Raw genomic sequence first — 57671 nt, 5'->3', positions numbered from 1 at the left:
CGTGGCAGGACCGTGAAACCGGCGATGTCGTCGCAGCGTTTAACGATTGTGACAGTCAGGCGGGCAACGGTTTTCGCCCACCGGACCAGGCGACCGGCGTACCCGGCATCGGCCCACACCATCGTGATGGTGGCGAACCCCGCCCGCAGCGCGGCCAGCAGCCGGATGGCGGCGTCGCGGTCCTGGATCGAGGCTACGGTGACCACGACGGCCAATAGCAGGCCGTTGGTGTCGACGGCGATGTGGCGTTTGCGCCCGTTGGTTTTCTTGCCCGCGTCATAGCCGCGGCTGCGGGCGGGGACGGTGTCGGCGCCCTGCACCGATGGGGAGTCGATGATCGCCGCCGTGGGCTGCGGCGCCCGGCCCGCGCGCACGCGGGTCCGATCACGCAGGGCGTGGTGGATCCGCTGCCAGGACCCGGCCCGTACCCAGCGGCGGTAGACGGCGTACACCGTCGAGTACGGCGGGAACTCCGCGGGCAGCTGCCGCCACGCGATCCCGCCCCGCACCACATAGAAGATCGCATCCAAAACCATTCGGCGGCACCACTTTTCTGGTCTGCCTCCCTTGCCGCCAGTGTTGCCCGGCGGCGGGAGCAGGCCCTCCAACTGTTCCCACTGCGCGTCGGTCATCGACGACGACGGATACACCGCGACCCGGTGACCGCTGGACTGACCGCTTACCGGGCATGACGAACACGACGCGATCGGGGAAGATGACACACGAACTCCTGGTGGCACAGCGACTTCAGCAATCACTGCACTACCAGGAGTTCACTCAAATCTCGAGCGTCACGCGCCCACCGAGGCCGTTCTCAAACACGTTCTTAGTCCGGAAAACAGCCTGATCGCGGGCAGGTTGTGCGGCCAGACCTTCAGGGTCGCTTTGTGGGCGTGGTGGTGCTTGCACTAGTCGAGGAGATGTCGAGCAAGGTGCTGCCGACGCCGACTCCTCGGTGGTCGGCGGCGATCATCATGGTGATCTCGGCGACGCCCGGTGTCGTGAAGTCGGCGGTTGCGATCGCTATGACACCGGCGGTGCGGTGGTCGCCGATGAGGACGCCAGCGGTGTCCGCGGCGATCTGCTCGGACAGTCGGGCTGCGGCTTTGTCTTCGTCTATGGCGGTTCCGCGCCGATCCATTTCTGTTCGGCCGCCACCGCGACGGCAACCGGACCAAGGACGGCACGTCCTCGACGTGGGCGGGCCGGATCAACACATCCGCACTGGGTTTCTTGGTCTTGGTGCGTGTCGGCAACAGGCCGGTGATGACGTTCTTGCCGATCAGTGTGGCTTCGAGACTGCGCAGGATCAGTTCATCGCCGATCTCGGAGAGATGGATTCCGTCCGCGAGCCACGGGCCGTGGTCACCGTCGCGTTCGCGCAGTAGCGCGGCGGTGGTCACGAACGCGCCCCAGTAGTCCACGAACATCGCGCCGGCGCTCCTCTGCATACGCGTGCAGCAGGCGCGTGGAGTCGGGTTCATCGAAATTACGCGCAGAGATCATGACATCGACCGCGCTGCGAACTCCCGCGATATGCGATATGCGATATGCGATATGCGACCGACGTCAACCCATTCCATCGATCATCCGGTTCACAAGCCTAGACGCATCCAGCGAGGGGGTGCTCGAGCTCGGGAAGGGAATCAGCGACAACCATCGCCCGGCGCCCGCGCGCTGTGGGACTCTCGGTCGAGCTCCGTGTCAAGCTGCCTCGGTGGCTGGGCCCGTGTCGCTGTGAGGCTTAGTCAATTCGAGCACATGATAGATGTCCTCGCCCCACGTGGCCCATCGTCGAAGTTTGTACTCGCCGAGGAGGTAGATGTCATGCTGGCGGGCGAACGCTGATGCCTGTGCCGAGAAAGTGCTGTTGGTGACAATCACTGGGATATCAGCGTTGTGGTGTGGCCTCGCAGTACCGTTGACCTGATAGACGACCTCAGGGCTGACCGGCTTCGACTGACGCAGTTTGCACTGGATGACGACCCGGCGGCCATCAGGGGTTACGGCGATCAGATCTGCCCCATGATCTCGCGGGCCACCACCGCTCCGCAGAATGGTCAGTCCATCACGCCGTAGTAGGTCACCGATCAACAACTCGAATTCGACTCCGTCGCAACGCTGGATGTCGCGATCGGAAACACTGTTTCCAGACGCAACATACTCGGCGCGCCGGGTCTCGACATCGCTGAGCTCAGCAATGAATGCCTGGTGTTGGTCGATAACCGCGTTGAAGCGGTCGACTACCCCGAAAGCGGACGCCCACGCAGCGTAGATCGCCTCAACTGGCGAGGGGGCATCGTTGCCGATCGCGAAGTTTTGCATGAGGTTGGTGTCGTGCGCTTTTCGTAGATCGACGAGTCGGTCGGTCACTTGTGTCTCGACGGTTTGAAGCATCGGGATCTCGCGCATACCGCTGGCGAAGAACGAGCGCAGCAGGCTGGTGACCTCATGTTGGGTGTACTTGCATGCCCATCCAAACGGCGCGGCGGACTTGCTCCGCTCCGTAGCGTCGTCTATGCACCCCTGAATCCAGAGCAGATCGTCGGTGAGTTCGCTGTGCGGTGGGGATTTCGTCCGCGCCAGGCGTGGCGCCATGGGCACGGGATGACACAGGATGAGGTCGCTGCTGAATACAACGCGTTGATTGGCGATCCCCAAGCGCCGATGAGCGGCAAGCGGATATCGGACTTCGAGGCGTGGCCGGTGGGTGGGGTTAAGCCGACCCTGCACACGTTGTCGGTGCTGGCGCAGTTGTACGGCACGCAGCCACACTCGTTGGTGGATTTCGCAGACTACGAAGCGATCCGAATCGCTTGACGGCGTCTACCGCTACCACGGCATCGACACCGACACCTCGTGCGCGCGGCCCTCGACCTCACCGACTGACGGTAGTCGCTCTCGCGCCGGGGGGTCGCGCATCAGTCGTAGCGGCTCGGCGCGCATGAGTTCGCCGTCCAGGAGCATCCGGTCGACCATGCCGTCGGACGGGATTCCGGCTTGGAAGCAGGCGCGTGCGCCCGAGAGCTCGCCGTGGGCGAGGGCCACCTGGAGCAGGTCTCTGGAGTGATGGGCGAAGTGCCGCGCCTTGCTGCCGCCGACCTTGGCGACTTCTTCGGCTCGGGCCAGCCAGCTCTCGAAACTCGGATACGGGTAGTGCAGGATCATCGGCGCGGTCACGGTGCCGTGCACGCCGTCGAATCCGGTGAAACCGTACTCGTCCACCGGTGCGACAGCGGGGCCGAGACGGACCGCGCTGCGGTTGGCCGGTGTGTCGAGAAAGGGTGATCGACCGCTGATCCGGAACACGGTGCACTCGTGGATCGGATCGGTCACCGGCACGGGGGAGGGGACGGCTTCGTGTCCGATGAATGTCACCTGCCCGGCGCCGGGAATCTGCCAGCGGCGTCGACCGTCGTCATAGAAGACCTCGTCGGGGCCGAGTGGTAGCAGCCATTGCATACCCGCCGCCTCGGCCGTTGCGGCGGCGTCGGCGATGTTGGCTACCTCGCGAGGAACCGTGTGGTCGTTGGGTGTCGCGTGGTCGCGAAGGATGACAGGCCGCTCACCGCGCGCTGCGCCCAGCGCGGCCCGGACATCGGGATCATCCGTGTAGATGATGGTCAATTCCGCTTGCGCGGAGTGGAAATCGAACCAGTCGGCCAGCTCGGGGCGCCACCGGTCGATGGTCGCGCAGATCGCGGTGGGTTCGACGGTGCCCGCCGGCCGGTTGGGTGCTCCGACGCCGCGGTGCACGCGCGGCGTCAAGTCGCTGATTTCGTGCGTGACCAGGTATTCGCAATACTCCGCCCACGTGTCGATCCCACTCGCCCGAGCCGCGGCGTAATTCGGCCCGCCGACCGGTCGGGTGTGCCGGACCGTTACGGCGTCGATGATGGCGATCGATGTGGAGTCGGTGATGAATCGCGGCCAGTGGAAGTCGAGCCCCCAGCCGGTCTGGGTGGCGTCGAAGGTCGGCAGGCAACGGCGCAGGAATTCCCGGCTGAAACAGGGCGCCATGATTTCGACGAAGTTCGTGTGCCGGAGGACGAATCGGCGATCGACGAGCGTGATCTCGTGGGAGTAGTAGCTGTCCTCGGTGAGCGCGGGTTGGGTCAGTGCGAGCCGGTGCTGCGCCGCGTATTCGAACAGCTCGTTGATGCTGGAGGTGTCGGTGGCCAGGTCGTCGTCGGGGAGCCAGACGTAATCGTATCGGTCGAGCACCTCAGCCAGGTCGATCGTCAGGACATGGTGCAGGGCAGGCCATTTCGGGCCTTTGCGGTCGATTCTGGTCGCGTCCGCGACACGGTAGTGGTCCGGGTCGTCACCGAAATAGCTCACTATCAGGTCCCAGGTGCGTGGATGCGGCCCGGCCAGCCACTGCTCGTGCAGTGATTCGTCGCCCGCCCGCAGCACGACCAGGTTCCGGCGCCCCGACTCCGTCAGGACGGTAGGCCTCGTGTGCGCCCGCGCCAGTGTTCCCGTCACAGTGACCTCCTATGTCGCGTACCAGCCTTCGCCCCACAGCGTGAGTAAGCGTTCGAAATACGCCTCGTACTGTGGGGCGACAGCGTCGGTGGAAAATTTCGAGATCGCGTAGTCGCGGATTCCGCGATAGTCGAGTTTGTGGACGGCGTGCTCCGGCTTCTAAGACGGATGTGCGCGGCGAGGATTTTCCCTTCAGCTTGGGTGAGGTTTCCAGCTGATTCTTGACGCAGATATGGATCCTCGCATCGGTAGTCGGTAGGTACTGTCCGAAACGTTTACGGCCCTCGAACGCAGGCACTAATACGCAGATTCGAATCGGGTGTAGCTCTGGTAGGGACTTCCTGACCAGTGAACAATCCTCAATGATCGTTTGAAAGCGGGATCCTCGGTGAGGATGCTCGCCGCCACCAGCGCGCTCGGGCTCGTGGGGTTCCAGCCACATGCATATTCGCGCCCTACCGATAGATCACCGATGCGCAGGGACATGCTTATTCCCCAAACTGCTCATTATCCTCGCCGAGTCGCTGGTCAAGATGACCCGCCAGTGACTCGACGAGGACAGCAACGGCACCGCAGTATCGAAGGGATCTCAATGTGTCGAGCAAGGGGGTGGCCGCGATGTGCTCCGACTGGTTTCGCTTGGGCTCGGAAATAGCCGAGTCTGTCGGATTTCTACGCTGGTACGAAGATTTACGTTGAGTATTTTTGATTTTGGTGGCGGACAGCGCGCCACTGATAACGCCCGCGGCAATCGTAAGTTGCTGCGTCGGCGCCGGTGCACAGTCACCGATGCGTCTGAAATCTGGCGGGACGGCACGAGCCTGGCGGGGATGCCGGTTGGGCGGATTCTTCTGCGTCGATGTCGGGTCCGGCTCAGTAGGTCACTGTGGTTGCGCAGGACGGCTTGGTTTTTGCTGATCACCTTCGCTCTGTTCGTGTTTCCCGGTGTTCTGGGTGCGTTCGCGACCGCGCAGACCAGCACCGCGACTCCGGGAGCGTCGGCCAATAGCGCACTGAGTTGGATGGATGTCAAGGACTCGTCTGGGGTAAAGGTGTCGGACTATTTGTTCGCCACCGACAGCGGCGGGCCGCTCGCCCCAAAACATACGATTCTCTGGGCCGTGATCGGTCTCGAGTTCATCGGTTACAAGATCATCGTGACGACGGCGATCTGGTGGATCGGGTACGCGTTGAGCTTTGAGTGGCTGAACATATTCGCGTCGGCGTTGCGGGGTGTCGCCGATGCGCTGACCGGTCAGATCGCGACACCGCTCGTTTTGGTGACCGCGGCGTCGATCGGCGCGTTCTTCGTCGCCTGGTTCGTCGTCCGCGGCTATCACGCCAAGGCCACGATGCAGGTTGTGACAATGCTCGCGGTGGCGATGCTTGGTCCGGTGTTCCTGGCCGACCCACTGGCAGATGTGCTGTCCTCGGATGGACTGCTGGCGCAGGGACGCAATCTCGGAATCTCAGTGTCGGCCGGCTTGAACGGCAACAATAACCCGAACCCAACCCGGTTGGTAGCAACCATGCAATCGGACCTGGCTGATAATTTCGCCCGACGTCCGGTGCAGGTGTGGAACTTCGGGCACGTAGTCGACGAGAGGCCCTCCTGCCGGGCGGCGTGGTCGGCCGGGGTGCAGTCCGGCGACGACGACACGGTGCAGAAGGGCATGAAGACCTGTGGCGACGCGGCGGCGTACGCGACAGCGCAGAGTCCCAGCATGGATCAGGTCGGTACCGGGCTGATGCTATTGATCTGCGGCGGCATCCTGTTGGTGTTCGGGGGGATTCTCGGGGGCATGGTCTTCAAAGCCGCCCTCGACACGATGTATCACGGGGTCAGGTCGATGTTCGGGTTCGCCGCAGGCGGACTCATCTACGGACCCACTCAGACGAGCTTGGTCCGCGACTTGGTCGACAGCTTCATCTCCGCTGCGAGGATGACCACTTACACGGTCTTCCTCGGTGTATACATGCTGTTTCTGGGCAATCTGTTCGCCCAGGCCCACGGACAGAGCATGACGGTCATCGTCATCGCGGGCGCGGTCGAGATCGCCGCCATCTCCCAGCTGAGGAAGCTGAGGCGCAGTCTCAGTAACGGCGGCGACTTTATTGCCAACCGGTTCGCTCTCGCGGTACAGGGTTCCGGCGGCCCAGGTGCTGGCAATGGTTCAGGCGGTGCACGCGCCCTGGGGATGGGCAACGTGGGCGTCAGCCGCAGCGCTTCTGGCGGGATGATCACCACGCTTGCAGCATTAAACACGATGAACACTTCGCCGGCTATGGCTTGGGCTGCATTGGGCACAAAAAATCCGCTGGATCCGTTGGCACGCGGAAGGAAGCTCGTAGACAAGGTAAACCGCGATATCGCACAGAAACGTCGGGATTATTACAACAACCAACATAGCGCCCGAACGAACCACAGGTTGAAGGCGGTGATGCGCGCAAACGCCGTGGGTGGCATAAATACGGAACTGGGCCTCGCCGCCGCGATCGACGGCCTCGGCGACAATAGAATTCCCAACTCGATACTGATCGGCACCCTCGTTGATGCAGGCGCGAGGGACCATCTGTCCATTCAGAATGGCCTCAGGGCCACAGCCCGTATGAATTCGAGCATGGACAAGAGCCCGTACGGTTTTACGCCCTTGCAGAAGGCCCTCGCGGCCGCGAGGGCAGTGGAAAACACCGTGGGCGACGAGGCAGAGCGTGCGTTCGCGGCGCAGGCCGTGATAGCGGCGAACAATTTCGCCGGGGCTGTGGGTCAACCGGAGCTCGGTGCCCCCATCAACCACCCGTTCGTGAAAACCGTTCGCGACAACTGGGATTCGGAAGCCCGCCTGAGGGCAGCGATCACTCCCGACCAGTGGAACAACGTTGGTAGGGATACTCGCTGGTTCATCGGCGACGAACTGGCCCAAGAACTTCAGGCGGCGGCACGGGCGTACTACGACACACCCACCGATGAGAATCGGATACTCCTGCGTACGTGGAGCAATCGAGTCGCGAATCTGGACCACATGGCGCCGGACGATGGTCTCGATCCCTTCAATCCCTAGTAGGCTTTGCTGGTGAACCGAAACTTCTTGGTTGCCTTCCTCGTTGACGGTGCGTGAGCGAGCTGGACGTACGGCGGTTGTCGCCTGCCACAAACTCGGGAAGCTTCGGTGGGTGCCGGAATCGTTCGGGGCTGGTGAGGCAGGCTGGTTCGTGCCGGACGCGCTGCCCTCACTGCGGTTCCAGCGCGGGCGGGTGCTCGACTTCCACACCCACCTGACCAACGCCGCGGGTGACCATTACCCCTGGGGAGTCCAAGTCGTGGACCTGGCCGATGGGCTTCGGTCGATGCTGTCCACTTCCACGACCACGCTGGCGGCTGCGGATGATCTGAATACTCCGTTCACGGGGTTATCGTGCACGACGTTCGATTTCCCTGCCCTCGAATCGTTGTCGGCCGGGTCGTCGTTGCGGCCCGTCGTAGCCAACACAATCGCCAGCGCCACTAGCCCTCCGCGGATTACTCGCGTCTCGCGTTCCTCCCGGTTCGTCACCCACGAACACGCTTCCAAGTTCGAGAGTTAGCCGCCGCTGACGAAAAGTACCTCGCTGCTCCGAGGCGAAATACGCACTCGCAGAACACCACACCGGGTTCACCCGTTCAGTTCAACGACCTTTCCGCAACTGTCGGTTCACGGCGACCATGTCCGTGGTCAGCCGATCGTCACGTTCACCGGCATCGGCCTCCTTCCTGCTCTATCGGACCGCATATCAGAGCCTCTGGATTACGGGAAGCCCAGCTAGAGCATCGGCCCTAACCTTGCAGGTCAGAACGACTACACGTCTATGACGCTGGTGCGTTACGTACGACCTACCGATGCGAATATCCATCTCTTCGCGCATGCTGGCTGCCGCCGGTCGCACGGCGACAAACAGGCAGCCATATTTGGCTGGCGCTGGATTTCGATGGACTGGAAGGTGTAGATGAAAGCATTGCGTTTGAGAACAGGTATCACCATGGTCGCGGCGGCCCTTGCAATGATTGCATCGTCGGCTGGGCTGTTAACTGCCACGCCGGCCGTCGTGCGCGCGGACCCTGCTACGCCGATTGCGGATGATTTGGCTCCGCTTCAAGAATTTCGTACATCCGGTGATGCGGGCTGGTTCTATACTCTCAAAGCCGCTGAAGCAGAGAATGCTGTGAACCAGAACAAATTTACCAAATCAGCCGATATCGGCTATCTGCATACCACCGAGGGGACGGGTAGAACAGCTGTCCACCGGTTGAGGGTGAAGGACAACGGGCCGTCGTACATGCTGTCCGTTTCGGCCAATGAGATCGGTGACCCGCGCTTCGTGGATGAGGGCATAATCGGCTACGTAGATGGATCTAAGCAAACTGGTGAAACAAACCTGCTCCGATTCAGCAATCACGGTAAATGGCGGGTGCTCGCCGATGGTCCGGATAATGTCAAGAACATGCAGGCTGCTGGCTACGATGTCGACGGCCCGATCGGCTGGTTCAAACCATAACGCCTGGGTGTGATGGTGTCACCCGAGTCACCTGATTGAGCCAGTTGAGCGGAAAAGTGTGCACCACCGATATATATGGGTAGCTCCGGCGCAGTAACTGCTGGAGCTACCCATATGAATACATCGGCAATGCTTCGAGGGAAGCTCGATCATAACAAAATTGCGATGACTGGAAGCAGTACTTGGGTTACGTCAACCTATTGGCAGGATCTGGCTGGTCGCAAGGTTGACGCCACCGACGACAGGCAGTGCTCAGAGACCGTGGCTTATGGCTCGACTATGGGATATTCAACGTCGCATCACGTATATAGCGCGAACGACCACGACTGTGTAGGCCTGCCGGTAGCAGCGCGGCCGGCCGGCATGATGATCACTTTGCCTCACTCTCACAACGATGACCTCTTCCGCAGGGGCCAGATCAGCTGTGGCACGCCACCCAACCAGAGTCTCAACTCTCGTAAGAGCGGCACACTCTCCGGGGGCCGGATCAAGCGGTCTCATTTATTGGGAACAGGCCACGCCGACCCGAAACGTTCGTCTGGCGTAAGACCGCGGAGATCCTCGACTCTCTCGCTAAATATATGGCGAAGGTTCAGGACCAACACACTAGTTCGCTTAGTTCACGGTTTCCTGGTGCGCTGGCGAAGTCGCTGAGCGGTGTCGCTGGTGTTCGCCAGTAGTCGGATTCGATCCAGTGCGCGAGTGGCGTTGTCCTCCGGGAGACCCCACCTAACGGTTACCTAAACACCGCCGATGCGCAAGCGGCACCAAATCATTCATGCTGATCGCGAACCATCCCATGGGACAGGCGAACAGACCGCATTAAGACATCGAACGAAACAAGCATTCGTAGCATCCCGATGCCAACTGACAAACATCGGAAATTTGTGCCCGAATTGAAATCGGATCGAAGGAATTTGGAACATGACAACGCCACAAATACCTGCACCCGAATCGCATAGCGGCTGGCTTGGCCTCGATTGGGGTCAGATCGGGAGGGGTGCCGCCACGATGTTAGCTGCCGCGGGTGGCAGTGTGGTGGGTACGTTTATTTTTCCGGGTGTGGGGACCGCAGCGGGTGCTGCATTGTTTTCCGGGTTGGTCGGGGGGGCAATAACAGGGCTACAAGACGACTGGAATTGGGATGAAGTAGGTGAGGCAGCTCTCACAGATGGTGTCATCGGCGCGCTTGGGGGTGGTGCGGTCGCGGGTGGCGTAAGAGGTCTCGTATCGAGAGCGGGAGAAAAAGCGCTCGAGCGTGCGGTCAAGGGCGCGACACTGGAGAGTGCCAGGGGGGCGGGTAGCAGAACTGCGGCGCTCGGTATGACCAAGTCTTGGACCGCTGGCGCAGCTCTCGGTTCTGGTATCGCTAGCACCCAAAATGGACCCCACCCCCCGGATTCGCTTCCGGTAACAATTATTACCTAATGTTCTGAGTCGTTGATTAGTTGTTAGATTTGATGAGTGGAGTGATGGTCGTGGTCCGAAGTTGGCGCTGCTGGAGTTGACGCAGGTCGAGCGAGACATGTTGCGGGCGTGGACTCGTCGGGCAAGGCCGCGCAGGCTTTGGCGCTGCGATTGCGGATTGTGCTGGCGTGCGCGGATAGCTTGTCCAACAGCGAGGTGTCGCGGAGGTGGGGTGTGTCGCTGCCGACGGAGGGGAAATGGCGCAGCCGGTTCGTGGCTCGACGGTTGGATGGCCTGGGCGATGAGCCTCGCCCAGGCGGAGCCTGTCACGAAACCGTGTTAGTCAGAGATGACATCATCTACCTAATGTATTCCAGCACAACGGAATTCGTCCTAGGAAGAGCGTCGCGAGTGTGTTCAACGCCACGGTCCAGTCCCGGGTGCCGGTGCCGGTGAAGCCTCCTCTCTCGCTGGAAATATTGTGCAGCCCGAGGTAGATGAGTTTCATCGCGGCGTCGTCGATGTGGAAGTGTCCGCGGTTCTTGGTGATTTTGCGCAGCTAGAAGTTGATGGATTCGATCTGGTTGGTCGTGTAGACGATCTTGCGCAGCTCGACGGGATAGGCGAGGAATGGCGTGAATTCGGGCCACGCGTGTTTGCCATCCGTCGACCGCGTCCGGATATTTCTCGCCGTACTTGCCGTCGAAGTCCTTCAACGCGGGCTCCACGCCGTCCAGGGTTGCCGCGGTGTAGATTTCACGCATCGACTTCGCGACGTTCTTGCGTTCGCTGTCGGCGACGAACCGCATGGTGTTGCGGATTACGTGGACAACACACGTCTGTACCACTGTGTCGGGAAATACGCCGCGAATGGCGCCGGGTAGGCCAGTGAGCCCGTCGCAGCAGCAGATCAGAATGTCGCGCACCCCACAATTGCGCAGGTCAGTCAGGACCTTCGCCAGGAACTTGGCGTCCTGGATCCTGCAGACCAGGGCATGTTTACGATCCTCCAGATCCACGCCGAGCCCTGGATCACGCGGGCCAAGTCACCGTCGAGCGGGACCGCGCGTTCCTTGGCGCCCTTGCCTGTGAGGAACGCAGCACTAGTGACGGCGCGGCTGGTGATCGTACCTCCTCTCGCCGCTACAGCGGTAACCACCGCTACGACGATCGGCACTGACGGCCCACACCACCGCAGCGCAGAGGCCAGCGCACATGAGGACTCCAGCCAGTAAAATTCCCCCACCGATGATGACGGAAGGCAGCGCAGGACCGGAGCTGAAGTACACGGCAAACGGACCCGATAGCATTGCGCCGATGATGGTCCCGATAAGGGTCGCAATAAGGACAGGCCGGGCTTTCATGAATTCAACCGTAGCTCGCGACCAGTCAATCACTCCGTCCGAGATACCATCATCACAGGAAGTGAGGGCGATCCGGAGTGCCCTGCCGGTGTTGCCGCCGGTGGGTTTCCCGGGCCCGCCTCATCGACAGCGTTTTCGCGCCCGGCTTGATTGCCGGAATGGAGACAGCCGGGAAACTGATCCGTAAGCATCAGTTCAGCGCTTCCACTGTCCAAGGGCATCTGTTGCTGCGCACGCCAACAGGGTCCGGCAAGACCGAAACACCCTCTGCTATGGGCCGTAATCAGGTCGAACAGATCCGCCAGGATACCGGCGGCCAGCCGCGCGTGTTCGATCTGCTGCCCTACCCAGGCCTCGATCAACGCGATGGTCGACCGATTCGCACGTCTACTCGGCGACAGCAACGCAGTAGGGGTCGTGCATTCCAAAGCCGCCTTCTACCATCTGAACCGGTCTCGCACGGTGCGCCCTGGGCGCACTCGCCGTTACGCCGGCGGTCATCGTCGCACGGTCCCCGTTGGCCCGTAGCTTGTCGATGGCGCAGCGTCAGAACGCGGCGGCGGCGTTATGGTCGTGAAGGGGAAAATGCGCTGTGGAACAATGATCTACGCGTGTGTATGGGTATGCCAAGCAGGGCGCGTCGTACGGGTTCACCAATGGTGTAGCCGGTCTCGTTACCAGAGGCGTTCGGCTCTCACGGTTTTTCCGCGTAGCGCGAACTGGGCGCTTTGATCTTGACTACCGACGCGGGACATGAAGCTGTACCGTCCCGTTGACCGAGTGGCGGTTCCGCCGATCGGCCGCTGTGGTTTTGCCCCCGCCGCCTCTCGAGCAGCGTCGAAACCTCGGCCGACGAATACAGAAAAAGGCGCGATCCGGCACTAGTGTTGCGGCAGGGCATCTTCAGATGGGATCTCGGTCGCGGGGTCGAGCGTTTTCAGGTGCCGGGCGAAGATCCGCACCACCATCAACCGGCGGGCCAGATGCGCGGCATGGCCGCTGCCGGGCGGTGTCCTGGTCGGCCCCCTCAACGCCAGATCGGTGGTGGCGCTCTCTGCGTGACGGGCCTCGCAATAGTCGATGAACGACATCAGCTGGCTGCTTGGGTAGTTAGCTCGAATCCAAGGCCGGCCGCATCACCACGTACTGTTCGGCGGCCCGACGACGCGTGGTCGTCACCGGCGCGCTGGGGGCCCGGCGACCCTCGGCCACAGTCGGATCGTGTTCGGCCCAGGGGACTCAGCGGGTGTCAGGAGCGGGAACCAGACGACGGGTATGGGCGTGGACGACGGCGTGCACGCGATCGCGAACACCGAGTTTGGCAAGCATGTTGGAGACGTGTGTCTTGACCGTCTGCTCTCCCACGCCGAGGGCGCGGGCGATCTCGGGATTCGTGTGTGCCTTTGCGATCAGGAGCAGGACCTCGTATTGACGGGCGGTGAGTGTCTCGACTTCTGGTGCGGCGGGGAATAGTTCGATTCCGTCGGTCAGCCGCACGATCAGGCGGCGCGTCAGGCGTGGATCGATTAGGATATCGCCGCGTGCCGTAATCCGGATGGCGGAGATCAGATCCTCGGACGGCAGCGCCTTGGTGAGAAACCCGCTTGTGCCGAGATGTAATGCGCGGTAGGGATTTTCATCGGTGTCAGAGGTGGCAAGGGTGAGGATCCGGGTCCTGCTACGGAGTTGCGCGACCGTCTCGATGGTGGCCATGTCGTTGAGACCGGGCATGTCGAGGTCGACGCGATATTCCTGATGCTCGTGGGAGTGATCTTCGTCGAGCAGGGCCAGCGACGAATTCCGGTGCAGTATGCCAAGCGCGTGGTCGGTCGCAAGATGTACGGCAATTCGTCGGCGTATCTGCCGCTGAAGGTCAACCAGGCCGGCGTCATTCCGGTCATCTTCGGGTCCTCGCTGCTGTACATGCCGACCCTGCTCGCGCGATTGGTCCCGCAGAGTTCGGGCAAGTGGCAGGATTTGATCGAGAAGTATCTGGTCACCCCGGGCAATCCGGTTTATGTCACGGTCTACTTTGTGCTGATCCTGTTCTTCGCGTACTTCTATGTCGCGATCACCTTCGACCCGGCGGAGCGCGCGGACGAGATGAAGAAGTTCGGCGGCTCTATCACGGCCCGGCTCGATGGCTTGGCCGACGAGCAGCGTCCGGGGCCGGCCGCCGTCGATCCTGCTCGACCAGGTCGAGGACGTGGTCGTCGCGACACTGGAAACGTTGCGGGGCAAGGGCACTCATTGGTCGCGGGCGTCGATGGCCGCGCGTAGCGGGCTGTCGAAGTCGACCATCGGCCGGATCTGGCGCAAGTTCGATCTAAACAGTACCTGCAGGATTCGTTCCAAACTGTCCACTGACCAGTTGTTCGTGGAGAAGGTGGTGGATGTCGTTGGCCTGTGCCACAACCGCCCGAGAATGCGATCGTGCTCTGCATCGACGAAGAGTCAGATCCAGGCCCTGGACCGCTCGCAACCGGTGCTGCCGATGGTGCCAAGCACTCCCGAACGCCGCGGCCACGACTACCGGCGTCACGGTATCACCAGCGTGTTCGCCGCGTTCGACATCGCAGACCGCACCGTCATCGATGAACTGCACCGCCGCCACCGCGCCCTCGAATTCCGGTTCCTGATCACCATCGACAGAGCCGTGCAGCGCGAGTTCGACGTGCATCTGGTGTGCGACAACTGACATGTAGGACTGTTCTGTCAAGTGGCAGGTGAAAGCGGTCCCGGTAACGTCGGTTGCCGGGACCGGTTTCGTGTGCGGTCGGGCGGGGTTTGTCTCGGGTCGTGTCGTGGTTGGCGATGGCGTGGTCAGACTGATATGCGCGGGTTGGTTACCGCAGGACGGCTGTTCGAGGGGGACGGTGCCGCTGGTCTAGCGTCGGGCATCGTGACGCGAAAAGCGTTGCTGCCCATAGTTGTGTCGCGGATCGTCCCGCACGCCGACTCGAGGGTTGACTCGTCTGGCCGCGGTCTCGGGGACGGCGTCAGCCGTCATCGAGGATGGCCAGTGACCAGCACCAGCGAGCGAGTTCACGGACGACGGCAACGCCTGCGATCACGGGGCGTTTGTGGTGGGCGGTGAACTGCTCCCACCAGTGGTGCAGTCGGTGGTTGCCGGCATGGCCGCGCACGCGGGCCGCAGCCGGGGCCAACGCCCATCGTGCGCCCATGGTGGCAGTCGGGTTGCGGTAGGAGCGGCGGTGGTGCCAGGCGGCCTCGACCAGTAGACGCCGGGGGTGGGTGTTGCCGGTCTTGTGTTGCCGGTGAACCGATCCCAGTTCCCGATCTCCACCGCGAGGGCGAACCCGGTCAGGGTCGAGATCCCGCGCAGACACCTCAACCGGCGCACCAGCGGGGTGTAGTCGCTGTCGGCGGCCATCGCGGTGATAGCGGCATCGAGACCGTCGCGGCGGGCCTTGGTCAGCGTCATCGCCTCGTAGTCGGTGTCGGACGCGGTCTGCACCGCGGCTTGGTCGAAGCGCTGCCCGCGCAGCCACAGATCATGCATCCCGGTCCACGCGGACCCACCGGAACGCACAATCCCTTGCCGCAGAAGCCGTTTCGACAGTCGGTGCCGGGCCCGCATCAGATCACCGCGCGCGTCCTCGCGGGCGCGGACCAGATCACGAGCCGCTTCCTGGGCCACGGTCGGCACCGTCACCGCCACGATCTCGCCCAGCCGCAGTAGCCGCGCCAGATGCAGGGCGTCACGAGCATCGGTTTTGATCCGATCCCCGGCGGGGCGTTCGGAGTTTCGACGGTGCGGCCACGATGGTGGCGATCCCGGCCTCGGTCGAAGCCCGGTACAGACCGAAGCCCGTCGGCTCGGCCTTGTAAACCACTCGGACCAGCCCCGCCAGCCCGGCCAACCACACCAGGATCTGTCCCGGATCCGGGGACATCCGCTGTCGCGTCAGCTGTCCGGTTTCGTTGTCGATGGCACACGCCACCACCGATAACGCGTGCCCATCCAGCCCGACACTCGTGAGGCTCGATACTCACCAGAGGCCCTCCTGACCTGCAAATGTGGCTCTACCGAAGTGAGTTTCACCCCGGCAACCCACGCGGTTTTGCAGAATCGAGGCCTCCGGCTCCGAATCTCAGTGGGCTTTGATACCGTCTAGGCCACCCCCAACACCACCGGGTCAAGGCGTCGCTGGGTAGGCATCCCCGGTTCCACATCCACTTCACCCCGACCCGGTCGAGCTGGATGAATCAGGTCGAACGCTGGTTCGGCCTCCTCACCGTCTAGCGCGTCAAAACTTTCTGGCAGGGTTGCTCGGTTTACGCTCCGCGCACATCGAGTCAGGAAGAAGCCGGTCTGTGGCCAGGTCACGGCGGTTGAAGGTTCCTGTCGAGGACAAGGTGCGGGTGGTGCTGTCGGTGCTCGAGATGAGCGCCGCCGAGGCTGCTCGGCGGCGTGGGGTGAGCGCGGTGTCGGTGGCCCAAGTGGAAGCAAACGTTCCTCGAGGCGGGGACGAAGGCGTTGGTAGAGGTGCCCAGCGGCCTTGGCGGAGCGCAGGGAACACCGGAGGTCTGCACGTCGACGGTGGAGCGGGCACTGTGGCGACGTGGGCTGCTGTTGCTGCGCGGGTATTGAGCGGACCGCAAGTCGTGGGTGATGTTGTGGCGCAAGGTGTTCCGCGATCCGCCGACGCATCGCAATCAGGTATGGCAGACGGACTACAGTGAGTCGAAACGACCGGTGGTGGGATCTGGCGGATCTGCGCGATGATCGACTACGCGACGAAATACCCCCTGGCGGTTACCGCGACGCCGACCGCTCGCGTCGCCGACGCTCTGGCGTGCCTCAGGCTCGCGGTCACCGAAGCCGAGCGATTCCTGTGCCTGGACGATCTGCGAACCGATCGGGGCTGGCCGAGGTTCTTGGGCCAGCCGAAGAGGTATTCGGCAAGGCGCGCGCGCCGATCACGGTGGTGTCGGACAACGGTTCGTGCTTCTGGGGCGAGGTGCTCAAGACCGCGTTCGACGGGCCGGACCCGCTGCTGCGACATGTCCGCATACGGGTGCGATCACCCCAGGCGAACGGTGTGATCGAAAGGTTTTTCGGGACCGTGAAGTACGAGCACCTGTTCCGCGGCGTGATCACCGACGGCGACGACCTGGATATGGAGGTCCATCGGTTTCGCATCATCTACAACACGATCAGGCCGTACGAGGTCCTCGGCGATCGAACACCCAGCACGGCTTACACCCAGCAGTGATCGGCGGAGAACCGCTCCATAAGCGGCATAGCGTGCATTTTGTGCGATCAGCTCAGGCGCGGGTGGCCCGGTTGGCGAGGGCGGCGGCCAGGTTACCGAGGCCACCGAAAACGCGCGTGCTCTCGACGTGATGGCCGTAGTCACGGGACTCGATGATTTCACCGCCACGTGCACGGACCACGTAGATACACGGCAGTTCGAACCTCTGGCCCGATGCCGATCCGCGGTAGCTGAATTCGACGATCACCACTTCGGGGTCGGCGGTCTGGTGGACGGTCATATCGGAAGGCGCGAATTCGATCTCACCGGCAGAGCGGCTCTGTATTACCGCGTCGGCGAAATGGTTCCGCAGTTCCTGCCTTGTCCGTAGCGGAGTGTCGCCCAACGGAGCGAATGGGTGGCGCACATCGGTGTATTCGGCGTAGTAGCCAGCGAGTTCATCCAGCAGTGCTGCTTGTTGCGGCTCGTTCATTCCTCCCGTGACGAGTCGGCCCACGCCGAGGGTGACGGCGCGAATGAGGTCGGCGGGTGACGCATGGGGGTCGGGCACGACATCTCCTAAACGAAGTCTTGACTCCTCCTAGAGTACCGGAGTGTAGACTCCGGAAACAAGGGTGCGAGATCTTCGAGAGGCGTTTCTGGTGCGGAACGACGCGCAGCGCAACCGGCAGCGAATCCTCGCTGCCGCGGAGTCGGTCTTCGGCGAACGTGGCGAGGCCGGATCGACCGAGGAGATCGCCCGACGCGCGGGGGTGGGGATCGCGACGGTGTTCCGGCATTTCCCGACGAAGTCGGCTCTGCTCGAAGCGACCGTACTGGCACACTTCGCCCATTTGCGCCGCCGTGCAAACGAATTGGCCGAGGTCGGCGACCCGGTCGTGGCGCTGCGGGCTCTGGTCACCGAGATGATTGAGACGGGTGCGACCAAACTGACCCTGGCGTCGCTGTTGGCCTCCGACGGTGAAATCCCGGAATCGGTGCTTGTGGCCTCACGTGAACTACGCGCAGTGGTCGGCGTCGTGCTCAGCCGGGCCCGCGACGCCGGTGCTGTCCAGACGGCGGTCACTGTCGATGAGATCTATCTCCTCATCCGAGCCTTGGCGCACGCCTCCGCTACTCAACCGACCGACGCCGTGACGCTGAGCCGTGCCATCGACATCGTGCTCGCCGGAATGCAGTCCACCTAACCGCTCGCCGGGATCAACTCGTCTTCACGCCAGCTCAATTCGGCATTACCGACTGGTCGTGGGTGGTCTCACCGTCCATGGCGTTAACCTTGTGATCGTCCAGATCCCGCCAAAAGGTTGACGCAAGCCAACCGACAAGCTCATCCGTCGCGGCGTCCATACCTCGGTCAAACCCTGCGAAGACGACATCAAAACCTGGATAACACGGGGAACGAGATCCGAGGCCGGTGGCGATGTGGAAACCACGGCCGCGACCGGATGGAATCGTGGTGGCGCATACCGGGGCCGCTGCCGAAGTGAGCGGCGTGGGATCCCGCAGGAGCGGTTGTCGGCGCGTGGACCCTTGCCCGCCTGGGCGAGCGCGGGTTGAGGAACAGTTCAGCCAATCCAGCACTGAGTCTGTTGAATCGGTGAGTGGAGTGGGTGTGTGGGTGATTTCATGTCGCGCGGTGGGCTGGTCGCGTAGCGATCATCGTCTCGGCTCTCAAGCGTGTAACTGAGCCATTCCGGGTAGTGGATCCGTTGGCGTCCTGACCCGGTGACATGCCGAAAGCTGTTGGGATGCAACGAGAAAGCGAAACTTCCGGGTAGGAAGGTGATCCTACCGAAGATCAACTGCATAGAGGTTCTGCGCATCCTGGGTGTGATACGCACGGCCGTGTTGCCGATTTCCGAGGCCGCCTGTGGCCGTGACTGCTCGGCACCGAACACCATGGGCGGGGTACCCGCTGGCGGAAGCTGACCTGCCTCGATCAGGCGGTGTTGGCGCTGCGATGGTTCGTTGACGGCACCCGCATCGCGCAGCTGGCCTGCGACAACGGTATCGGCAAGACCGCCCACAGTTTCCTTCACGAAGCCATCGACGTGCTTGCCGCGCAGGCACCGAGCCTGCACACCGCGCTGTCGGCCGCGAAAATCGCTGGGCACGAGCATGTTTCGGTGAACGGCACCTGATCCACACCGACCGTGTCCGGGAGCCCGGCCCCACCACGCGCAAGAACGGCAAGCCGGTGGATGCGTGGTGGCCGGGAAAACATCAACGTCTCGCTGCGGAAGACCACATTCAAGGCTCTGCGGCGCATCAGCCTGTGCCCCTACCGGATCGGCGCCATTCGTCGCCGCGGCACTTGTGCTGCTCCATATCGAACACGGCCGCACCACCTAATCACTACCACTCGGGACTCCATGGTTCGGTGGCTGAAGGCGAAATATCCGTGTCACCAACCGCTTTCCTCCGCAGCCCTGCCCGACCCGGCTCGGAAGGGCTGGCCTGTGTCTCAATAGTGGGTTGAGGCGGGCGTGGCTTGCTCGTTCTTATCCGTGGCGGAGCCATTGGTTGATGGCGGCGATGTGGACGGTGGCTAGGTAGCGGACGACGAGTTTGTCGAATCTGGTTGCGGCGGCGCGGTGTTCCTTGAGCTGGCCGATCCCACACTCCACGCTGTGGCGCATTTTGTCGTCCTCGGTGTCGAAGGCCGGTGACCGTCCGCCGTTGGCGCCTTTCTTCTTCCGGTTGATGGCCTAGTCGGCCTTGATCGGGATCATGGCCTTGATCCCCCACCTGCGCAGGACAGCGCGATTGGCGCGGGAGCTGTATGTCTTGTCGGCCAGGACCGTGTCCGGACGGGTACAGGCCTGCCCTTGCCGAGGCGGGGCACCGCGATACCATCGAGCACTGCAGTGAACTGTGGGCTGTCGCCGCGCTGACCGGCGCTGAGCGCGATCGACAAGGTCTTGCGTCCCTGTTCGCAGGCCAGATGAATCTTGGTGGTCCAGCCGCCCCGAGAGCGGCCCAGCGCGTGATCGATAGGTTCGTCGTCCACTCCGCCGGGTGGCTCGAGTTGACGGTGACCGTCGTGGCGGGCCCCGGCAGCGTGGCGGTGGACTCGCGCGATGGCGGAGTCCGCGCTCACCTCCCACACGATGGCACCGGCGAATGTTTGCAGCATCTTCAGGATAACTGCCCACACGCCCGCACGTTGCCATCGCCGGAACAGCCCGTACACCGTTTTCCAATGTCCATAGCAGTCGGGCACGTCCCGCCATGGCGACCCGACCCTCGTACGCCACCGGACCCCGTCAATAAGCTGCCGGTTGCTCTACTTCGGCGGGCGTCCTGTCTTCTTGCCACGAGGCAGCAGTGGCTCGAGCCGTGCCCACTGGGCGTCGGTCAGGTCGGCTCGCCTTGTCACTGACACGGCGGGCACGCGATCTCTGGTGTTGGGTGTTGCTTCGTCGCTAACCCGGATACATGACAGCCTCGTTTCGTTGCCTTACCCGACACACCCATACCGGCAGGAGGTAGAGGTACGAGTGTCGGGTGAGTGTTCAGGAATCCCACGCGGCCAGGACCTGCTGCTCTTTCTCTTTGGCGAGGCCGAATGGCGGGGTGCCGGGCGCGGTCCGGACCTCGCCGCCTGACTGCAACCAGTCCCAGGTGTCGCGGACGGAGTCGCCGAATGGGCGGGTGCGCAGGCCCGCCGCCCTTGCAGCAGCGCCGGACACGGCCCAGAAACCGGCGGTGTCGGGCAGGGCCGGGATCCACAGTGGGAGCTCGGCCCATGGCTGTACGCCGTGGGAGAACAGGAAACCTTCGTCTGTCCAGATGGGCGTGGCGTCCGAACCGGTTGCCTGCACGCAGTTGTCGATGAGCTGGCCCATCGTGGTGTTTGGTTCGTCCGGGACGACGTTGTAAATGCCGCTGGCTTGCGCCTCGACCTGGTCTAGCACGAATGTGGAGACGTCACGCACGTCAATCAATTGCAGGCTGCGGGTTGGATCGCCGGGCGCGAGCACGGGGCCGCCCGCGGCGATCCTGGTGAGCCACCACGGCAACTGGCCCAGGTTATCGTGCGGCCCCACGATCGACCCTGCGCGCGCGATCAGCGAAGCGTCGAGTCCATAGGCTTGCTCGACCGCCAGTTCGCAGCCGCGTTTGTGGACGCGCAATTTCTCGAAGTCGGCCGGGTCACCGTCCTGGTCCGCCACGCCCGGCCAGGTCGCGGTCGACTCGTCCACCGGAACGGTGTTCCAGGTCTGGTAGACGCCTGTCGTCGAGACGAACGCATAGAAGGGGGCCGACGCGGCCACGGCCCGCGCGGTGCGCAGCACGTGCGCCGGTATCAGGCCGCCCGGGTCGATGACCGCGTCGAAGCCACGCCCGGCAAGCGGCGCGACGCCCTCGTCGGTGGACCGGTCGCCGCGAAGGGCCTCGACACCGTCGATGTCCTTGCCGGTCAGCCCCCGGTTGAAGGTCGTGACGTGGTGTCCCCGGCCGAGGGCAGCGCCCACGATCGTGCGGCCGACAAACGACGTGCCGCCAATGACCAATATTCTCATGTTCCCGCCTTAGCCAATTACCGTTGACAACAGATGTTGTCGCATGCACTATCATGTTGTCGTAAACAAATGTTGTCAAGGAGTCGCTGTGCGAAACCTGTCCGACGCGCAACGCGCCGCTGTAACCACCGCCATCGAGCAGCTGGCGTGGACGGTGGTGCGAGAAACGCTGGAACTCGAACCGGATGACGGGCCTTGCTCGAACCTGCCGGACGCGGACATGCGTCAGATGTGGCTGGCCGCGCTAACCTCGTTGCTGGCGATTCGGGAAAGCACGGAACAGCTGGCTGCCTCCGCCGCGCTGTCCGCGGCACAACGCGGCGCCGACTATCCCGCGATCGGTGACGCGGCCGGGATGACCAGGCAAGGCGCCCGGCGCAAGTGGCCAGGTCTGGCCGGGCTCAGTGACGAACGACAGCGCAAGCTCACCTGGTGGAACCGGCGCGGGGACCAGTTCGCAGACTGTGTCCGTGCCGTGCTCACCACAGCCGACCTGGAATCGCCGCGACTGACCGTCCTGCGTGAACGGCTCGACGAAATCGAGCAGACATCACCAGCCCAGCGAATCGACGTATTCGACATGGCGCTGGTCGACGCGCATGCGGTAGCGGTGGGCACTCCCAGACCCACCGAGCCCACCGCCGCGTACGCGAACGGGCTGCTCGCCGCGTTGACTGCCGACGCCTATGCGGCTATGAACAGCCATTCGTTCCTGGTGAACCGTGAAGGCCTCGCCTGCGAGACCGACAACTGCTCCTCGGAACCAATCGTGGAATTATGGCGCTCCGACTACGGCCACCGGACCATCGCGGCCTGCCGCGAACACGCCATCCAGGCCCTCGCGCAACCGGCCACTCGGATCGTGGCCGCCTACCAGCCAGACGCCGCGCTGTCGGTGTTCGCCGAGGCGCACGGCGAAGATTAGGAGCGTCCCGGGTTGGCCGGACCGCTGAATGACTCAACTCAACGAGACCTCACCATTCAGCCGCAACAACACAGCGGCCTACAACACCCTCAAGCCACTATTGAGACACAGACTATATAGGCCGCGTGTCAGCGTGAGGTTGGAGCCGACTGCCGACACCGACGAATTCCCCTACCTGAAGACGGAGGCCGTAACGGCGGATCCACTGTTGGGGCGCTGTGGTGAACTCAAACGGCAGCTGGTCGAATTCGCGACCTCAGATCGGTTCGATGTGGCATTCAGCAGCGCATCTTCCACGAGTTCCCGACGGTGTCGTCGATGACGAGCTGACGTTCGGCATGGGTCTCGACGGCTTCGTGCACGGTCATCGGCGCGCCAGTGGTATCTCGCTGATCGAGAGCTTCGCCGACAGCCTGCCCGACCTTTCCGACGGTCAACCCTCCCGAGTTTGATATCCAACTCACGGTGTCCGGCCGTGGCGCGCACGGGACTGTAAATACAACGTTTACCTGGACAGACCCGCGCGCACTTGCCATATCTGTAGCGAGGTGCGCTAGTTCCCGCTCGTAGCGACGTGGTCGTTGTACACGGGGGAGTCAATGCCCCGTTGGTGAGTGCCACCGTGCCCGCCAGGGCCGACAGGGCGATGCCCGGTCGCGCGGTGAAACCGTAGCGGTTACACCGACCGTTCGCGCGGCTACCTATCGCCTACTGATGTGCGGAGCCACGCATTCGACAATCGTGATCGGGACCAACCGGCGCCCACTGGTAAGGCGGCCGATGTGCGCCCCCCGATCGAGTGGACGTCGAGATCGGAGGCCATCGCTGTGGTCCGACAGCCGAACCGGGCAGGGCGCCAGCGGGCTTCTGGCTGTCTGGTCGCGAAGCTGTGCCGGGTGGTGAAGAAATCGGAAAGTGGAGGCGTAGTGCATCAGCGTCCTGGGGCGTGTTGGGTATTGGGGTTCGATGTACCGTGCGGTCTCTGTCGCGAGCTCTTGTGCGTGGCGAAGGCCAGCGTGCACCAGGCTCCCGGCGCAAGGAGGGAGTGGGCGCCGGCACAGCTGTGTGTCGATGAGGGCGGCGCTGACGGCAGCACAGGTCCCGCGCTAACTGCCTCGTTGCAGTGTTGGTCGGTCCAGCAACCACCTGGCGAGGTGCGTTCGCGCTCACTCCGTTGCGTCGCCGCGCACAGAAAAACGCCAGCGACTCCACAGGCCAGCCGTGTGCCCGTAGGGGCCGGGCCCCTCGTCATACACCTGCGGCGGTGTCGCAATGCGCATACTTCGAGCCCCCAGAAGGGAAGTCGTGTTCGTCATCAACGCGGGGAGCGCGGTCGCGACGTGAAAGCAGCTTCGAGCAGATTCCCTTTCAATTATGCAAAGTACTTAATCCTGGATGGCTCGACCAGTTCCGCGTCGCCCGCTCACTGCAGACAATTTGCCCAAGTGCGGCTGCCTCAACGGCAGCCCGATGGAGCAGGAAATAGGCACGTTAGGCGCCATACCTGAAGGAACGAGACCGATGAGTTATCCGCATCCGCACGGTGGACAGTATCCGCAGGTGCCGCCGAGGACGTATCCGGCCCAGGTACCCCACGGCTACCAGCCTCCCCGATACCCGATGCCAAGGTCGCCGAAGAAGCCGAAGTGGCCATGGATCAGCCTCGGGCTGGTTGTATTAATGGTATTCGGCGTCGCAGGTGTGCTGCTCGTAACGCATGCGAACAAAAACGGGACTACCTCTGCCGATCAGGGGCAGGCTTCGGTCGAGACCGGACCGCCGGACCGGGATACGCAGGCCGTGATGGCTGCGCTTCGTCAGCTCGACGCTTGTGCCCTACTCGACCTGAACATCGCGAAGTCGCGGGGGCTGCCCGACGCAACGCTGATTCCTTCGGGACCGCACTCTTGCATGATGGCCACGGATGGGCAGTGGCAGCCTTCATCTCCGGCAAGGTTGCGCTTGTCGGTGGGAACCTACGACGACTTCGGCCTGCGCTACAACGAGAAACCCATCATCGTCGGCGACATGAAAGCCTACGAGATGCGCCAGGACAGCGGCACCTCGAACCGAAACTGCACTGTGCGCCTGCCGATCAGCTTTACATTCGCCATCGCGCTGAATGTGGATTCGGACTTGATCAAGGATCCGAACTACGACGCGTGCGTCCCCGCCGAGGCTTACGCGGCCGGGGTGGTCACAAAGTTGTCCGATCCGGATGCACACGCCGTCGACGCAGCGCGACAGCCTTTCTCAGCCTGGGACGGATGTGCGTTCATGACCAAATTGGTCGGACAGGGCGCAGACAGTTACCGGTTCGTACCGAACGGTGCTGCGGATCCGCTGAGCGGCTGCCGGGCACTGAGCAAGGATCCGAAGGCCGCCATTGAGACCGGCCTCAGCCTCGAGACCAAGTACGACAAGTCGGCGCCAGGACGCAGTGAAAAGGCCACCCAGATCGGCGGCAAGGACGCCACGATCAATCAGGGCAGGTCGACTTGCGACGTCAGCTGGAACCAAGGTGAGACGGGCGTCACGAACGTCTGGTTCAGTTCACTGGTCTTTACCGTGAGGGCCAAGGACTGCAATTCGGCCCAGCAGTTCGCCACTCAGGCCATCCACTTGGCCGGACAGCATCCGAACGACAACATCTCAAAACCACAACGACCGCTGCTGTATCGTCCCGATGAGAACGATACCGGCTCGGTTGGGGCCTGTGTGGATTTCACCAATGCCGGGTCGAACGCGGGTTGCGCACCCTATCGAGGTGGTGTGACCGTGCCGAAGTCGTTCGAGGCGGCGGCGAACGCATCACGGAACAACCAGGGAACCCAATGCGAGGCCTTTCATGACGCCGTCAAGGCCGCCTATGGCGATGCCCTCGCGCCGGTCACTTGGGCCGCGCACTGTCTGTTTGTCGAACCCACGCACACCTTTGTAGTGATGGCGGACATCGACGGGGCGAACCGGCCCGATAACTACGGCAAGGGTGGTGGCACCTATAGCGATCGACAGGTCACCCAGATCGGCGGCAAGCCGGCGGTGACGTTCTGGGACGCCAAGAAGTCCTCCTACGATGTCTACTACTCGCCCTACGACGACATCGGACGTGCGGGGAACCTGCATATCAAGATCGAGGCCTATCCCGCACGCGGTGACCTGAGCACGAACAAGCCGATCACCGCGATACTTGATCCGGCAAAGGCGAAACTTGCAGAGCAAGTAATAGCTCAAATGGTTCAGAAATACTTCCCCTGATCAGAAATGTATAGGGGCAGTCGGCTCCCTGTGGGGCAGTCCAGTTATCCGACGGATTAGGTAAAAGATAACCAACGGAGTCGCCGATCTGCGGACTGGGTTGACCGAAAGTCCCCGGACGGTGGGGGAACCATCACGGCACGGGACGTAATTGTGGTACAACTGCGCCGATATGAAGGTGGGAATAATCATGGACCGGAAGCCAGCGAAGCTGCCGGTGGTGGCAGCCGTGGTCGCGAGCATCTGCGCCCTGGTGTGGTGGCCGATTGTGGGGTTATGGACCGAGAACTTCGGCAGCGATTGCGTGCGTTACTTCGGCGAGTTCGGGTCTAGGACTGGACACTGTGAGGCCGTTAACCACGCGATAAAGGCGGCGCTGCCGTGGCTTGTCGGTGGATCGTTGCTCTGCGCTTTCATCAGTGTGCTTGCGTCACTCGAGTTTCGAGCCCTCACATACATCACGGCAGCACTGTCAGCTGTTCTCGTCGTCAGTACGTTCGTTCTCGGCGGATATGCGATCTCGGTCCAGTCACCATAACTGGGGGGGCATCGCGTTCTCCTCTGGCGACTATTGTCAATAGCATGGCATGACTGTATCCAACACGAATTTCGAACTGCTGGCTCATCTGAGCTGTGAATTCCCGGCATGTTCGGAGACTTTCAGATCATCCGGGAAGGTACTCCTTCCCGGTCATCCACAGGTTTTGATCATTGCTCGGAGGTGGTCGCGGTGACCGCGGTGCTCGATACAGGAACTACCTATCGCATACGGATGCGCAACAATCAGCTCTTGTACACAATCAATTGTTGCTGCGATTCCTGTGCCGTCCTAGCCAGTTCGACCAGCAGGCGGTCGAGAGAGGCTTGAAGATACACCGTATTACAAGGAGGTTTAATGAACTGGGCAGTGTGTATGCCTTTCAGGCAAGTAGCTGCGCCGGAGCGGATCACGTCGCGACCGTGCTGCGGGCACAGCCTTGACGAACGGTCTCAATGCCTCGACATCGTTAGTGTTCGCGGCCGAAATACCCACGGCCATAGGGATTCCTCCACGATCGGAGAGCACATGGATCTTCGAGCCCGACCTTCTGCGGTCGACCGGGCTCGGCCCGGTCATAAATCCCCCGTTTTCGCTCGCCCTGACGCCGCGTCGATCACCATACGCGACCAGTTGATCAAGCCTTGGCTCCCCAGCTCATCGAGTACGGCGCGGTGTAAACCCCGCCAGGGGTCGGCTTCGGTCCACACGCTGAACCGGGCGATGCGCAGTTGGGGCGGTGACCCTGAACGACGGCAGCAGTATCCGCCACGCGCAGCCGCTGGTCAGCACGAAAACCACCGCGGTGAAGATCGCCGGTTCATCGACCATTGCGGTACTGGTCCCCCCTGCGGTCGCGGGGAAGAACCTCAGCAGAAACGGCTCAGCCAGAGCCCACAACTCGTCCGGCGCAACGCGTTTCGACAGTTCATCGGCCACGGTCGAACATCATGCAGCACAGCTGATTCCGACACGCGGGAAACAGACGAGACACGGTTCAAGCAGAATGAAATGTAGTCGATCTTTTCGATAACCTGGGTCGTTCACCCTCGACCACCCGAGGCGTCACCTTGGTTCCGGCGGAGGCGGGCGGCGTGGATGTGCAGCGGCCGATGCGGTCGAGATTGCAAGCAGACATGTGATCATCACGTATCCACCAGCAATACGGCAATCCGATGCTTGGTTGCCGCGCTAACTACCTAAGCGCTACCGATGATTTAGAGCTACCCATCTGTCCTTATTTATTTATTTATCTGTCCGTGCACAATTTGGAAGTGTGATGTGAGTCGATCGATGTGGGTCGATCTGCAATTGCTGCGGTCCCGGGGGGCTGCGTTCGAGGAGATCGGCAATGATGTCCAGCAGGTAATGCAACGCTTGGACGATGCCTTGTCCGCGGAGGGGCGGTGGTGGGGTGACGATGAGGCCGGTGCGGCGTTCGAAAAGTCCTATCAGCCGGACGCGCAGCAGGCGATTGCTTCCCTACGCGATATGGCACAGGCGTTGGGTGGTTTCGGCAGGCAGGTGCGGGAGGCGGCTGGCGCTCTCGACGCCGCAGATCAGGTCGCGGCCGAGTCCGTTGCGGACACTACCGTGGCCACCGACCATGTCCCGCGTTTATCCGACGATCGTGTCGTGTCCAGGGCCGATCAGAAATCCGCCGCCGGATCACCTTCACTGACCACTCCGGATTCGGGTTCCCCGCCGTCGACGCGAGCTGTCGGTGCGCGAACCCAACCGCAGCTCCACGAGAGTATGCGTGGTGATGAGCATGTGCGACCGTCAGGCAGCGATCCGTCCGTTGGTACTGCCATGCGCCCGCAATCGCATGCTCCGGACGTCGCCGCAGGGGCCCGCGGCGGTATCGGCGGTGCCGAGGGAGTCTCGGGGCCAGCGGCGGAACATGCTCGCGGCTCCGCGCCGGGTCTCCCGAATCCTGATCGACCTGTTCGCCCCGAAGTGCTGGCGGCGGGACAGCCTGGGCGCGACCCGCTACCTCGCCCTTTTGTCCAGCCGGGCCGGGCCGGGACGCAAGCACCCGCAGTGAGTGCACGCGGGGATCGAAAACCTGCGCTCACGCCTTGGGCGGGTAATGGAACCCCAGCTGGTCGGCCGTCCCCTGTCGCCGGGCCTGCCCGTGCGCGCGCCGCAAAGCCCACGCCGGACAAGAAACCGGCCACCGCTCGACCACAGAGGCGAGGGGAACGGCCCTCGGTTGTGGCGGGCCCGGCGGTTCGACCGGAGACCGGAAACGCGATCACCCGACTGGCACAAGCGTTGGCCGATCGGCACGGTGTCGAAGTGTCCGGTTTCGAGACTCCCGGCCTCGATGCGGCCGTGGTGGGGGAGTTCCTCGCGGCGACCGATGACGTACTGACGAAGCATCGAGTGATCGATGTCGGCTGCATCGCGATCGGCGCTGTCGCCGAGCGCGGAGTCGTGTGTGTCAGCCGTTCCCGGGCTGCTGATGCGGATGCCTCGGTGTACTCGTGGTCGGTAACCCTCGATGGTGAGTTGGCGGCCGATCCTGGGCGGCTCGAGGAGATCCTGCGGAGCTGGCGTCGGCCGGGTTCCGCTGTCGCGCAGGCGGATACGCGAACCGTGTATGCGGCGACGGCTCGGGAATTCGGTCGCGCGTTCGACCTTGCCGGTGCCGGGCGGGCGCGGAGTCGGGCGCAGCGGGTTTTGATCGGGGAGTATTTGCGCGGCAACGGCGGCTACCGCAGTGTCGGTCTCGCTCGCGTGGTGGCTGGCTACAAGCGCTGGCGTGATCAGTTGAGCGGTGCGAGCTTCGACAAGGGGCGGTTCGACGCCGGTGCGGCGCTTGCGGATGCTTTCACCGACGTAATGCTCAACGGGGAGAAAGCCACCGAACCGGCGAAGACGCTGTGCGGCCTGCTGACCGACGCGGCGCAGGTGTCGGCGGCGAGGGGGGTGCGGGAGCAGTGATCGGCTGGGGCGGAAGCAATCTGGAGTACGGAGGGACTCTCGTATGAAGAATTCGGACACCGGTGACCCCGATAGCGAGAACGGCCAGATCGCCGATTCACTCGATGAGGAGATGACGCACTTGGCTCAGCGGATCGCGGCCGAGATCATGGCGGCAGGTCCGTCCGGGTGGCAGTCGATGACGGCGGTCTTCGCTCTGACTGTTGCCGAAGAGACGATAGATGTCGTCTTCACCGCGGGCGACCGGTCTACCCAGGTGGATCCGTCGGAGTCGGTGCTCGCGTCGGTGCGACGGCTGCGGGAGCTGTCGGCGTGGCTCGAGTACGGGCCGTGGTGGCGTCTGTTGATGTGGTCGTCCGACGCGCGCGCACCCGAGATCGGGTACGACTACGGCGATGAGCCGTTCCCGGACAGTCAGCTGTTCGCGCCGGAGGTGTATCGCGCCGATCTGGCGGAGTATCCACGGGATCGGCTTCCGGTGTGGCTGGCGGCATATGTCGGCCATGGCGACCGGCAGACGCGCAGCCCGCGGTCGGCGGTTGCTGCGGTTCGCGCCGATCGGGCCGCCGGGGTACGACCGGTGCCGCTGGTGTACCAACTGCCTGATCTACCGGCGATGTGGGCGCGATGGGCCGTCTTGTCGGCGGCATTTGTCGCGGTCGGATCGCAGTTGGGACCGCGAATCCTGCCGTCGCTGGGCTGGTTCGAGGGCTCACGACGGGCCGGTTCGACCCTCTATGTGCTGCCCGGGGGACGGGCGGTGCTGACCGGGGGTATATGGGATCCGCCGGAATTGGATGCGGTGTACAACGGGGACGCACCGATGCCGAGTTTCTATGACGGAGCGCCGGATTGGGTGGCGGACTCGGTGCTGAATCCGCGGGCCGCGACCGGGATGCTGTCTTTCTGCTACTGGTGGCAGCAGGGGCAGTGGTACCGGGGGGACTCGCCGTCGGTCGAACAATGCGATTCGGCGATTCCGGGAGTGTGGACAGCCGACACCGTGGTCGAGATCGTGACGGGCCTGCTGCCCGATGCATCGGACTCGCGGGTGCGTGCTGCGGCCGATGTGCTGGTGTCGGCCGCGCAGGCGGGCGTCGTCACCCGGACAACAGTGACGGATGTTTTCGGCGATGCGGATGGTTTCGACATCGACGCTGCGCTGCACCAGTTTTCGATCGCGGGCGTCACGGCCCGAGAAGGGCAGCGAGAGATGTCCGCCCAGGAGGCCGTCGATCGTGTCCGCACCTACATCCTGGATCAGGGGCTGGATACGACCGGTTATCCGCTCGCTGAGTTGACCGCGGAGCGCGTCGAGGTCGGTTGGATGGTGTATGTGCCGGTGCCGCGCGGTGAGATCGCGATCGGCCGGGCGATCTTCTATGTCGCCGATGACGGTGTCGTGGAACATTCGACGTCTTCGATCGCACCTTCGGTGTATGTGACCGGTTTCGAACAGCGCTACCGGCGGCGTCTGGGATCACTCATCTGACCTTGACCAACGAGATGGTTGCCGGACCGATACGCGAAGGGGGTGGGTTGCGACGACCGCGTTGCAGCTGTTGTCCGAGCTGCCTGCCCCTATTCAGGCCGTTGTCTTCGGTGCGGAGATCCCGCGGATGGATACCGATGCCGGTCGGCGGGTGAGCGCGGCGTGGCAGCAGGCGAGCGAGGAACTCGAGCAGATCAGGGAGCGGCTCGAGGCGGAGATCGCGCTCTTGCCGGAGGCGGTGCGCGACAGCCTCGGCGACCAAATCAACGCCGCGGTGAAACCGTTGCCTACGGCGGTTGCCGGTTCGGGCGAGTTTTGTAAGTCGATGGCGCAGTACACCGACCGCAGCACCGCCGATACCGACAAAGAGGTGTACACCATGTACGCCTTCGGTGCGATGACGGTGTACCAGCTCCTGTTGGCCGGTGGGTGGCATCCGCTCCGGGCGTTGCAGGTGCTGTCGGAGGCAAGAGCGGAGCATCTGGCCCGGTTCGCGGCGTTCGTTGCCGAGCGTGCTGGAGCGGGCGCCGCTGCGGTGGCGGAGCGAGCCGGTTTGCTGATCGCGCAGGCGGGTGGGTTCGCCGCATTGACCGCCGGTGTCGATGCCGGGGTGCAGCTGGGGCAGATCCTCGGGATTCTGAACGGGCATCGCGACAGCATGGATTGGGAATCGGTCGCTACTGCTGCGGTGTCCGGCGCGGGTGCCGCGCTCGGCGGCGCACTCGGCGGCCATCTGGCTCAGGCCGTTGTTCCGCATGCCACCCCGGCCCTGCTGGGGCGGGCGGCCGTTGCTGCTACCGCGGGCATCTCGGGTGTGATCGGCGGCGCCGCCGCAGCCGCCGCTATGACGGGCCAGTTCCAGCTATCGCTTTCGGCGCTGGCGAGTGGCGCGGCCGTGGGTATGGCGTCAGCGCACGCGCAGGCCCGGGCACATCCGGACATGACAGCACCCACCCCGACCGCGGCCGAAAAGCTGGGCGAGGTGCCTGGTGTGGATGGAGTGGTCCGGTCGGATGCTCCGGCAGCGGAACCGGTTCCGGCGGTGGGAATCTCGGAGACGGGAAACAGCGCGGGGGCCGAAACGCCGGTCCCCGGGACAGCTGCTGACGACGTAACTGGCTCGGCAGCGAATTCTGGTGTCAGGGGCGATCCGGACGCGGCGCTGTTCCGTCAGCTGAACCGTCAGCTGAACGAGCTGCGGGAGCAGGAGTTGGTGGAAACCCGGGCGGGTTCCGGCGATCCGGACGCGGCGCTGTACCGCCGGCTGAACGAGCTGCGGGAGCAGGAGTTGGTGGAAACCCGGGCGGGTTCCGGCGATGCGACCGCGTCCGGCGCCCAGCATGGTGCGGAACACTCCGAGGAGGTCGGTAGCTCGAGTGGTGTGGCGCACGCATACGAGGGAGCCTCGAGCGACCTGACCGCGTCCGGTGTCGATGCGGCCGAGTTGGCCCGCCGCGTGGCGGTGCGCGATGAGGCGCGCGCCGAGCTGGCGGCATCACTGGGGGTGTCGCCGCAAGAGGTGCGGTGGTGGGGGCGGCGGGTGCTGGAAGAGGCGATCGGCAAGGGCGACGCGATGCTGGGGGCACTGGGAGACGAAGGCTGGACGCGACTGGATCCGGCGGCCCGAGAGAGAGCACTGGACGATGCCGTGCCGAGAACCGTGGACTGGGCTCGGAAAATCGCTGAGGACTACCGCGATACGGCGTCGGTGCAGCGGTGGCTCGCGGACAACGGGCGGGCGGGACACCCGACAGATACCGCTGGTGGTACCGGATGGCCGGCAGTACGACGGGCTGCCGAAGCGGAGGGGGCCGCACCGGTCGTCCGATTGCTGGACCAGCTGGATCGGTACGCGTCGGCGGATGTTCAAGTGGGCGCGGCGGATAGGCGTGCGGCGGACGGTACCTGGGAACCTACTCATCCCCGGTACACGATGGCCGGATCCGAGACGGGAGCGGGCCTGGTCGGGAGCGCGCACCCGACTGCGGAAGCCCTGCCGACCGCCGCCGCGCGCGAGGGGGCGGCGGTCGGTGAACCTTCCGGCGAGGCGGTGTTGGGGCGGCCGCGCGCCGACACCGATGGGGCAGCCCCCGCCGCTGGCGAATATGCGGTGTCGGGTGTCGATCGGCATCCCTCGTTGGAGGGGGCGATTCGTGAGTACGGTGCCCGCGCGGGTGCGGACGCGGTGGCGGGGGTGCGGGCGTCGGATTTCAAGGTGCTGCAACGTGAGTCGGCCCGGGCGGACACCGAGCTGGCCAAATGGTTGGGATTGTCGGACACCGAGTTCCATTCGATGTCGCCGTCACGGTTGCGTTCGGCGATCGAGTGCTGGGTCGAGCGCGCGGAGCAGTCGCCACACGTGGCGGAGCAGGCGCGGGCGCACGTGGGTGGGTTGATCGGTGATGAAGTGCGTCGGACGATCGCCGCCGATCAGCGCAGTGGCAGGTTCCTTGCGGCTGGGGAGTTGCGTGAGGCGCAGGTGGTGTCCGGGGATCTGCGGGATAGGTTGCGGCAGTGGGTCGGTGCTGATGCGGCGATTCTGGAGGGGTGGACGGATGTACACGCGACATTCGACCGGCTACTGAAATCGCCGCAATTGGTGCTCCGGCTCGGTGCCGAAGAGGGTTACGCCAATCCAGAGATTGCCCTGGACCATGTGCGCGCGCTGCATGAACGGGATTTGGCCGAGACGACGGGTGGCGACGGATCCGCGTTGACGCCGGCAGCCGCCGACGCGCTCGCGGCCGCCGGGTTGCGGCCTTCAGTGTCGCCCGAATCGGTGCCTGTCGGCGGATCCCATGATGGTTCGGCCTCGGTTCCGTCGCCTAGCCCCGCAACACCTGGGGGCGTGAAAAGTGCTGGTGCGCAGCCATATTCAGGTTCACAGCCCCGGTCTTCGCGACCGTCGGACTCGTCGAACATGGGGTCGCCGGAGGCTGTGCACGAACGAGACGGTGCCGGTGTCCGGCAGCCGCCGGTGGATCCGGTGCGGGAGGCGACGCTGGAACGTTTCCGGGTGTTGCGTGAGCGGGATCTGGCCGACAATGGACCCGCGCTGTCACCGGAGGCTAGAGATGCGTTGGTCGCGGCTGGTTTACGGCCTTCGGCGTTGTCCGAATCGGCGTCTGCCTACGGGCCTGACGAGTCCGCGGCGTCGGCTCGGTCGACGACGCCCGCAACACTCGGTGGCCCAGAAAGCGATGGCACGAACCCATATTCGGCTACGTATGCCGGTCTATCCGAGTCGTCGGATCGCGGTCCGGCGAGGGTGGCGGTGGCTGAACGGGATGCCGGGATCCAGTCCACGCCGGTGGATCCGGTGCGGGAGGCGGCGCTGCAACGCTTCCGGGTGTTGCGTGAGCAGGATCTGGCCGAGACCGAGCAGGCTCGCGGAGCTGATGCGGCCGCGCCGTCATCGGAGGGCGAGCAGGCCCAGGACACCGGTTCGGCAGCTACCGGTTCGGCCGAGCACGCCGACACAGGCGGGCTGAACGGTCCCGTCGGGCGCGAGACGGTGGCGTTTGCCGGGGATAGTGGCGCTCATCTGGGTGCGGCCTCGGTCAACCATCCGGCTGAATCGCCACTCGAGAGACCGTCGCAGCCGACCGCCTCGGAAGCGTGGGTGTCGCCCCTGGTGCCGGGTGCCGCGATGCTGGGGCTCGCCGCAACAGTTCCGACGGGCGCTGACGCGGCGGATGTGGTTGCACCAGAGGAGGATTCGGACGCGCGGTCGATCGGAGTGCCGGGCCATGCTGCGGCATCGCAAGAGCCCGGTGGTGCGCTGTCGCCCGGTGTGACACCGGAGGGAGATGCGCTGGATCTGCGGCGACAGCACGCTGACGCAACGGCGGATGCCGCGGAATTGTTGGGGGTGGCACCGCAGGAGCTGAGGTTGTGGGGACGGCGGTTGCTGGAGCAGGTGATCGATCGGTTCGAAGCCGGGTTGGCATCGCTGGCCGATCGCGGGTGGGGCCGACTCGATGCCGCCATGCGTTCGGCGCTGCTGGCGGATCTCGGAGAGATGTTCGGGCGCGAGCTGCGTGATCAGGCAGCGATACACCGTACGGCAGCGTCCGTCCTGGATTGGTTGCGTGATGCCGGGCTGGAACCGGACGGAACGGCTTCGCGGACTGGGCACCGGCTGTCCGTGCTGCGGCGGCTGGCCGAAGAGTTCCCGTCATCGCCAGTTGATCGGCTGGCCAAGGCGTTGGAACGTTTCATGACAACCGACGCTCAGCTCGAGGTGATGCCACCGATCCCCGACGGCACCGATCGTAGCTCCGCAACAGACGCTCACGACACGGAGGCGACACCTGTCGCCGCACCGGCGGTCAGCAGACCCAGGCGAACATTCGGCGAGTCGTGGTGGTTCAGTTCTCCGCTGCGCCCGGAATGGATCCAGTTGGGTCTGCGACGCGGCGATCTCGCCCGGAAACTGGACCGCGAATACGATATCGAGATCGACCATTGGGCGCTGGGGCCGGACTCCCCGGAACTTGCCCAGTTGCACTCCGAAATCTCCACGGCAACAGAGGAATTGGCTCGGTTGCTCGGAGTGCAGCCGGCCGAACTGAACACCCGGCGCATCGAGCGAATCCTCGAGCAGGCAACGGCCGGTCCCGCCGCGGAGCCAGCGGTTGAGGCTGGAGTGGAATCAGATGATGCCGAGCACCTGATCGATGTCGCGCGGCTGTGCTTGCTCTTGACGGCACTGCGTGAGACCGCCGTCAGCTTCCACCGAGTGTTCGCCGAGGCGACAGCCGTTGCCGCGGCACGCGGCAACTCGGGCCAGAACTGGCTGAGCCGATTGACCCAGCTGAGTCGGCGCCAGCAGATGCTGCAAGCCATCCCGAGAGGTCGCGCGCGAGTACCGGGCATATCGAGCCGCTACCCGGTCGAACGGCGGCCGAGGGCAGCGCTGGATCCCCGTCTTCCTGAGTTTCCCAGGGAGGCAACGATATCCGCTCGAGAAATGCAGGATATTGGGGTGCCGCCGCACAGCCTGCCGGTGGGAATGTGGCGGCGACCCGGCACCCGGCCGACCGGGGCCGCGGTGACCCGATCGGTTTCGGACCGACCGCTGCTGCCGGTCGCCGGGGCCGATGCGCCTTCGGAGGGCAATAGCGACTTCCGTTCGTCCGACTCGCCCCGCGTGCCGAGGCCGATCGACTGTGCGCCTCTGGTCGCGGGATATGCCGTCGAAGAGACCGAAAGCGCCGCACTGGCCCGGAACCTCGCGGCCGCGCCGTTGACCCCCGATCCGCAGTTCCGCGGCACCCCCATCGAACAACTGCACTTCGTGCTGCTCGGTAAGCCGTGGGAACCGATCGCGACCTGGGAGCAACTGGCCGACCGGTTGCACGGAATGGAACCGGGGACTGCCGCCTACGTCGTCACCGAGAGCGATCACGCCCGCGCGAAGTCGGGCCAGGGCCATGCCCGCCTGCTGTTCCACGACAAGGCACAACCGGGCGTGATCAAATGGCGCGACCCGCTGGTCGACAGCGGCGCCAAGAAACTGTTCGAAGCAGGAAAACTGCCGAACAACCTGCGCATATACGCGATTGTCATCAAATTCAAGGAGGGCGAGGAGGAACTACAGCCGAGCATCGGAACAGCGTGGACGGGGATCACGTTCGCTCTACCGCACGCGCCAATGCTCCCAGTCGCGGGTGCCGATGAATCCAATTCGACAGGACCGGACGACAACGAGTCGCCACCGGACGCACCGAGCAGGTCGGCGCAAACCGGCCTGCCGCTCGACGCCTACCGTGACGCTAGCTCACACGCAGCCGATATGCGGGAGAAGTACCGTGACTTCCGCTGGCAGCTGGTCGTCAGGCCCGGCGGGCAGCAGTGGGACCCCGACACCATCGCCGATACCCTCGCGGCCCAACTGCCCGAGTCTGATCGTCCGGGAACGTCCCAGGATGTCATCGACGCGGTACTGCGTGTCGCGGAACTCGCCCAACCCCTCGAAGGGGGCGATCCCGCGATCGTTGTGACCTCGTCGCAGGACGCTGACGGCCGGCGGCGGCTGCACGTCCAACTGGATTACACCAGGCCGCAAGCCGCGGATCCCGGTTTCGGTGTAACGAAAGAGGAACTGCGCCAAGCCCTGTCGGACATGGACTGCCGGATCGACGTCGACACGACCGACAGCGGGGTGGGCGCGATACCGTCACCGACGCCCTGGTCACAGCGAAAAAAGAAGGCACCCTGGACCGGGCTCATCGGAAATCGTCCGCCGGATGGCGGGGCCGAGTCCTCGCTCGATTCGGGTGCGGCCTCATCGGTTCCTGATATCGGTGACTTGGACAGGGCTCGATCGTCGGCACGGCAGGAACTCGCCCGATACGGCGACGCACGCCTCGGCGAGTCCGATTCGACGGAACAGCACGACGACTATCTGGCAACCCAGCCGGCGAGGCAAGACGGACCCGGTAGCCGCCCCTCGGGGTTCACGCCCGAGCCAGTCGGTTTCAAGGAGGGCAAGGAGGAACTACAGCCGAGCACCGGGACACCGTGGACGGGGATCACGTTCGCTCCACCGCGCGCGCCAATGCTCCCAGTTGCGGGTGCCACCGATGACGTGCGTGTCGTCAACGAGGCGGTGCGGGCGGGACAGGGAGCGCTTCGTGGTGAGCATTTTCCGGTGCCGGGGCTGCGAATAACGAGCAACGATCCGGGCCGGAGCGCGGCATTGCGGATGTTCTCGCTGTGGCAGGCGTATGTGGCCAATCGCGGATTGGGAAAGCTTGTCAGCCGGTGGGGTTCGGCGGTGACTTCGGCGGCGCGGCGCAGGGTGCTGGCGGAGCTGTATTTCTGGATGTCGCATCAGCGCTACATGCGACAGGTCTGGGCCGTCGAGCGTGACCCCAGCGTGGTGGGGGAGTACGGGGAAAGCCATCCCGACTACTTCCGCACGAGGCTCGGCGACGACGCGGCCAACACGGATGTGGTGGGTCGCTGGACCGGTCTGCGCGCCGAGGTTCACCGCGATCCTCGGACCGGAAGATGGCACGGCGGCATTGGGACACAGGCGTTCTGGACTACCGTCGCGATCGGCCGTCTCGTCCGAGCCCGGATGGACAAGGAGGCGCCGGGCGGCGAGGTGCTGCAGAACATTGTGGAGCTGCCTGGTGGCATCCGCGTCAACGGAAATGTCCTGTACGCGCTCGAGCACGACCGGTTCGTAATCGAGACCGCACGGCCCGACGACCAGCGGACGATCTTCGATGCTGCCATAGCCGAACTGGCCGCCGCCCTCGACCAACGGTCGGTGGAACTGTCTGTCGATGCCCTGCGACGGTTCGCCAACGCGGTCTACCTGCTGTTCCAGGCGCCGCTCATGACGCGGGGTAGCGACGCGACGATCAGGACGTTCGCGGCAACAGCGTTTACCGTCGCCTTCGGCCGACCGGTCCACCTGCCGCACGACATCGACCTGCAGGCCATGTCAAGGCGGCAGTCGGACTTTGTCGAGTGGTTCGCTGCCGCGCTCGGCCGGAGTCTGTATAGGGCCGGCCAATCGGATGCGGCGGGACGCCCGGGCGCCCGGACGGCGGTCGAGGGTGACCGTCCGCTCGGGCTTATCGGCAGCCGTCCGTGGGAGCAGTCCGATCCTTCGTTCGACGATCGTGAACCGGCCGACCCCACCGCGAGCGAGCAGAACCGGCCGATGCCGTGGAGCAAGGCGAAGGCGGAGCCGGATCAGCCGCCGATTCCATCGGTGTCGCGCGGCGATTCCGCGCCAGGCGAGGGCACGACGAGCCCGGGCGGATTCATCGGGAGCAGACCACTCGAACCGGGTGAGTTGTCAAGTGAGCCGGCACCGGAGGGGACGCCACGGTCGCGGCTCTCCGACAGTGATGCACACGATGGTGTGGGCGGCGATGGAGAAGCGGACGAGATGGTCGCGTCGGCCGATCTCAGTCCGCTCTATGACGCCGCCAATCCCGCGATGCGGGCCGAACGCTCGATGCCGGATCCGGTTCATGCCGCACGGGAGGAACTCGCCCAGTGGGCTGCTCGGCCAAAGGAACCCGAACGGAATAGGCCTGCACGGAAAGAACCCCGGTCAACGCCATGGTCACGCACCCATAACCAGCGTAAAGCATTGGGATCCGGCGATAGGCCATCGGCGGGGGATGGCAGGGTCGCCGATCGGGAAACCTCGCCGTTGTCGTCGACCGCTGGTGCGAACACCGCGTTGCCTCTCACATCGGACCAGCGGATTGAGCCGGGCGCGCCGTTGGTCGATCTGCAACAGAATCGAATACCTGAGCTGGCCGACGGATCTGGTGGCCGGGGACTACTGCGAGGCCAAACAAACCGGCCGAGCACCGTCGGGCGGTCGGATTCGTCCGTCGAGGTAACTGACGAAAAGCGCCGAGCGACGCCCAACGATTCGACCACCGACCGCATCGGATCCAGTCCGGTTCTCGGCCGAGACTTCCCCAAACCCGGACTGGTCACCAACAGCAACAATCCGGCCAGGACTGCCGGACTTCGGATGTATTCGCTCTGGCAGGCGCACATTGCCAACCGTGGATTGGGAAAACTCGACAGCAGGTGGATTTCGGCGGCCACGCCTGCGGCTCGCCGCAGAGCGTTGTTCGAACTGTATGGCTGGGTGTCCCACCAGCGCCACCTGCGCCAGGTCTGGGCTCGGGACCGCGCGCATGGCCTCGATGAACCTGATGTACACCCAGCTGTGGCGCGCACCCATGAGCGCCTGGCCCCCAAGGTCACCCACCCCGACAATTTCGCGAAACGACTGGTACTCAGTCGACCGAACCTGGATATGTTCGGCATTCGGGGTCGCGAACGTGATGGGTCACAGTTCGATCGGGAAACCGGACGATGGGAGGGCGGGGCAGAGACCCCCGCTTTCCTCACGTTCTACGACACCGGTGAACGTATCAGGGCTCGGATGGCGGCAGATTCGCCGCACAGCGAGGTATTGCAGAACATCGTCGAGTTGCCCGACGGCACTCGAGTCAACGGAAATAAACTGGTCGTGGGCGCGGCGGCGGAGAAGTTGAGTGCTATCAAGCAGAGAACCGAACGCGGCAGGGTCGACCCGTTCGATCGGAATGCCGAGAAGTTTGTGACGGTCACCGCAGAACCAGACGATCAGCGAAGGATCTTCGAGGCCGCGATCGCCGAGATGCACGCGCTGGTCGAGCAGCGCGCCGAGAGCCCGGAGCCCGCCGTCGAGGACGTACGGCGTTTCGCTAACGCGGTCTACCTGCTGTTCCAAGCACCGCTGATTCATCGCGGCAGCGACTCGACGATCAGAACCTTCATGGCCATCCTGCACACCTTCGCGTTCGGCAAGCCGCCGTACATCCCGCATGACGTGGACGTCCAGGCCTATTCGAGGAGCCAGTCGGATTTCGTCGAATGGCTCACCGAGCAGTTCGCGGAGGATCAACGCACGCACGATGTCACGGTGTGTTTTCAGCGCGGACTCAACCGTGTGCACCAGATAACCGGCGCGCCGGTGCGAGCATGGAAGCCCGCCGAGATCACCGACCGGGGAGCGCTTCCGCTTCCCGCGCAGCGGGCCGCCGGTGGCGTGTTCTGCGAAGTCGCCAGTTGGGGCCTGTTGGAGCAGCAGCTGTCGACCGATCCTCCGGGGACGACGTACCTCGTGGTCCACTGGTCCCCCAGTGACCTGGCTGCTGCACCGATCGACTTTGTCGATACGCGGTCCGGGCACACGCTGGTGATGTCGCGCGGCCATCGCGCGAACGAACTCGAGTTCTACGACACCAGCGATTACCGCGGCTACGGCTACTTCCGTGGTCAGCGCCAGGTCGAAGCCGCGATCCCCGCCGAAAGTGACCGTCTGGTCGCGATCAAATACGACCCGTCGGGGACCGTCGTGCCGCTGAACGGTCCGCCGGTCCTTCCGCCGTTCCCGATCGCAGACACCGACAACACATCGGACCGGAAGTCGGACGCCACGCCGTGGTCGCGCCGCCAGGACGGTTCGACTCCGGATCGGACGCCATCGAGCGGATGGCCAGATCCCACCCCGGTCGCGGCGAGCGCAGAGCTGCCTCCCGGCGGCGAGGGTGCGGATGGGCCGAGTCGGGCGGCTTCGGCCGTTCAACGCTTCGATGAGCCTTTTCACGCGCCCGATCCGAATGTGACTTGGATCGAGCCGAGCGCGCCCCTGGTTGATCTGCTGCAGTCGGTGGTCGGCATTGTCGAAGACCTTGTCGCGGCACCAATTTCGGTGATCGACGATAATTTGTCGCAGGTGGGCGGTGCTCAGCAGGCGTCGGTCGGCCATGCCGTCGTGCAGATCGGTGATACGTCGGCAACGAAAGTTGTCGTGGTAGAGCTGGATCCGGCGGCGGGATGGTTCGAGCTGTCGGAGCAAGCTCGTACGATGGCCGCGCTGTTCAACACTGAGCGTGCCCGCGATCCGAATACTGCAGTGGCCGTCGCGGTCGCGTTTGATACGCAGCCCGCGCGGGCACGTGCCGCACGACTACTGACAGCGGCTGACCGGCTGGTCGAGCGCATCGAGTCGTGGCAGATCGCCCGCGCCTTCGATCCCGCGCTGGGGTGGGAGACAATCGAGTTCGCCCCCATAGGTAGCGAGGCGGGGGTCGTGGTGGAGCTGGCGCGGTTGCGGCTGTCCGCCAGCGGCCTGGTCGAATGGCGTGATCTTGGCGAGTCGGCAGCGCCGCTCGGCCACGAGGACCAGGAGCACCTCGCTGATCTCGAGACGCTGCTCGGCGAACTCGCTCGGCTGGAACCGATCCGTAGTGAGAACGAGCTGCTGTCGGACGGGTTGTCGAGCATTCTCGCGCAATCGGAGACCCTCGATGCACAGGCTGCCATGCGCGCCTTCGCGGATCGCTACGACCACGAGTTCACCCATGCTGATCTCGACTTAGCCCGAACCCGACTCGGCGAGGCGGAGGCGCAGATCGCGGCGCTGTGGTCGGAACTGCGGGCGATGGCTGGGCCACGCCGCTGGAGATCGGTATCGGCCGAACAGCCCTCGGACGATCTCCTCACCGAGTCGAGCCCTGCTGCTCTCGAAGTCACAGACAGGCGCGGATCCCGCACAACCGACTCTTACGGATTCGACGGCAACGCGACTCATGTGGGTGGGTCGGATGGTCAGATTCGACTGCGCGAGTCGGATTTCCGGCTTCCGATCGCCGGCGTCGATCCGCCGAGCCCGGGTGAGCCGAAGGCGAGATCGGACCAGGCTGTCGGCCAGTCGCCTGGTGAGCCCGGCTCTGGTGAGGCCGAGCCGGAGCCAGACGGGCATTCCAGGGGGGCGGCGGAGCGGGACACCGGCGCGGCGGTGCCCGCGTCTCCAGACCCGGTGGGCCCGGTCGTCGATGCCGCGACGCCAGACTGGCGGCGCGCGCTAGAAATCGCACGAGGTCTGGCGTCGCGGTGGGGGGCTCCTGCCGACGGGGGCGGGACGTCCGAACGGCCGATGCGACCGGAGCAGGAAGGCGGCGGTGGTGATCCGCCGTCCTATGACAACAACTCGCCGGACGAGCTGCTGCGCGAGGAGCCGCCTTTCCCGGTCGTGGACTACCAGCGGCTCCGGCATTCGATTTCCCCGGAGCCCGAGGAAGACATGCTGCGTCGTGCGCTGGATGGCATCGGGCGTGCGCTGGATCGATTGGATGACCGGGTGGAGCCGGCGCAGCGGTCGATGCAGTTGGAGCGGGCGCAAAGGGTCGCCGAGGTCGAGTACAGCCGGCTGCGCCGGCGGCGCGACGAGATCGTCACCGGGCTCGGGTCGGAGTCAACTGCAGAGCTATCGCCGCAGCAGCGCGCCGAAATGGCGGCGATCGACGAGGCCCAGCAGCGGTATGAGCGGCTCCGCGCGCTGCGCCGCGATCACCTAGCAGCGGTGGTGGACCACGCGTGCCGGGTGGGTCGAGCCGACGGATCGGCGGAGGCCGCGCGGGGGGCGGAGCTCGGCCGGCAGTTGGATGCCGCCTTGGCAGAGTTGGGGATTCGGCCGGAGGAGGTTGAGTCGCAGCGGGACGATCGTGCCGCCGCGGCCATCCGGACCTTCGTGGACCTGGTCGACAGCGACACGTTTCGTCACCAGGGATTAGACGAGTCCGACAACATGTGGAAGTGGAATTTTGCCCCCGACGCCGGCGGTCGGCTGGTGCCTTACCCGAACCAGGACTTCATAGTTCGGGATTTGATCGTCAGAGGGTCGGGTGCGACCGCGATGGTCAGTTCGGACGGACCGAAGTATGTTCTCACCAACCGTGAGGGCACGATCATTCTCATCGATCGCACCGAGGGTGTGGTGCGGGCGGTCGCACCCGAACGCGCCGTGAGCGTTCCGCACCCGAGATTCCGCGTGGGAATCGAGGCGCTCGTCTTCGACCCCGACGGCCCGGCGCATCCGCTCGACGCCGAGTGGCCGGTCGTACCACTGTACGAAAAGAAGTGGCGTGTGCGGGAAGAACAGGCGGAGCGGTTGTATGACGTCACGGGCGAACAACTGCGCCGCGAGAGGCGGATGGACGCCGAAGTGGAGCGGATGCACGGTCTGGTCGCCGAGCGGGTGCGGGCAGTGACCGCTCACTATGTGGTGACAGCGAACTATCGCGAGCTGGTTCATAAACTCGGGATCTACGGGGCGAATGTGGACACAACGCTGGGTCTGCCGCAGTTGACCCGGTTGCGTGAGTTGGCGCGGGGCGGGCAGTGGGAGGGTTTGCTGACTGAGTTGACCGAACACGCTGACCGGCTTGTCGAGTTGGATGCGGAGCTGCGTCGTCTCGACCAGGAGATAGCCGACGGAGTCGCGTTGTTGCCGCCGACCGGGACCAGCAATCCGCGGATTTTCCACGAAATCTGTTGTAGTCCGTTGGCGGTGATGGCGGTCAAGGCGTTGACCGGCAGCTCGGACATTCGGCAGATCGGGTGGAAAGTGACCTTGAGCCCGGGCACACCACGGTACGCGACCGCGGCTGCGCTGGGTGGGCAACCACGAAAGTTCGTCGGCGGCAATGACCAGGTGGTGCAGGTGCTGACGTCGCTGGGGCATGGCGCCACGATGTTCGTCGCCGCCGGCCACGCCGACACCGTCAAGCATGCCTACGCGGTGACCAACTACTACGGCCGGATCGTGTCCATCGACTCGGCTGGTGCGGTCGTCATGGATGTAACGCCGAATTACTACTCGATAGCGGACAATGTCGAAGCAACGGTTTTCCTTGTGGGTGGCGCGGCTATGCACCCGCTGGCCGAGGGGACGCGGGCGGATCTGCAGCGTCTGATCGAGCAGCAGTATCGACTTGGGGAGGAGGTGTTGTATGACGCCGACTTCAAGCGGAGGCGGTTGGCTGTCGGGTTGGTGACAGATGCCCCAGAAAATTTGAGCTTCCAGGAGTTCAGCTCCTGGGACAACGTCGCCGAGACGATCGCCCGGTTGCGGGAACAGACGACCGACGCGCAGCGGTTGGCGGCCATCGCCGAACTCGAAGAAGCGGCCGAGAAATACCTCGATGGATGGGAGCCGTTTGTTCGGATAGAGGGCGAGGCAAACGACCTGCTGACCGGTCGCGGCAATTTGAACGTTGTCGAATACACAGACACCGTCGACACTCCGTCAATGTTGCTGGAGCCGGAGTTGCAGGAGGGCGAATTCCAGTCTGGGCAGGAGGATCCTGAGCCGACAGACACTGCGGTGATTCCCGAAGGTGACGGATCATCGGAGCATGCGGATCAGGGTGACGACCCCGAGTCACCCGCAGGGGCTGGAGAACCAGCCGCCATAACCTCCTCAGAGGAGTCGAGCCCTGCTGCTGTCGAACTCGCAGACAGGAGCGGGTCCCGCACAACCGACTCTTACGGATTCGACGGCAACGCGACTCATGTCGGTGGATCGGACGGTGAGATTCGACCGCGCGAGTCGGATTTCGGGGCCGGGAGGTCCAGGCCACGGGCGGAAGAGGACTCGGCGGCGGGTGCCGTGCCGCTTCCTGGCCGCGGCGACTCTCCGGATGGTGGCGCACCATCCGGTTGGTTCCGGCCGGACCGGGGCGGCTCCGCGTTGGCGCGGCTGCGCGACGACGCTGTGCCGGAGCGCGATCGTGCTCTGGAACGCTTCCGTGACCTCGGTCGGGAATTCGGCGTCGACCCGGCGCGGCCGCTGACGGTGGAGGTGGAGCGGTTGCAGCTGCTGCGTCAGCACGCGGTGGTGGAGTTCGGCCGAAGCCTCACGCGCAACCCGGAAGCCGAGGCGGAGCTTACCCCGCGGCAAATCCGTGATCTGGCGAGGCGTTTGTCAGAAAACGGCGGCTCGGTGCTGAGCCAACTCGGCGGTGACCCCGAAGAGCTCCCAGAGCTCATCGAGCAGGCCGGCGTGTTGCAGCGCCACGATGAAACAATCGAGCAGGCCGGCACCGTTATCAGCCTCAACAGCAGGATCGAGGGCGTCGGCGCGCTGAACGCGGCGCTGGACGCCGCAGAGCGCGAATATGCCACCACGAAAGAACATTTGGACGAAGTCACCGAGTCCTCCGCGGAGAAGCGGCCGGGGGAGACGAGTCGGGTGGGCACGACGCCGGAGGCATTGAATTGGCTGCGCGAGCGCCACAAACAGGCGCGACAGCGTATCGAGCAGTTGACGGCTCTGGCCGACAGCCTGGAAGAGCAGGCGCATAACGCCGAGGACGAACAGGCTCTCGACCGGAGATTGGCGGAAATCCCCGCAATCGTGCTTCGAGTCGGTGACGTCACTCTCGGCCCCGCGCTGGCGTCGATTCGGCGGCAAGCCGAAGCGGCGAAGTGGCAACCGGTAGTGACTTTTATCGATTCCGTTGAGGCTGCGCTCTACGGTGCGTACGCCAAGTTCCGACACGACCACGGGAGCGCCGCGCAGCTTCAGCACATGATGGAGCAGTCCACCTATCTGGACACCATCGCGTCACGAGTCTCGCTGCTCGAACAGTTCCTGCCCACAATCGAAGCTAGCCGACGGACGTTGCCCGTATCGGCTGGCAGGTATGCGCCACGGGTGTTGAGTGAGTCGCTCCGAGAGGTGCGCGTCTTCACCATCATCCGGCGGGGGCAGGTCTCCGATGCGGCGAGCGACCGGCTTCGCCTGCTCGAGACGCTGGAATCCGCTCTGCGCAAGGCAGATTCGCAGTGCACAGTGCTCCGGGACCGGCTGGCTGGCAGCTCCTTCGGCGGCGGTGTGACCATCAAGGAGTATCGGCGTTGGGCGGCTTGGCGGCGGCGCCTACTGGATCGGATCGACGAACTGGAGTTTCCGGCACAGGAATTCCGGCGCGCTATCGAGTATCACAATAGCGTCCCGGTGCACGCGAAATCGGCATCGGACCTCGCCAGTGCGGCCGGGCGGTTCGACGCGGCGCTGGACAGGCCACTGCCACCACCACCTTTCGAGGGGGTTGCGCGTTCCTGGGAATTCGATCCGGAGCGGAACTATCGGTCAGTAGACCTCGAGGACGAGGGCGAGCACGGGGTGATCCGAACGCTCGACACTCTCCGTGACCGCGCCCGGGCGCAGCGGGACGAGCTGGTCGCCGTGCCGAATAGGCGGCCGGACGACCTCGCTGTTCTCGAGACCCAGATTCGACACCTCGACGAATGGAAAACCGCGCTGCAACAGATGTATTCAAGCCGTAGGGAGATCGGCGAACAGTTGGCGAACGCGCCGTGTCACACTGTCGAGGAGCTGTCACGATTCTCCGAACTGGCCGCCGAGCACAAGCAATGGACAGACGTGTGCGAGTCGTCGGCCGAGGTGTTCGACCGGCTGGATGAGTTTGCCCACCTGCGGGACGATCTGGCAGCCCTGTGTGCGGAGGGAGTCGAGCCGGAGGACCACGACGTGTTCGAGCGGCAGATCGCAGAGCTGGACGAGCACCTGGAGAGTTCGATTACCTCTTCCCGACCGAGCGCGACGGTATCGGTCAAAAGCGGATTGGTGACAAATTCGCCAGAGCTTCTCGAGCTCGACCGGCAACGTCAGATCATCGAAGCGGGGCTCGAGAAACTCGACACCCGCATCGAGCGCCTGCGAGACGAGTTGGCTCCGGACGACGCCGGATGGCAGCGGCTTGAGCAGGAGTTGACGACGCTGCGCACCGGCCATGAAAGTCTGTTTCATGAGCTGAACCGGATCACTGATCGAATAGTTCCGCTGAAATCGCATGACTACGCAATGTCGAATCGCGCCGCCCAGGCTGCGAAGCTGGGGGTCCCGGTGGACCACGTCACCTCGCCGGCTCGGGTGGCACGGACGGTGACGCGGCTGCGGTGGGTACGAACCGCGGCGTGGCTTTTCACGGCAGGGTGGGCTCGGACCCCGCCGCAACTCCGATTTTTGGCGCAGCTCGCCGCTCATGACCGGGAATACCGTAAGCAGATAGACCAGTTCGAAAGGTCCTGCCAAGACGCTAACCAGGTGGCCTGGATGCGGATGGAGCCTGCCTCCGATGTCGTCGCCCTGTTGGCCGAGATACGCGACGGTGATCGCGCCGGCGGGCACACGACCCTCAGGGTCGGGGACTTCGGGGAAGAGTGCGCGCAGCCGCAAGAAGTCATCTACGCTGCCGACGACTCCGCTCAGGCGGATATCACCGACTTGGCCGATGTTCCCGACGACACCTTCGACCGCGTGATTCTCTATGATGAACGGGCAGCCACGTTCATCGAAACACCGCACTTGGTTGCGGGAGATTACCACCGAATCCTGAAAAGCGATGGTCGGCTACAGGCCCGGCTGACGACGGCTGAGGCGGATGCCGACGTCGGGGGACAGCCACACACCTGCGCACGGATTGTCGACGGCCTGTGCGCGGCCGGGTTCGGACAGATCGACATCGCCTATAAGCAGGGCGGGGGACTGCAATGGGATATCAGTGCGAAGCGGACTTCCGAATCGTCCGAGGTGACAGTTCGGCTCGCCCCGTTCAATGCCACCTTGGACGGCCGCTTCCCAGTCGGCGGAACGGTGGAGACGATTCGTACGCTGACGCACGACTGGCCGGACCGCGATCGGATTGATGCGGCGGACCGACGCATCCGCGATGCCTTCGCGACCGCCGAAATCGGCGAATGCCGTCGGCTCGAAGCGACAATAGAGGTCACCGATGCCCCTGGGCATCGGAAAATCGGTGTCACTGTAGCCGCAATGGGTGTGTCAGAGCCCATTATCTACGCCAAATTCGATGAGTTCGATTCGCCGGGGATTGACCCACCGCAGTGTGGTACCGCGGACGCGGCCGACCCAGACCCGGAAAAAGAGGCAGATGGTGCTCGACCGATTTCGGGTGCCGAGTCCGCCAGGAATCCAGGCATTATCAGCGGGGGTGTCGAGACCGGACCGGGTGCTCCATTTGCGAGCCTGTCCGATGCAGATATGCACGCAGCAGCACCGATCAGGTTCCCGCTACCCGAGTTGCGCGCCCCGACCAGCCAGGAACGCTGGCACGCGCAGGCGGACGTCGCTGAATCCGGACTACCCGACCCGGTGATATTCCACTCGCCCGAACTCGACGCGATCGGTCACGTCAAGCTGTATATCCCCCTGGAGAACCGGCACCCGGGTTCTCGCTCGATCAAGGATCGCGCCGCCCGGATCGTGGTTGGGAATATGTCCGACCTGCCCCCAGGGGTGCCGATCATCATCGCCTCGTCAGGCAACCACGCCATCGCCTACGCGGAAGCCTGCCGCCGCCGCGGTATCCCAGTGATCGCGGTGGTGCCCGAGAACGCCCCCGCGCTGAAGGTCGCCAAGCTCAAGGAACGCGGTGCGACCGTGATCCGGCACGGAGCCAACTACAACGACGCCTACGAACATGCCAAACTACTCGCACGAGACCACGGCGGGCGGTTCATGGACCTGTCTACACACGACTCCGTCGCAGCCCTGGGTACCGCCGTGCACGACATGCTTTCCCGGCGGCCCTCCGCCGACGTCGTCGTGCTACCCGCCGGTGGCGGTACCGTCGCCTCGGCAGCGCGAGTGGTCCGGGACTTCCAGCAGATCTGGCGCCCCGACCGCGAGTACAAGGTTCTCATCGCCTGCCCGGAAAACGCACCGACGGTCTATGAATCGTACAAAGCTGGGCGTGTCCTCACCATCACCCCGCACACCATGGCCGACGCCACCAACGTCTCGACGGTCGATGCACACCTGCTGCCGGAGATCATGGGATGCGCCGACGACGTCGTCCTGGTGCCGGAGAAATGGATCGAGCAAGGAATTCCGCTGCTGAGCAACGCAATCGGCCACCCCGTCGAGGGCGCCGGGGTACTGGCGCCGATGGCCGTCCTCGGATCCGGCGGTGTGCTCCACGGAGCCAGCGGCACCGTACACGACATCCGCGGTCAAGAAGTGCTCGCGCTCGTAACCGGCGGCAACATCGCCCCAGACATCCTTGACTCCATCCCCATCGACAACAACTTCTTCCGGCTGTGACCAGCGGATGAGTCTCGGTGACAGCACGATACGGTCGGTGACTGAGGTGAATATTGCTGTCGGCGTGGCGTTTTCAGGGCAGTATCAGCTGGTAGATGGTGTGGTGGATGAGGGTAAACGGACGCTGGTGCTGGCGCGAACGCCGGACGGGCTGGCCTCCTGCCCGGCTTGCATTGCCGAGTCCGGCCGGTGCATGGCTATCACGAACAGAGGCTCGCTGACGTACCAGTGGATGGCCGGGCCGTTGTGTGTGGGTTCGGGTTCGGCGGTTGCTCTGCCTAACACTGCACTGCTGCACCACGTTTCGTGAATAGATTCCCGGAGTTGTGGGCCGCTACCAGCGGCGGACTGTTCGTCTGACCCGCCAGGTGCGGTCCGGTGGTGTGGAGCTGACCGGCTGGGCGGCCACCCGGCTGCCGTGGCGGTTGGCGGTGCGGTTGTCGTGCCAATCCGCCGTGCGGATCCTGCCGCGTATTCCGGCACCCCGCGGCCAGTGCCGCGGGTGCTGAGCGTCGACGAATTCGCGCTGCGCCGCCGGCAACCGTTACGGCACAGTCCTGATCGATGCCGTCACCCACGAGCGATCGCTGTGCTACCGCGATCGCATCCGAGACACTTGAGATTGTGGCTGCGTGAGCAGCCTGGCGTCGAGGTCGTCCTGATCGGTGTCGGGGCACCCTAACTCGATGCGGAGATCCCGAGTGCGATCTCGACCTGGTCCTCACAGAGTTCCGCAACTACCGGCAAGGCATCGTGCCGACTGAGCCCGGAGCACACGGCCTGATCCGGTCGAGTTCGGAAGTACAGGCGTAACGCTTGACTGCTCGCCGCCGCGGGCGTTGTCGTGGAGTTTTACGGCGAGTTCGATTGCGTCGTAGGCGAGTTCGATGACGACCCATTCGTCGTCGAAGCCGCCGAGGGTTTTAGTCTTTCATGATCTTGCTGGCGATGCGCTACGCCATCGAGTAGGAAACCAAATCGTTTCGGCTCAATATGCGGGTCCACGCCATATTCTGCGCTTGCTGATGCCGCGCATTACGGCGATGACGACGGCGAATGCGGCGGCGATCAGGGCGACGAAACCAATGACAGAGGCCAGCATCACCCACTTCAGAGATTCGACCAGTCCACCGCGGCGAACGCCGATCCGCATGCCGGAAGCGCCCTCGGCGCTGACGCGATAACCGCCCGGCTGCGGTGCGTCGAACAAGTAGTGAGCGTGGTCGGTGTTGTTGGCTTCATCCGCGTGGACGGATTTCGCGTACCAAAGGAGCGGCACAGTCGTCCCGTCCGGCGCGGTGACTGTCACGGTCACGGATGCCCGCGCTGGGCTGTTGTCCATATCCGGATAGTCGTAGAAAATGGTGTACTCGCCCGCTCGCTGTAGTTGCACGGTGTCGACCCCGGGTACCGCAATGAAATGTAAATTCTGGTTTGCTTCCCCGCCCCGCATGTTGATCCAACCCAAGATCATGCCGACCGCCGTTATCGAGAGCACCACCGTGAACCCTGCCCCCGCATACCACCTCCGGGAAGGCCGAACACGTCGTGCCACAGGAATTATGCTGGGCTCTAGCTGGCGCGGATGCGGTGGTAGCGCCATTTTGTCTCTTTCGTCCATGGCGTGACTACTCGGCATAGACCAGCCTGCCGTCCGGTCCGTCGCCGAGTTTCGCGCGCGAGTAGTGGAGTGCGCCTGTAATCAGGCAGTACAGGAAGAGTTTTGTAGTCGGACGTGTCCTCCAGGGCGTTCGGTCGCGCTTGTGCTCGATCATCCATGTCCACGCAGGCCAAAATGTCAATCGCTCCACCGCCCGAATTAGGTTGAACGCGGGTCGTTGTTGCCGGAGAGCGGGATGCCGACCAGCATGCGTTGCAGATTCGATTTCGCTTGCAGGAGCTGACTTTTGCATGATTCGTTCCGGTATAGAAGTCGCAGCGGGCGTAGGCCATGCGGTGTCGGCACTGTTCGAAGAAGGTGTAGGCGCAGAACCCGTCGCCGAGTTCGTAGTGCTGCCAGCGCTCCTTACCTTTCTGCTTGGGCTGCCATGACTTCGGGAGACCCGGGAGCGCTGAGTATGGCTTCCATGGCTGTGCAGTCGATGGCCCAAGGGGATTGGCCGCCCGGCGCTCCGCGCCGACTAGCCGCTGATTGAGATATGCGATTTGATCGCTTCGGAAGGACACGACGGCGCAGTCGTCTGTGGGACGCCGCGACAATCGCCGATCAGGCTCCGATGCGCCGTGATCTGCAACCACTGCGAGTGGGTGATGAGACCGCGGTCGAACTGCGGACCCTCATCTCGCGGCACGCCGATCTCGGCGGTGAGCGTACTCGCGTGCTCAATCGGCTGCGCGCCCAGCTGCTCTACTACTTCCTAGCCCTGGAACGCGTTCGACCTGCGTCAATGCAAAGCCGCATTGATATTGCTCACCAGATATCAGAGCCCGGACAAGATCCGCGCCGCGGCACCGCATGGATTCGAAGCGTGGCTGCGTAAACACATGGCCCGCAACAGCGGCCACATCGCCGCGACCGAAGCAGCCGCCCCCAACACACATCGTTGCCGGTCAGCAGCTCGCCGCCGCGATGGTCGTCCGCCTGGCGAAAGAGGTGCTGGAGTACCCCCGCCCGAACAGGCGAGGCCAATACACTGCGTTATTCAGCACCGCCCTACATTGCCGTTGCTACGGCCGCGGCTGGCAGGCGACGGCCAAGCTTTAACAACAAGCTCAGACACGCCTTAATGAATGCACTTGGGCGGCATCACTGGGGGTCATGTTGCCGCCTCGGAAACCGCTGTTGACGTGGAATATCGCGCCCCCCTGGTAATTGTATTCTGTATACCCCTGCCACCACTCGGTTGTGCGATTCCACACCGAATAGACCTGGCCATCCACGCCCTCTAAACGAAGGTCGGTGGATCCGAGGCGGAAATATGCTATCCGGCCTCCCCCGTCCGGTGCGGTGAAGGCGCAGAAGTTCCCATTTGGGCATCGGTCGTATCCTGTGGCTGCCTGCGCGGGGCCTGCAAACGCCCCGATTCCGGCCAAACCGGCGACTGTCAATACCGCCGCAGCGACTTGTCTGGATGCCATCCGTACTCTCCTGTTTCGTCTTGAATTCCCTGTAAGGGGATTTCCTCATTGTTCGCACAAGGGAGGGCGGTTGCGCATCGGTATCCGATAGGTAGTTCCGACGCAATGCCGCGATCCGCGCACGTCGTGAACTGTTGATTTATCTGAACGGCCGCGCTGCGTGGTCGGGTCAGCTGCCCCGTAGCGTGCTGTAGGAGGCCGGGCGGGCTGACTTGTAAACATCCGTACCAGCAGAATCTTCGATCCTGCTAACTCGGTGTCCACTACCCGGGGTGAACCTCACTCTTCGAGCCTCTCACGTGCGGGAAGCTCACCAGGGTGATAGTCACTAATGTCGTCTGGCATGACGGTGACGAGCAATATCGATGTCCCTGTTGTCTCCAGCGGCTTCGTGGGCCGCGGCGCCGAACTCGATCGGATCGTATCTCTATTATTAGGTTCGGCGCAGTTGATCACGCTGACCGGTTTGGGTGGAATCGGGAAGACTCAGCTCGCCGCGGAGGCGGTGCGTCGGTACCACAAGGCCAGATCCGTTCCGGTGCACTGGGTTCGGCTCGCACGGTTGGGCAAGGATGCCGACCGCGCCGACGTCGAGGACGAAATAGCCCGCTCGGTGGTCGGCCTGGATTCCTCGGGACGATCAGCGTGGGATGCCATCACCAGCGCGTTGTCCCGGGCGAACTCCACGAGGGGCCCGCAGCAGACGGTGCTGGTCTTGGACAACTGTGAGCATGTGCTCGGCGCTGTCGGTCCGGTGGTCGCCGAACTGTTGGACAGCGTACCGAAGATGATCGTGTTGGCGACGAGCCGTGAACCGATCGGGTGGGCCGAGGAGTATCTCGTGGAAGTTCCGCCTCTGCCACAGCGAGATGCGTTGGCGTTGTTCATGCAGCGGGCCGAGGCCGCCGGTTATCCGATTACCAGCGTGGAACAGCGCGCAACCGCGGACGCGATCTGCCGACACATGCACAACAATCCGCTGTTCGTCCGGTTGGCCGCCGCCCGGCTGCTGCGGCGACCACTCGCCGTGGTGCTCGACGAGTTGAATAGCGAGGCGCGCCACGACAAACGGATGCGATGGTCACAAGGGGCGCACGCCGGCGTGGGCCGGCATCGAGGCATCGGCGACGTTGTCGCCTGGTCCTATGATCTGTGCAGCGACAAGGAAAAACTCTTGTTCGAGCGGATGTCGGTATTCGCCGCAGGATATGCCCTCGATGCCGAGGACGTGAACGATCTGGGCGCGGATCTGGAGGCGATCGAGGCCGTCTGTTCCGATGATCCGCATCCTGACCGCCTCGCGGCATCCTCCGGCACGGTGCGCCTGAGGCGTAGCGAGATCGAAGGGCTGCTGGACCGGCTGGCGGATCAGTCGTTGGTATCGGTGCATATCCAGCGGACGACAGTTCGGTATTCGTTGCTCGAGTGCCTTCACGTTTTTGCTGGACAGCGACTGCAAGAACGCGTCACCGAGACGGTGGACGAGCCGACGAGGTTGGCACTTCGACATTTGCAGTACTACCGCGACAAGGCCACCTATGCGGCGGCGCACTGGTTCGGCCCGCACGAGCAGGACTTGGTGGAGTGGATGCGTGCTGCATGGTCGAATTTGCTGACCGCCGTAAGGGCGAGCATCACGATCCCCTTCCAATCCGTGCTCGGCCTGGAGATCTGTGTCGCGCTTCACGCATTGCCGATCCCGGCCTTTCTGATTTCGCTGCGTGAGGTCCGCCTGTGGACCGAGCGAACTCTGGATGCCACTCGGGCACTGACTTCACAACCAGCGGCTTTACAGGTCACCGCTTTGGCATTGTTAGCGGTAAACGCGGTTCGCCAAGGGCTGGGTGATGATACGGAAAGAATGCTCGAGCAGTGCCTCGCCAGCTGGCACGTCGAGCCGGACGAGCCGCAGAAATGGCGCGAAACCGCCGAGATCGACATCGGGTTGCCGGCCGCGGTCGAATTCGCGTGGGGGCTGGAATTGTGGCTCGTCAAGAACGATGCCCAGGCTGTCACGGTCCTGATTCGGGCCAGCAACAAATTTCGACAGGACGGAGAATTCGGACTCGCCGCCCAGAGCGAGGTATCCGCCGCAGGCGCAGCAGCGCTCCTACCGGACTTGACGAAGCAGGCTGAGCAAATCGTCGGTCAACTTCGTGACCACGCCTCCAGTAGGGGGTCGGGCTGGGGGATCGCGTGGGCCGAGATCGCCGAGGCATTCGTCGCAATCAAACGCGGCGATCCACACACTGCGTTGGATCTCGTCGGTAATGCCCTGTCGTACCGCTTGGTTGCCGGCGATCAGTGGGGCTTCGCCGTGCTGTTGCGCGCATTGGGTTTGGCTCAGATTATCGCGGCACCGCGCGGCAGCGCCGACATCGACCCGGTCATCCGGGCCACCGAGATCGCTCACATGATCGGTGCGCTGAGTGCACTACGCGACAGACTCGGGATCGGTCTGCAGGATTTCGCAGAATTCGCCGAAGGAACCAGCCAAGCGGTGGCCGTCGCGAGCGAAGTCCTCGGCACTAGTGCATTCACCACAGCATTCGAGCGAGGCGGTCGGGTTCGCGCTGACCTCGACGATATGAAAAAGCTCGCCCTGGGAACGCTCGTCGTGGAGGAACAACAGCAAGCCCCGCTCGACCCCCTGGCGGAAGTCGGCCCATGGAGCGAGTTGTCCAACGCCGAGCAACAAGTTGCCACGCTGGCCGCTGCGGGTTGGACGAATCCAGAGATCGCCGCGCGCCGCGCCACGTCGGTTCGCACCGTCGACGCACAACTTGCTTCCATTCTGCAGAAGCTGCAGATCAGTTCACGCCATGACATCACCGATTTCATCCCGGAGTACCTTATTGCCGAGGTACAAGATGAAGCCACACAGTGGATACATCGGCCGGCAGAACAACGCCATCGGCGCCGGTCGCGTTGAACTGGCCGCTACTGGTCAGGCACCAACTGATCCTGACGGCTTTGTGATCGGATCTGCGGGGGTTCCGTGTAGGAGTTGTTCCGGTATTTCACGTTGACCCCGCGGATTCGGCCTTTGTCGCGCCGCGTGGATAGGACCGGTGGTCCGGCTCGGGCTGGCGGGTGATCTTGTGCACGCTGCCGTGGCTGGCGTTCGTGCCGGACAGGGTGACCATGGCGCCGCCCGTCGCTGTGGCCCGGGTGGCTGAGGAGCTGAAAGTGGATGCGGCCGAGATCGGTTCGTACGGCAAGCGGGTGAAGACCCGGACCGAGCATCTGCGGCCGGTGGTGCAATATCTGAGCTGGCGGACTGCGGGACAATGGAGTTGAGGGAGTTGGACGAGAAGAACAACTCCGCGGCCAACACAGCTTCGTGCTCCCCACCAGTCGAAAACCGCCAGGACGCTGAGGTTGGCTGCGCCACCTTCCTATGGAAGAAATACCTAGCCTTACCTATGGACTACTGATGTGAGCAGGTATCCCCACACCTAGAGTTGATTGAAGCCCAGAGAGTTGTAGAAGCACCTCTTTGGGGGCTGATGCTGTCCTTACATCTGGTGCTGCGGCAGTGCCGCAGCACCAGATGTCGTGCGAGCGCGGTCATTTCGGCGTGATCGTCCTATATTCGCAGGGCCGGACGATCGGGGTGGTCCCAGCGGATGAAAAACGTTGGGGCGCTGGGGTTATCGCGGCCGTGGTGGAGGGGGCGGCCGAGCCCGTCACGATCGCGGACCGCACCGCCACGGCAGTGGGTGACACCGGAGGCGCGAGGAGTCTCGACGTCGAGGCGGTGCGCGCAGTCAATACAATTGAGAAAGGCAATTCACATGATGCGCAAGATAATCACCGCTGCGCTGACTGGTGCAGCCGTCGTCGCGTGCGCGGCTACGGCCAGCGCTTGGGAATTTCGAGAGGGGACGGTCGGGCGCTTCAACGATCAGCCAGCGTGCCAGACAGTTCACGACCAGTGGCGTGCTGAATGGAAGACATCGGAGTGTTACTGGAACGACAGGTACCTCCAGCCCGGTTGGGCTTTCGACGCGTGGAAATGATCGGCCATCGCAGCGGGCGCGACGGTGACCACCATGTCGTTTGCGGCCGTTGCGGGACCATCATATTGCCAGTCGCGGGACCACCGAGCAGGTGATCCGCCGGGAGAACATGCTCCAGATTTGTTATGCCGATCGATCTTGGCGCCGGCAAACTGAACGTTCGGAAATACCGGGTTCAAGGCATTCGCAGGGGGCGTGTGCACAATCTCGGCTGCGCCGATGAATTTCAGGTGGACCCGTCGTCGATACCTTCGGATATACCGACAGACAGGAATCCAGGCATGACGAAACCGTTTCGATTCGGGGTGGTTGCCCCGCTCACAACTGACCTGTCGACGTGGCGAGATCGCGTGCGCCGCATCGCCGACAGCGGCTACTCCACGCTGCTGGTGCCCGACGTCCCGCTATGGCAACCGGCGCCCGGCCCCATGCTGGCCACCGCCGCGGCTCTTACCGACCTGCGCGTGGGCACCTGGGTGTACGCCTCCCCACTACGCCCGGCCTGGATGACGGCGTGGGAAGCGCACTCGCTGTCGCTACTGACCGACGGTCGCTTCGAGATGGGCATCGGCACCGGCAGGCCAGGAATCGAGGACGAGCTCCGCGACAGGGGACTGCCCGTGATACCGGCGAACGAGCGGCTAGCTCAGGTGCGTGAGACCATCAGAACGCTGCGAGATCTCGATGGCCCCGGCCGTCGCACGCCTGTGGCGATGGCCGTGCGAGGGCCCAAGGCTCGGGTGCTGGCGGCCGAGGTCGCAGACACGGTCACCTTCGCACTGATGCCGCATGAGTCCCGGGCCGAAGTCACACAGCTGGCACACGAGGTCCGCGCGCTGAGGGATGTGGAGGTCGCGCTGCATGTGCCAATTGTTGGCGACACGATCGCGCCGTTCATGGCGCCTCCCGATACCGACCCTGCTGCGCTTGCGGCGGACTCGCTGCTGATACTTCCGGATGACCCGGCGGCCGCCGCCGAGGAAATCCAGCGGCGGCGCGAGGAGATCGGCTTCTCCTATTTCGTGTTCGGCGCCGACTTCGCCGAAAAATTCGCACCGGTCGTCACCGAGCTTGCCGGACATTAGTTGGGCGGCGAGGGATGACGCGAGCCGGCACAAAACCGTTGAGATTGCTCGTGGTACGAGTCCCGCTTGTACGACCAGACGCCATCGTTGAGTGACAGCCTTCGAGCTCTGGCATAGACCGGTGCCGTGCGGTCCGCTGGGATCGCGAACAGCGCGGTTGATTTTCCGGTTCCCTGCATGGGAGAGCCGATGTCGCTGCCCGGACGAGGCATCCAAAGGTGCGATGCCGTTCCATGACGCGAACCGATCCCGTGAGGCGAATCTGTAGACGTC

At 63.9% G+C, this 57671-nt stretch carries 32 protein-coding genes and 6 pseudogenes (2 of these 38 cut by a window edge); 22 read left to right on the top strand and 16 right to left on the bottom strand.

Annotated features, from left to right (window positions below; all coding sequences use genetic code 11):
• The 3 genes from ACQP2U_RS23405 to ACQP2U_RS23395 form a co-directional block, all read right to left on the bottom strand.
• Window positions 1–632: the 5' portion of an IS5 family transposase gene (locus ACQP2U_RS23405; RefSeq protein WP_433716563.1), read on the bottom strand. Its footprint begins 163 nt before the window's first position; only the first 632 of its 795 coding nucleotides appear in the window; the start codon lies at window positions 630–632; the stop codon falls past the left edge of the window.
• A gap of 242 nt (window positions 633–874) precedes the next feature.
• On the bottom strand, window positions 875–1141 hold the full coding sequence (locus ACQP2U_RS23400; protein ID WP_433709443.1) for a hypothetical protein: 267 nt from the start codon (window positions 1139–1141) through the stop codon (window positions 875–877).
• 563 nt (window positions 1142–1704) lie between these two features.
• On the bottom strand, window positions 1705–2598 hold the full coding sequence (locus tag ACQP2U_RS23395; protein ID WP_433709442.1) for a restriction endonuclease: 894 nt from the start codon (window positions 2596–2598) through the stop codon (window positions 1705–1707).
• A 9-nt stretch (window positions 2599–2607) separates the two neighbouring features.
• On the opposite strand from ACQP2U_RS23395, the gene ACQP2U_RS23390 reads away from it, so the two are divergent.
• Window positions 2608–2820 carry a hypothetical protein gene (locus ACQP2U_RS23390; RefSeq protein WP_433709441.1) on the top strand — a complete coding sequence of 71 codons (213 nt, stop codon included), beginning with the start codon at window positions 2608–2610 and terminating at the stop codon, window positions 2818–2820.
• 12 nt (window positions 2821–2832) lie between these two features.
• Here the strand turns inward: ACQP2U_RS23390 and ACQP2U_RS23385 are convergent, their stop codons facing one another.
• Entirely contained in the window at window positions 2833–4488 is a 1656-nt protein-coding gene (locus ACQP2U_RS23385; RefSeq protein WP_433709440.1) for a DUF707 domain-containing protein, read from the bottom strand.
• 695 nt (window positions 4489–5183) lie between these two features.
• Between ACQP2U_RS23385 and ACQP2U_RS23380 the strand changes: the two genes are divergently transcribed.
• The 4 genes from ACQP2U_RS23380 to ACQP2U_RS23365 all read left to right on the top strand — a co-directional run bounded on the left by ACQP2U_RS23380 (window position 5184) and on the right by ACQP2U_RS23365 (window position 10884).
• Window positions 5184–7550 carry a hypothetical protein gene (locus tag ACQP2U_RS23380; protein WP_433709439.1) on the top strand — a complete coding sequence of 789 codons (2367 nt, stop codon included), beginning with the start codon at window positions 5184–5186 and terminating at the stop codon, window positions 7548–7550.
• Between the two features lie 112 nt (window positions 7551–7662).
• Window positions 7663–8073, top strand: coding sequence for a hypothetical protein (locus ACQP2U_RS23375; RefSeq protein WP_433709438.1), 411 nt, complete (start codon window positions 7663–7665; stop codon window positions 8071–8073).
• Between the two features lie 399 nt (window positions 8074–8472).
• On the top strand, window positions 8473–9021 hold the full coding sequence (locus ACQP2U_RS23370) for a hypothetical protein (protein WP_433709437.1): 549 nt from the start codon (window positions 8473–8475) through the stop codon (window positions 9019–9021).
• A 1536-nt stretch (window positions 9022–10557) separates the two neighbouring features.
• A complete protein-coding gene (locus ACQP2U_RS23365; RefSeq protein WP_433709436.1) occupies window positions 10558–10884 on the top strand; it encodes a helix-turn-helix domain-containing protein in 327 nt (108 codons plus the stop codon).
• Here ACQP2U_RS23365 and ACQP2U_RS23360 read toward each other — a convergent pair.
• From ACQP2U_RS23360 to ACQP2U_RS23350, 3 genes and pseudogenes are all read right to left on the bottom strand, one after another.
• Window positions 10784–11453: pseudogene (locus ACQP2U_RS23360) on the bottom strand (IS256 family transposase); the annotation flags it as partial. The gene ACQP2U_RS23365 and the pseudogene ACQP2U_RS23360 overlap by 101 nt on opposite strands.
• Before the next feature lie 1220 nt (window positions 11454–12673).
• Window positions 12674–12883, bottom strand: coding sequence for a hypothetical protein (locus ACQP2U_RS23355; RefSeq protein ID WP_433709435.1), 210 nt, complete (start codon window positions 12881–12883; stop codon window positions 12674–12676).
• A gap of 148 nt (window positions 12884–13031) precedes the next feature.
• Complete coding sequence (locus tag ACQP2U_RS23350) at window positions 13032–13523, bottom strand: LuxR C-terminal-related transcriptional regulator (RefSeq protein WP_433709434.1); 492 nt, start codon at window positions 13521–13523, stop codon at window positions 13032–13034.
• A 12-nt stretch (window positions 13524–13535) separates the two neighbouring features.
• On the opposite strand from ACQP2U_RS23350, the pseudogene ACQP2U_RS23345 reads away from it, so the two are divergent.
• Both ACQP2U_RS23345 and ACQP2U_RS23340 read left to right on the top strand, forming a co-directional pair.
• Window positions 13536–13919, top strand: a pseudogene (locus ACQP2U_RS23345) (preprotein translocase subunit SecY); the annotation flags it as partial.
• A gap of 103 nt (window positions 13920–14022) precedes the next feature.
• Window positions 14023–14490, top strand: a complete 468-nt coding sequence (locus ACQP2U_RS23340) for a hypothetical protein (protein ID WP_433709433.1) — start codon at window positions 14023–14025, stop codon at window positions 14488–14490.
• Between the two features lie 301 nt (window positions 14491–14791).
• Here the strand turns inward: ACQP2U_RS23340 and ACQP2U_RS23335 are convergent.
• A pseudogene (locus ACQP2U_RS23335) lies at window positions 14792–15781 on the bottom strand (IS110 family transposase).
• 158 nt (window positions 15782–15939) lie between these two features.
• Here ACQP2U_RS23335 and ACQP2U_RS23330 point away from each other — a divergent pair.
• Together ACQP2U_RS23330 and ACQP2U_RS23325 are read left to right on the top strand one after the other, a co-directional pair.
• Window positions 15940–16056 (top strand): annotated as a pseudogene (locus ACQP2U_RS23330) (IS630 family transposase); the annotation flags it as partial.
• Between the two features lie 595 nt (window positions 16057–16651).
• The gene (locus ACQP2U_RS23325; RefSeq protein WP_433709432.1) at window positions 16652–17032 is read left to right on the top strand and encodes an integrase core domain-containing protein; all 381 of its coding nucleotides are present in this window, start codon (window positions 16652–16654) and stop codon (window positions 17030–17032) included.
• A 52-nt stretch (window positions 17033–17084) separates the two neighbouring features.
• Here ACQP2U_RS23325 and ACQP2U_RS23320 read toward each other — a convergent pair whose 3' ends face one another.
• Entirely contained in the window at window positions 17085–17582 is a 498-nt protein-coding gene (locus tag ACQP2U_RS23320; RefSeq protein ID WP_433709431.1) for a nuclear transport factor 2 family protein, read from the bottom strand.
• A gap of 91 nt (window positions 17583–17673) precedes the next feature.
• Here ACQP2U_RS23320 and ACQP2U_RS23315 point away from each other — a divergent pair, with 91 nt between their 5' ends.
• Window positions 17674–18219 (top strand): TetR/AcrR family transcriptional regulator, encoded by a 546-nt coding sequence (locus ACQP2U_RS23315; RefSeq protein ID WP_433709430.1) that lies wholly within the window; start codon window positions 17674–17676, stop codon window positions 18217–18219.
• Between the two features lie 759 nt (window positions 18220–18978).
• Window positions 18979–19173 (top strand): hypothetical protein, encoded by a 195-nt coding sequence (locus tag ACQP2U_RS23310; RefSeq protein WP_433709429.1) that lies wholly within the window; start codon window positions 18979–18981, stop codon window positions 19171–19173.
• 360 nt (window positions 19174–19533) lie between these two features.
• On the opposite strand, the gene ACQP2U_RS23305 is transcribed toward ACQP2U_RS23310, so the two are convergent.
• From ACQP2U_RS23305 to ACQP2U_RS23295, 3 genes are all read right to left on the bottom strand, one after another.
• The gene (locus ACQP2U_RS23305) at window positions 19534–19671 is read right to left on the bottom strand and encodes a hypothetical protein (RefSeq protein ID WP_433709428.1); all 138 of its coding nucleotides are present in this window, start codon (window positions 19669–19671) and stop codon (window positions 19534–19536) included.
• 89 nt (window positions 19672–19760) lie between these two features.
• On the bottom strand, window positions 19761–20255 hold the full coding sequence (locus tag ACQP2U_RS23300; RefSeq protein ID WP_433709427.1) for a hypothetical protein: 495 nt from the start codon (window positions 20253–20255) through the stop codon (window positions 19761–19763).
• A 292-nt stretch (window positions 20256–20547) separates the two neighbouring features.
• On the bottom strand, window positions 20548–21558 hold the full coding sequence (locus ACQP2U_RS23295; protein ID WP_433709426.1) for an NAD-dependent epimerase/dehydratase family protein: 1011 nt from the start codon (window positions 21556–21558) through the stop codon (window positions 20548–20550).
• Window positions 21559–21646: 88 nt separating this feature from the next.
• Here ACQP2U_RS23295 and ACQP2U_RS23290 point away from each other — a divergent pair, with 88 nt between their 5' ends.
• From ACQP2U_RS23290 to ACQP2U_RS23280, 3 genes are all read left to right on the top strand, one after another.
• Complete coding sequence (locus ACQP2U_RS23290) at window positions 21647–22483, top strand: hypothetical protein (RefSeq protein WP_433709425.1); 837 nt, start codon at window positions 21647–21649, stop codon at window positions 22481–22483.
• 269 nt (window positions 22484–22752) lie between these two features.
• Complete coding sequence (locus tag ACQP2U_RS23285; RefSeq protein ID WP_433709424.1) at window positions 22753–22935, top strand: hypothetical protein; 183 nt, start codon at window positions 22753–22755, stop codon at window positions 22933–22935.
• A gap of 1069 nt (window positions 22936–24004) precedes the next feature.
• Window positions 24005–25741: a hypothetical protein gene (locus ACQP2U_RS23280; RefSeq protein ID WP_433709423.1), complete on the top strand. Its 1737-nt coding sequence runs from the start codon at window positions 24005–24007 to the stop codon at window positions 25739–25741.
• An 892-nt stretch (window positions 25742–26633) separates the two neighbouring features.
• Here ACQP2U_RS23280 and ACQP2U_RS23275 read toward each other — a convergent pair.
• Window positions 26634–26912 carry a transposase gene (locus ACQP2U_RS23275; RefSeq protein ID WP_433716562.1) on the bottom strand — a complete coding sequence of 93 codons (279 nt, stop codon included), beginning with the start codon at window positions 26910–26912 and terminating at the stop codon, window positions 26634–26636.
• Between the two features lie 648 nt (window positions 26913–27560).
• Here ACQP2U_RS23275 and ACQP2U_RS23270 point away from each other — a divergent pair.
• The 4 genes from ACQP2U_RS23270 (at window position 27561) to ACQP2U_RS23255 (ending at window position 49502) form a co-directional block, all read left to right on the top strand.
• Window positions 27561–29228 carry a hypothetical protein gene (locus tag ACQP2U_RS23270; protein ID WP_433709422.1) on the top strand — a complete coding sequence of 556 codons (1668 nt, stop codon included), beginning with the start codon at window positions 27561–27563 and terminating at the stop codon, window positions 29226–29228.
• A gap of 43 nt (window positions 29229–29271) precedes the next feature.
• Entirely contained in the window at window positions 29272–30720 is a 1449-nt protein-coding gene (locus ACQP2U_RS23265) for a hypothetical protein (protein WP_433709421.1), read from the top strand.
• Window positions 30721–30790: 70 nt separating this feature from the next.
• Entirely contained in the window at window positions 30791–49192 is an 18402-nt protein-coding gene (locus ACQP2U_RS23260) for a pyridoxal-phosphate dependent enzyme (RefSeq protein ID WP_433709420.1), read from the top strand.
• Window positions 49193–49229: 37 nt separating this feature from the next.
• On the top strand, window positions 49230–49502 hold the full coding sequence (locus ACQP2U_RS23255) for a hypothetical protein (RefSeq protein ID WP_433709419.1): 273 nt from the start codon (window positions 49230–49232) through the stop codon (window positions 49500–49502).
• A 678-nt stretch (window positions 49503–50180) separates the two neighbouring features.
• On the opposite strand, the gene ACQP2U_RS23250 is transcribed toward ACQP2U_RS23255, so the two are convergent.
• On the bottom strand, window positions 50181–50690 hold the full coding sequence (locus ACQP2U_RS23250) for a hypothetical protein (RefSeq protein WP_433709418.1): 510 nt from the start codon (window positions 50688–50690) through the stop codon (window positions 50181–50183).
• A 661-nt stretch (window positions 50691–51351) separates the two neighbouring features.
• Here ACQP2U_RS23250 and ACQP2U_RS23245 point away from each other — a divergent pair.
• Window positions 51352–51693 (top strand): IS110 family transposase, encoded by a 342-nt coding sequence (locus tag ACQP2U_RS23245; protein WP_433709417.1) that lies wholly within the window; start codon window positions 51352–51354, stop codon window positions 51691–51693.
• 232 nt (window positions 51694–51925) lie between these two features.
• On the opposite strand, the gene ACQP2U_RS23240 is transcribed toward ACQP2U_RS23245, so the two are convergent.
• A complete protein-coding gene (locus tag ACQP2U_RS23240; RefSeq protein WP_433709416.1) occupies window positions 51926–52291 on the bottom strand; it encodes a peptidase inhibitor family I36 protein in 366 nt (121 codons plus the stop codon).
• Window positions 52292–53282: 991 nt separating this feature from the next.
• On the opposite strand from ACQP2U_RS23240, the gene ACQP2U_RS23235 reads away from it, so the two are divergent.
• The 3 genes and pseudogenes from ACQP2U_RS23235 (at window position 53283) to ACQP2U_RS23225 (ending at window position 57398) form a co-directional block, all read left to right on the top strand.
• Window positions 53283–55223, top strand: coding sequence for a LuxR C-terminal-related transcriptional regulator (locus ACQP2U_RS23235; RefSeq protein ID WP_433709415.1), 1941 nt, complete (start codon window positions 53283–53285; stop codon window positions 55221–55223).
• 72 nt (window positions 55224–55295) lie between these two features.
• Window positions 55296–55605, top strand: a pseudogene (locus ACQP2U_RS23230) (DUF4158 domain-containing protein); the annotation flags it as partial.
• A gap of 989 nt (window positions 55606–56594) precedes the next feature.
• Window positions 56595–57398 (top strand): LLM class flavin-dependent oxidoreductase, encoded by an 804-nt coding sequence (locus tag ACQP2U_RS23225; protein WP_433709414.1) that lies wholly within the window; start codon window positions 56595–56597, stop codon window positions 57396–57398.
• Between the two features lie 162 nt (window positions 57399–57560).
• On the opposite strand, the pseudogene ACQP2U_RS23220 reads toward ACQP2U_RS23225, so the two are convergent.
• Window positions 57561–57671, bottom strand: a pseudogene (locus ACQP2U_RS23220) (transposase) (its annotated part continues 96 nt past the right edge of the window); the annotation flags it as partial.

Origin of the sequence: Nocardia sp. CA-084685, from assembly GCF_050955785.1 — a bacterium.
Lineage (GTDB): Bacteria > Actinomycetota > Actinomycetes > Mycobacteriales > Mycobacteriaceae > Nocardia.
The sequence above is the reverse complement of the archived record's forward strand: the minus strand, read 5'-3'. Positions and strand labels throughout refer to the sequence as shown.

Bases quoted from the DNA above. Each gene is read 5' to 3' on its own strand.
- ACQP2U_RS23305 (WP_433709428.1), bottom strand. From the start codon at position 19,671: ATGCGCCACAGCGTGGAGTGTGGGATCGGCCAGCTCAAGGAACACCGC.
- ACQP2U_RS23395 (WP_433709442.1), bottom strand. From the start codon at position 2,598: ATGGCGCCACGCCTGGCGCGGACGAAATCCCCACCGCACAGCGAACTC.
- ACQP2U_RS23280 (WP_433709423.1), top strand. From the start codon at position 24,005: ATGAGTTATCCGCATCCGCACGGTGGACAGTATCCGCAGGTGCCGCCG.
- ACQP2U_RS23350 (WP_433709434.1), bottom strand. From the start codon at position 13,523: ATGCCCGGTCTCAACGACATGGCCACCATCGAGACGGTCGCGCAACTC.
- ACQP2U_RS23370 (WP_433709437.1), top strand. From the start codon at position 8,473: ATGAAAGCATTGCGTTTGAGAACAGGTATCACCATGGTCGCGGCGGCC.
- ACQP2U_RS23400 (WP_433709443.1), bottom strand. From the start codon at position 1,141: ATGGATCGGCGCGGAACCGCCATAGACGAAGACAAAGCCGCAGCCCGA.
- ACQP2U_RS23225 (WP_433709414.1), top strand. From the start codon at position 56,595: ATGACGAAACCGTTTCGATTCGGGGTGGTTGCCCCGCTCACAACTGAC.
- ACQP2U_RS23265 (WP_433709421.1), top strand. From the start codon at position 29,272: ATGAAGAATTCGGACACCGGTGACCCCGATAGCGAGAACGGCCAGATC.
- ACQP2U_RS23355 (WP_433709435.1), bottom strand. From the start codon at position 12,883: ATGTCGTTCATCGACTATTGCGAGGCCCGTCACGCAGAGAGCGCCACC.
- ACQP2U_RS23295 (WP_433709426.1), bottom strand. From the start codon at position 21,558: ATGAGAATATTGGTCATTGGCGGCACGTCGTTTGTCGGCCGCACGATC.
- ACQP2U_RS23240 (WP_433709416.1), bottom strand. From the start codon at position 52,291: ATGGCATCCAGACAAGTCGCTGCGGCGGTATTGACAGTCGCCGGTTTG.
- ACQP2U_RS23390 (WP_433709441.1), top strand. From the start codon at position 2,608: ATGACACAGGATGAGGTCGCTGCTGAATACAACGCGTTGATTGGCGAT.
- ACQP2U_RS23285 (WP_433709424.1), top strand. From the start codon at position 22,753: ATGTGGCATTCAGCAGCGCATCTTCCACGAGTTCCCGACGGTGTCGTC.
- ACQP2U_RS23245 (WP_433709417.1), top strand. From the start codon at position 51,352: ATGCGATTTGATCGCTTCGGAAGGACACGACGGCGCAGTCGTCTGTGG.